The organism is Kiloniella litopenaei, assembly GCF_000982415.1.
Taxonomy (GTDB): domain Bacteria; phylum Pseudomonadota; class Alphaproteobacteria; order Kiloniellales; family Kiloniellaceae; genus Kiloniella; species Kiloniella litopenaei.
In genome coordinates, this window is the sequence record NZ_LANI01000017.1 from 115,344 (window position 1) to 173,014 (window position 57,671).

Consider the following 57,671-nt stretch of genomic DNA (forward strand, 5'->3'; position numbering starts at 1 on the left):
TCTTTGATCGACTTGAGGGTAAATTTTTCAATATCTTTTGGTTCAGGAAAGGGATAGGTGTGGACAGTTCTTTTCTTCACTTGTCCTAAAAAATCAACAAGAATGAGTTCAGAGCTGCGCCGCCCGATCTTTAACCCCAGAAAGAGCGCGCCATCGGGATTGAGGGAGAGAGGCACGGACGGCTGGCCGACTTTTCCGCGCACGGGTTCACTCTTTACCAGCAATCCATCTGCTTCCAACGATCGCATAATAACGGATACTGTTTGTGCCGATAGCCCGGTCATTTGCGCAATTATCATCTTAGGCAATGGTCCATTCCGTCGAACCAGTGAAAGCACCAGGCGTTCATTGTAAGCTCTCATATTACTTTGATTAGATCCCTTTAGTTGTTGATCTAATTTAGAAATATTTTTGCTGCTTTGTTTTTTGTGCAACTTTTTATGCCTCTTTTCTCGGGCTTCTTTTTTCTGGGCAATAACCAAATCCCTGGATAAGCCAATCACACGCTTTCTGATAGTAATATTCGGGATTATTTCTACATGGTCAATAAATAAATAAGAATGATTTATTTATTGAGGAGTATTGCAAAAACGACTAATATCGTGAGAATGTATTTACAAAGAGGCAGATAATTGCTGCGTGATAATCAGTCGATAAAAGAGCTAGCAACTTACATCTTGTCGGTAAAAGGACATGATAATCGCTTTATCATTTCTATCGCTGGGCCACCCGGATCAGGTAAATCAACCCTGAGTGCGGATCTTTGTGATCTGCTTAATAATCAGTTCGGTCGTGAAGAAGCCGTTGTGATGCCAATGGATGGATACCATCTTGAAAATACGATCCTTGAACAAAAGGGGTTGTTATCAAGAAAAGGGTCGCCAGATACCTTTGATGTTGAAAGCTTTCTCTATGATCTGCACCAAATCTACAAGAAGGGTGCAGAGCTAACTATTCCGGTTTTTGACAGAGAGCAGGATTGTTCAATTCCACACGCTAAACATATTCTCAAAAAACATCATCTGATTTTGGTCGAGGGTAATTACCTCCTGCTAAAAGATGACCCTTGGCATAAAGTAAAAAGCTTTGTGGATTTGAGTGTTTTCTTGAAAGTACCTATGAAAACGCTTGAAGAGCGCTTGATCAAGAGGTGGCTGGATCATGGTTTCGCCAGAGAGTTGGCAACCAAACGTGCTCTATCCAATGATATTCCAAATGCCCATCTTGTTAATCAAAACTCCCTGCCAGCCGATATTGTTCTTGAGCTTTAAGTGTCGACTAGCTGTGAAATAATTTAAAATTCAGCAGTAATCTTGAAGGTCATCCAGCCTTCAATGGTTTCTAGTGGGCCAAGAACATCTATGCCGGTGTCTTCCAGTGACATACCTTTCGATGATGGGGTCAGGGCATCTGTTATGTGTGACGTTGGCTCGACGCAAAAGAAGTCTTCATTCTTTGGGGCGTATACGACCAGGCGATTCAGGTTTTTACTGGCGTTCAATTCAACTGAAACACTGTCACCTGGCCAAAGGATTTTTGCTTTGCCGTCCCATGGTTCAAACTGATTGTCACATTCCAGGGTTTCCACCAAGGGATTTTGTCTTAAATCCCAATGCTCGGGACAGGTCACTCGCTTCCGAGGCAGGCAGGTGTGATCTGTGACCCAAACATTTGGCGTGTTTGCCTTTAAATGTGTGTTCTTTCGTTTGGGAAAATACGGATGCATCCCAAGGCCGACAGGCATGTGGCTATTACTGGTGTTGGTGACTGATATATGTTGCGTTAAATCTGTTTCGGTGAGACTAAATGTCTGAACAGCATAAAAATCAAAGGGCCAGTCTCCGGATTTCATATCCCTTGCTTTGTAATCATACTCCAACACGGTTTTATCTTCTTTGTGGTCTTTAACCCGCCAGGGGTTTTGCCAGGCATTTCCATGAATGGAGTGCGGGTGATCCAGAAAGTTCAAGGCAAGTTGATAGGACTGATTATTAAAAGAAAATTTCCCATTTTTAATACGGTTGGAATAGGGGATTAAAGGAAAGGAGGCTGCGTTTAGTGGTGAAAAAGGGGTTTTACTATTCTGCTGATAGGGGCGCAATATATCGTAAATACGGTTTCTTTTTAATGCATATGCGGTAATGCAACCACCATCAAGAGAAAAGGATGCAATCGCTGTTTCTGTTTCAATGATCAGATTTGAGGACAAGAGCGGAGAACCTTTAATCGGGAAGAAATGGCTTTAGGCTTATAGGGGACGGCCTGTGGTGTGATTGTTATTAATCGGACATTTTTATAATATCATAAAGTTTAATCCGTTTTTCAAATCTAGATTTTCAAATATAAATACATACAAAATAAAAGTAACTGAGTAGGGTGCCCCAACATTTCGCCATAACAGTCTTATGGCGTAAACTTTATCAACGTCCCGTTTCAGTTATATTTTGGAATTTTATGAACGATCTTTGGCAGGCATTTTTCAAAGCGATATCTCTTGTCGTCACTCTTGATGCCAAGCTGCTCGAAATCGTCTTTTTATCCCTGCGGTTAAGTTTGTCTGCTGTGGGCATTGCTTTGCTTGTCGCATTGCCTTTGGGCGCTGTTCTTGCGCTGACAAAATTTCCGGGGCGTCGTGTTGTAGTTATTCTCATCAACGTTTTTATGGGCCTGCCACCTGTCGTAGTTGGACTATTTGTTTATTTGCTTTTGTCGCGTAGCGGGCCTTTTGGTGTTTTTGGATTGCTGTTTACACCTACAGCAATGATTATTGCCCAGGTCATTCTGGTTGTTCCTATCGTAACGGCAATTACGCGACAGGTCCTCGAAGAACTCCACCTTGAATATGACGAGCTTCTAAGATCTTTGGATGTTCCTTGGTATCGCAAGGTTACTGCCTTGGTTTGGGATGCAAGGTTTTCGCTGACAACAGCTGCACTTGCCGGATTTGGACGTGCGATTTCAGAGGTCGGAGCAGTCATGATTGTCGGCGGTAATATCGATCACCTCACACGTGTTATGACAACGGCGATTGCTCTTGAGGCAAGAAAGGGAGATCTGGTGATGGCTCTTGCTCTTGGGTTGGTGCTGTTGACGGTTGCCCTTGCAATCAACCTCTTTGCATACAGCATTACTGAAACGGTCAAGAGGCGGCATCAGTGATGACAAATCATCCTTCGATTTTACCGTTAAAAGTTCGAAACCTTGATTATGAGGCGGGTGGCAAAAACCTCGTCAAAAATATCAACTGCGAATTTAATCACGGAAAAAGATATCTTCTCTTGGGACCCAACGGAGCGGGAAAGACGCTTTTGCTTCGGCTTTGCCATGGTTTGTTGAAACCAAAATCCGGTAATGTTGTTTGGTCATCAGGTAAAGATATTAACCCCAAACACCATCAGGCAATGGTGACCCAGCGACCCGTTATGTTGCGGCGTTCTGCCTATGCAAATATTGATTACGCCCTTTCTGTTCGCGGCGTCGATAAGGCTCTGCGCCCGGATATGATCAACGCTGTTATGCAACGCACGGGATTAACACGGGTTGCGAACAAACTTGCAACGGTTCTTTCTTTGGGGGAGCAACAGCGTTTGGCAATTGCGCGGGCATGGGTGTTGAAACCACAGGTTCTGTTTATGGATGAGCCAACAGCCAGCCTGGACCCGCCAGCCACCCATTCCATAGAAGAGCTTATTCACGAAATTTCAGCAGAGGGCACCACGGTCATTATGACCTGTCACGATCTTGGACAGGCAAAGCGTCTGGCGACGGACGTACTTTTTATGTTCAGAGGCCGTATCAAGGAAATGTCTTCTGCTGATGATTTTTTTGCTGGTCCGCAAAATGATTTGGCACAGGCCTTTCTAGACGGCCAGCTTATCTGGTGGAAACGCCGCCCCGAAAAAGATGATGTTCAAATTTAGGAGTAATTTTGTTAAATGATTAACAAATCTATTATGCGTGCACTTGGTTTTGCAACCGCATTGGTAATGGTTGGGTATGGTCCAGCTTCTTACGCAGATGAAGCTACGAATATTACTTTGGCTTCCACGACTTCGACACAAAATTCTGGATTGTTTGATTACCTGTTGCCTCTCTTCAAAAAGCAGACTGGTGTTGATGTACACGTAGTAGCTGTTGGGACTGGTGCTGCTCTCAAGCTTGCTCGTAATGGGGATGCTGATGTTCTAATGGTGCATCATAAAACATCGGAAGATAAATTTGTTGCTGATGGCTATGGTGTGAAACGTTTTGATGTGATGTACAACGACTTTGTCCTTGTTGGGCCGGATAGCGATCCAGCTGAAGTGAAAGGTTCTGAAACTATCATTGATGCATTGAACAATATTAAAACGAAGCAATCAATTTTCCTCTCTCGCGGTGACGACAGTGGTACCAATAAAAGAGAGCTGGAGCTTTGGAAAGCGAATGGTGATAACCCAAAATCAGCCTCTGGTGACTGGTATCGTGAAACCGGCTCCGGCATGGGTGCAACCTTGAATACAGCTGTGGCAATGCAGGGGTATGCACTGACTGACAGAGCAACCTGGATTAGCTATAAAAATAAACAGAACATGGAAATTCTCTTTGAGGGTGATGAACGCCTTTTCAATCAATATGGTGTTATTGTGGTTAACCCAGAGAAGTTTCCTCATGTTAAAGTCAAGCCAGCAGAAACCTTTGTGAACTGGATTATATCACCAAAAGGTCAAGAGGCCATTGCCGGATATAAACTGTCCGGCGAACAACTTTTTATACCAAACGCAAAATAAAAGCTCTTGATGAAAAATAGGAGAGGGAGCCGAAAAGCTCCCTCTTTTTTTATACGCTGCTCTTATTCAACGGCATAAAGTGAGATTGCCTTATCTCCCTCGTTCAGATCGTAAGAATAAACCTGAAAGGGTTCTTCCTTTTCTATGCCCATTCCAGGGGATCCCATCGGCATTCCGGGTAGGAATATTCCTGTCACCTCTGGATTTTCAGATAAAAACTTATCAACGATATTGATAGGCACATGACCTTCAATAACATACCCGTCGATAAGGGTGGTGTGACAGGAAGCCATGTCGTCAGAAATGCCATATGATTTTTTGATCAGTGACATCTGTTCGGTTGGCACTTCCTTCACTTTATACCCACTTTGGCGAAGATGATCCGCGTAGGCACTGCAGCAACCACATTGTGGATTTTTGAATAGTGTTGCACCCCCTTCACCTGCATGCGCATGCATGGGGAACAGGTTGAAAAGAAAAGTGACCGCAAGAGTAACGGCAGAGATAAAAGATCTCATGAGTATTGTCCTATAATCTTTTGAATAAACGTTTGGGTTTTGGTCGTTTTAAAGATCTATAGGGGGAGAGATCTCTACCGTTGGCCTTAAACCACGGCTGAGCTCAGTATGAGGATGAACAGGTTCTGGCTGTAAATTCAATTTCAAGGTCGGCAAATCCACGAGGATAGCTGCGATCATTGTTAGACAGAGATCAAGACAGGTCATTTTACCGGAATGATCTATACAGTCCTCACAGGTATCACCTGTAGCCAACCGGCTTTCTAGCTCAATGTTATCAGAGATAAAGTGCATACCATTCATTTGGGATGAATGCTGGCTCGCCTGAGCAAATGTCGTAAATAACGCGCTCAGGCTGAAAAGCATGCATATTATGGCGATCAACTTTTTCATAGAGCTAAATTAACCAATTCAATAGGGCACTGTCGAGGCCATAATTGTCGCATTAAAAAAGGCAGAAAGATCATAGCAAATCTTTCTGCCTCTCAATGTATAAGGTGCCATGAATAAACGTGGCACCTTTTGAATTTTCCAAGCTAACGGTTAGATTAACCGTAAGGACCTTTCAGGCCGAGCTTTTCAACAAGAGTGATGTACTTGTTGGACTGTAGAGTCAATTGAGCACCATAGCGATCAATCAGCTCTTGGCGACGATCTGCGTCTTTGGTGACGGACAGCGCGCCCCAGATAGCAGCCATATCTTCTGTTAGCTTGCGTAGTTCAGCGGCAGTCTCATCTTCAGCAGCAACAGAAGACAGCGCGTTTGGTGTCACTTTACCAACGCCGTTAACTGTTGTTGCGCCTGCATCAGTATAACCCGCTGGCAGATCACCTTTCAGGTTCATGATGGACTTGAACTGGATTGCATCGAAAATCTGATCAACCGCTTGCTTAGCACCCTGAACACGGGATACGTGCTCCGTATCTGCAGCAGCGTGCGGAAGCAGCTCAAGCTTGTCAGCGTGACGATCAACCAGGCTCAGGTATGGAACCATTGGGCCGCTTAGCTCACCACTTTCTGCGTTCTTGAAAAGGTCCGCATCGATAGCTGCGTAGGCTACTTTACCGCTTGTTAGCGCTGCATCCAGTGCATCGATGTTGATGACTTCACCGCGGTCGTAGTTCACAACTATGGCACCATCGTTGAGTGCGTTGAGAACGGTTTCGTTTACGAGGCTGTCGTTGGCAAACTTGCCTGTGTCAGAATTGAAAGCACCAAGACCAGTGTGTGGGCTGATCACATCCGCACCTTTTGCTGCTTCTTCTGGTGTCTCTGCATAGGTGAAACCTTCGGACTCAATCCAGGCTTTATGGCGCGAACGGGCAAAGATAGATACTTCCATACCAAATGCTTTACCTAGGTTTGCCACTTCACGACCGATGTTTCCGTAACCGATCACAGCAAGGCGTTTGCCTTCCAGTTTCTCGGTCGGGAACTTGCAGAGGTCTTTACCAGTGTCAAAGTTACCTTCGCAAACCAGCTTGTGCATTTCATCAACAGGCAGGTCAGGAGTAACCTTTAGTAGGGCCTTCATAGCCATCTGTGCCGTCGCACGGCTGTTGAAGCTTGGTGTGTTCATGAGGGCAGCTTCACCGCCATCACCGTTACCACCACCCCAGGAGTCTGAGCCCATGTTGCCAGTACCAGCACCAATGCGAACACCGCCAGATTTAAAGACAGAGCCTTTCGGCAGGAAGGTTGCTGCTGCAATAGTCGCGTCAAACTGACCGTCTTTTGTAATTGGCAACAGTTCTTCTTCGGTGCTGAGGTTTGGCTGATAAGAGAAGTGGATTTTACCAGCTTCCAAATTAGCCTTGTCAGCAAAAGGACCTTCGTGGAAAACGCCGCCTTTGGCTTCGACGTAATCGCGTACTTCAGAGTGATCAGGATTTCCATTAGCGTCAAACTTCAGGCCGACAAGGTCTGCAACGAGAACCTTGTAAGCTTTGTTTGGATCGTCCTGACGAACTTTGCTGTTGCCGTTTGAAGAAGAGACCTCGAAGGTAACGCCTTCTTTCGCAAGCAATTCTTCAAGAACAACGATCTTGGCGCGGTGATAGGCGTACTCAAGGTTTTCGAGAAGAGCAACCACGTCTTCAACAGGACGCAGGCCACCGATCCACGCACGGTAGTCTCCAGGTGTACCAGGGAAAGCGTTGACATAACGGGCAACGTCCAGACCTTTTTCGTGCTCACCGTTCGGGTGTGTCAGGCCTTCGTAACCAAGAAGTTGTTTGGACTTGGCGATGATTTCAGCGTGGATCGCTGGATCAGTGTTAGCGCCTTCAGTTACTTTCAGGAGGGTAACAGCCGCACCGCGGTTATCAGCATCAGTAACACCAAGTTCCAGAGTTGGGTTCTTCGCAATCCACTCATTCGCGGTTTCACGGTTCTTGATAGAACGCTTGTTCAGATCGCGAACGGAACCGAGCGACTTCTCAGCACGAAGCAGACCAAAGGTTGTTTCAGCAAAAGCCAGTGTTGAGAAGGTGTTGATGATACCGCCAAGCATTTTGTGTTCAGCAGGATCGTAAACAGGGCCTAGTTCCCATGTCTTTTCAGAGCTCATTGGCTCTTTAGGATCAGTTGGAACCGCAATTTTCAGCTGACGAGGGATCGCCCAGGCTGGATCTTTCTGGTTCTCGTTCATGAGAGCCAGCGCTTCTGGTGTGTAAGAAGCGATGAAGTAACCAGAGATACCCCCGATAGCCTTCTGGAAAGGCATGAACATGCAGCACTTGTCAAGAACTTCCAGCACAACTTCTTCAGCCCATGGCATTGCACCCAGCATGGATGTGCTGTCGATGATTGCGTGGTGCTCAGATGGGTTGCTATCGATCCACTTGAGAAGTTCTTTGATTTCGCTTTCTTTGTAGGTTGTCGCACCAGTTGTTTCGTGACCTACACCGACAAAAAGCTTGATGCCCTTTTCAGATAGTTCGGCGGCAGTCGGGATTGCGCCTTCACCTTCTGAATAGTGGATACGTTCGATATCACCCTTGGCAGCAAACTGCTGCATTTCCATAATCTGGGAGCCCCAGGACTGACGGAAGAAACCACCAGCTTTGCCTTCGGCTGATTCTGGTTTTGGTGTATCAACATAGATCTTCTGATCAGCGTTGTTGGCATTCATCAGGTGTAGGATGGATACGGTAAAACCACTGTGTCCACCACCAAGGCCGATGGCCATTTTATTCTTTTTAGGGAATTCGAAATAACGGTGAATTTCACGCGCCATATCCAGCAAGACTTTATCCGCCGGATAACCACGGTGCATGCTGCGACCGATTTCAGCAGTCGTAAAGCTGCCGATGCGATTACCACGATCATCGACTTTGGCATAATTTTCTTCAAGCCATGCATCAAACTCAAAGCGCAGGCGACGCCCGTCAACTTCATCAGATGTCATATCTGTAATAGGGCCTACGCCAAAGAACTGGTTAGACGTTCTTGTTGGAGCACCGTTTGCGGTAGCAGCCAAGGACGCATCGCGTTGTGCCTTTAGGTCATCAATCGATACCATGATATTAAATTCCCTGTGTTACTCAATAGTGATGGCCTGCTGGGCGTGGTGAATGCACACGATCTGTCGATTGTTGTCAATCGTAAGAAAATAGGCTTAATCGGAATAATCCAGAGCCTAAAAAGTAATTTGGTGTTCAATTACCAGCCAATTGCAGCACAAAATTTCAAAATTTTGTATTCCATGTGCTGTATATCCTCCCTGTAAATCAGGGGTATGCCGATCAGCGCAGCAAAATGTGGTAAATACGACCACTTGCTGTTTAGCTTATGAGTATAGCAGGGTTTGATAGGCAAATCCTACTATATGATTTGAGAAAACAGATAGGATTATTGATTGAGAGGCCCAACGGACCCATCAGGAAAAGGCTTGGGCAAGTGTTTTTTCGGAAATATCATATATAAACAGCTCTGAATTTTACAACAGAGCTGTTTATAGGGAAGCTTGTAAAGGCGGTATAAGGCAATCGCTCAAGCATGAGGTCGTGTTTATTGTGGGGTAGAATATTCCACAACTTTTTGATCAATTCTCCCGAAGATTGATTGACCTTCTTTATCCAGCATTTCTATGGAAATCGTATCGCCAAACTTCATAAAGGGTGTTTGAGGTGATCCGGAATTAATGGTTTCAATCATGCGAACTTCTGCAATGCAGGCATAACCAACTCCACCGTCGTTCACATGTTTACCTGGACCACCATCCAGTTTGTTGGAAACGGTTCCGGAACCGACAATTGTACCGGCGCCTAATGGGCGTGTTTTTGCCGCGTGGGCGACAATTGTCGGAAAGTCAAAGGTCATATCTTCGCCAGCTTCTGGTTTTCCAAAGAGTTCACCGTTTAACGTTGATAGCAAGGGTAAGTGAACCCTGCCGTCTTTCCATGCATGGCCCAGTTCATCTGGTGTTACGGCGACAGGGGAAAAGGCACTGGATGGCTTGGATTGGAAAAAACCAAATCCTTTTGCCAGTTCTGCCGGAATTAAACCCCGAAGTGAGACATCGTTGACCAACATTAGAAGCTTGATGTGATCCGCCGCTTTATCAGGGGATGTGCCCATGGGCATATCATCTGTGATCACCGCAATCTCTGCTTCAAAATCAATGCCCCAGTCCTCTGAAGCCAGTGGGATATCGTCTCTGGGGCCTATAAAACTGTCTGATCCACCCTGATACATCAAAGGATCTGTCCAGAAGCTATCCGGTAATTCGGCACCTCTTGCTTTTCTGACAAGCTCAACATGGTTTACATAGGCAGAACCATCCGCCCACTGGTAAGAACGGGGAAGCGGGGATGCACATGCAGGTTCTTCAAAGTTAATAGTATCCGGCAGATCACCACTATTAAGGGATTTATAAAGTGTTTCCAGTTGAGGTGAGATCTTATTCCAGTCGTCCAGTGCTGATTGTAAGGTCGGGGCAATTGTTGTTGCTTTAACACACTTTTTAAGGTCGCGGCTGACAACAACAAGCTCACCATCTCTGGTGCCATTTTTATAGGTAGCGAGTTTCATTTTATTAACCGTATTATGGGGCTATTCAGCGTAATTTATGAGGAAAGCTCTTTTTGGTGCATCCAGTCAGCATGCGTTGGGGCTTTTTTGGTTTTGGACCACTCTTCAAGCATTTGCCATTTCACGTCGTCGAGCTTTTTACTCATGTCCGGTGTTGCTGTGTTGACGGCCAGCTCAATACGATGACCACTTGGGTCAAAAAAGTATATGGATTGGAAAAGGGTGTGATCCGTTGGTCCTAATACATCAATACCATCCGCTTCCAGCTTGCTTTTAACGCCTAGCATTTCGTCCATTGTCCCTACGGAAAGTGCTAAATGCTGTACCCATTCCGGTGTGTTCGGATCTTTGCCCATTGGTGGGGAATTTGGAATTTCGAAAAAGGCCAAAATGGATCCTTTCCCGGCATCAAGAAAGATATGCATATAGGGATCAGGGGCCTTGGTTGAGGGCACTTCATTTTCAGCTATTGCGAGAATAAAATCCATGTTGAGGTATTTTCCATACCATTCGATAGTTTCTTTTGCATCTTTACATCTGTAGGCGACGTGATGGATTTGTTCTATTTTCATTTTAAGCCTCGCATTGTTATAGGCAGTTCTGAAAACTGATCCTGTAATTTGTTTTGAGAAGGGGGATAGGCCACCATTTTCTCTTCATTGCATCTTGATATATGATATTAGTTGCAAATGAAACTAATGCAAGTTTAAACGAAATAAGAAAATTTTTAAGAAGCAAAAAACAAATATAATCAATAGGGTTTAATTGAAAATTTGCATTTAATATTAATGAGATTGGTGGATTATCTTATCTAAATAATTAAGATACAATGCGTCGGCTTGTTTTGGGGGCCTGACCAAAACGATTACGATAGCTTCGGGCAAAAGATGTCGCAGAGTTAAAACCACATCGAATGGCAATGTCGAGGATGGATAGATCGGTTTGCTTCAATAACCGCTGTGCTATATCCAATCGATGGTTCCTGTAATAATTCGCTGGTGATGTTTTTAGATGTTTCTTGAAAAGCCGTTCCAGTTCTCTGACGGTAGAGCCAATTTCATGAGCCAGTTCTGTTATTAACAGTGGGGTTTCGACGGTTGCTTCCATCGTCTCAATTGCTTTTGTCAGGACTTTGTTATTCCTGATTTGTGGATTGTTTGAAATCAATCTTTGTGGGTTGTTGCCCTCTCTAAATCTTTGGTAAATAAAAATATCGGCGACATCAGTAGATAGCTTCAAGCCGTGTTGAACTCTGATAAGTTGCAGCATCATGTCCAGACTGGTTGTGCCGCCGCCTGATGTAAATCGGTTACGATCAACAATATAAAGATCCAGTTCTGCCTGCACATTAGGATAAGTCTCGGTAAAGCTCTCAAAGTTTTCCCAGTGAACGGTTGCTTTATAGCCATCGAGAAGGCCGGCCCTGGCAAGAATTTCGCTACCCGCATCCATGCCACCAAATTCAGTGCCTTTAGAACGAAGTCGTCGTAGAATTGCAGCGAGCTGTTTTGTATTACTCTCTTCTACATTATAGCTGGCACAAACGATTAAAACGGGAATATTGTCGTCCAGCGCAATTTCAGCATCAACATTAATGTCCATCCCGTTACTGGCGCGTACAGTTGAGCCCTGAATGGAATATAACTTCCATTCATATATTTTTCCGCCAACTTTGAAATTGGCTGCGCGCAAGGGCTCCAGTGCTGATGAGAAGCAAAGCATGGAAAAACCTGGCACAAGTAAAAAGGCAATTTTTTGAGGTTTGGATACTGCTTCTTTTCCAAATAGATACATCTGACCGTTCTCATTTTTCAGATATGATGTTTAGCAAAATGTTTCATAATTAGTGCAAAATGTAAATTGAGAAAAAGAAACCGACTTAAACTGAAAAAAAATAAAGAGGCGATCACTGGGATAGACAGGGTGGTCAAAAGAGGGAATTGTTATGAATAACGAAGTTATTATTACCTGTCCTGTAACAGGGTCTGGTATAAAAAAAGAACGACACACGAATGTTCCTGTGACGCCGGAAGAAATTTCGGATGCTGCTATTGAAGCTGCATTGGCAGGTGCTGCGGTTGCTCACTTACACGTTAGAAACCCTGATACCGGCCAAGCCAGTAACGACCTGGAACTCTATCAGGAAACAGTTGGTCTTTTGCGCGATAAAATGAAGTCAAAAGGCGTAGATATTGTCATCAATATTACTGCCGGTATGGGCGGAGAGTTTGTACCAGATGCCACGAACCCCAATGTTGGTGGACCGGGAACTGATATGCTCAGTCCTGTTGATCGGCTCAAACATATCGATGCAATTCGTCCGGAAATCTGTACCTTTGATTGCGGGTCCTTGAATTTTAGCGACTATGCTTATGTTTCGACGCCGGATATGTTGCGTGAAATGGCGGCGATCATTCAAAAGATGGGGGTGAAGCCGGAAATTGAAGCTTTTGAATTCGGCCATATCTGGATGGCAAAGCAATTAATGTCAGAAGGTCTGATTGATGCGCCGCCTTTGTTTCAGCTTTGTCTGGGTATTCCCTTTGCAGCTGAAGCAAATGGTGAAACCATGCTTGCGATGCGTAACATGCTTCCAGAAGGGGCAAACTGGGGTGCTTTCGGGGTTGGTCCGGCACAAATGCCCATGGCTGCACAGTCTGTGATCTTTGGTGGTCATGTTCGCGTAGGTCTGGAAGATAACCTTTATCTGGAGCGAGGCGTTCTTGCCACGAATGGACAGTTAGTGAGCAGAGCCAAGGAAATCATAGAACGGATGGGGGCAAAAACACTTACGGCCGAAGAAGCGCGTAAGAAGTTTAATGCCGTCAAACAGGCTTAGATAATAATTTCGAAATAGATAAATGAGAACAGGGTGTTACAAAATGGCACGTGAAATCAAAACTGTTGCTGTCGTTGGGGCTGGCGTTATCGGAGCTGGATGGGCTGCTCGATGTCTTCATCGAGGCATTGATGTCGTCGTGACCGATGTCTCAGCCGATGCTGAACGTGGCATGAGAGAAGTGGTCTCAAATGCTGAACCAGCTTTGAACCAGCTTAGCCTTGCCCCCCGTAAAGAAAAGGGCACTCTGACTTTTACGACAAATCTTGTTGAGGCTGTCTCTAAAGCTGACTTTGTTCAAGAAAACGCCCCAGAGCGGGAGGACCTTAAAAGAAATCTTCTGGCTGAAATCAGTAAGCATGCCGCACCGGATGTTATTATTGCATCCAGTTCGTCCGGGTTGCTACCGTCCATTATTCAGGCAGACTGTATCCATCCAGAACGGGTTCTCATCGGTCATCCCTTCAACCCTGTTTACCTCTTGCCGTTGGTCGAGGTTCTCGGCGGTGAAAAAACAGGGGCACAATTTATCGAAGACGCAATGGCGTTCTATAGCTCAATCGGTATGAAGCCTCTGAAGGTTCGCAAGGAAATTGAAGGTTATATTTCTGACCGCCTACAAGAAGCTTTATGGCGAGAAGCGTTGCATATGGTTGCGGATGGTGTTGCAACAACGGATGAAATTGATCAGGCGGTTATATACGGACCGGGTTTGCGTTGGGCTTTTATGGGAACCTGTCTCACATTCCATCTTGCAGGTGGGGAACAGGGGATGCGTCATATGCTGGAACAGTTCGGACCAGCACTTGAGCTGCCATGGACCAAACTTAAAGCACCGGAACTGACCGATCAGCTTATTGATCGCATGGTTGAAGGCACGCAGCAACAGGCCGAAGGTTATTCGATCCGCGATCTCGAACAGCTGCGTGACAATTGTCTTGTTTCCATAATGCAGTCCCTGCGTAGCTTTAACTATGCTTCGGGGAAAGTCCTCAAAGAGGATGACGAAAAGCAGTATGAAGAAACCACTGGCTCAATTGAGTGGGCACCTGGTGATGATCTGAGCCAGCCCCTGAGCTTGCATAGTGACAAGGTGCATCCAGAGTGGGTTGATTACAATAATCACATGACGGAATCCCGCTATCTTCAGGTCTTTGGTGATGCTTCTGATGCGCTTTTCCGTTACGTCGGTGTCAACGCTGATTACCACGCTAACGGGAACTCCTATTACACCGTTGAAACGCATATTAATAACATTCTGGAAGTGGCTGTTCATGAGCCGCTGAAGGTAACTACTCAGTTAATGGGTGTCGATGACAAGCGTTTGCACTTCTACCACCGTATGTTTAACGCCAGAGACAACAGTCTTTTGGCGACGGCTGAACAGATGGTTCTCCACGTGGATATGAATGCAGGGAAAGCCTGCCCGGCAAAGCCACATATCCTGAAGACCCTTAATGTCATTATGGAAGCCCACAACAAGTTACCTGAACCTGAGAAGTTAAGCAGGCAGATGATGGTGCCTCCGGCCAAGAAGTAAAACTTACGAGGACCTGTCATAAGCAGGTCTTCTAATAAACAACAATAATACAGATTGCCCGCGTGGCATCTCAGCTGTGCGGTCACTCTTCACGGTAAGGGACAGTCTTACCCAAACACGGACCCTGTTGAGAAGAATTGGGAGTAAGATTATGGATTTTGGTCTGTCACAAGAACAGCAAATGGTGGTCGACACAGTACGGGATTTTGTCGAAAAAGAACTGTATCCACATGAGAACACTGTAGAAGAGCTTGGTTATGTTCCCGAAGAACTCACGAAGGAAATCCGGCAGAAAGTTTTGGATTTAGGGTTTTATGCCGCAAACATTCCAGAAGAGTTCGGAGGCGGTGGACTGGACTATGTCACTATGTCCTTGCTCGAGAGAGAACTGGGACGTGCTTCTCAGGCGCTGAGTGTTATTTTCGGTCGTCCTTCGAATATTCTTTGCGGCTGTAAAGGTGAGCAGGTTGAAAAGTACCTTATGCCTGCGATCCGTGGTGAAAAGATTGACTGTATTGCCATGACCGAACCTGATGCTGGATCAGATGTCAGATCCATGAAAGCATCGGCCGTCAAGGATGGTGATGACTGGGTTCTCAACGGAACCAAACACTTTATCACCCATGCTGATGAAGCTGATTTTGCCATTGTTTTTATTGCAACGGGGGAAGAAGAAACCCCGAGAGGCAAGAAAAAACAAATTACCTGTTTCCTTGTTGATCGTGGAACACCGGGATTTGAAATTCGAGAAGGCTATAAATGTGTATCGCACAGGGGGTACAATAATTCCATTCTCAATTTTGATAATTGTCGTATTCCCGCTTCGCAAATACTCGGAGAGGAAGGTAAGGGATTTGACGAAGCCAATACATGGTTAGGGGCTACAAGGTTGACCGTAGCTGCCATGTCTGTCGGGCGGGCGCAACGTTGTTTTGATCTGGCAGTTAATTGGGCTGCAGAGCGAAAACAGTTTGGTCAACCAATTGGTAAATTCCAAGGCGTCTCTTTCAAGCTGGCTGATATGGCAACAGATATTCAGGCAGCCGAATATTTGACTATGGGGGCAGCATGGAAACTGGATAAGGATCTTCCTGCTGATCAGGACATAGCCATGGCAAAAGTTCATGCGACAGAAATGCTGGCCAGAGTGACGGATGAAAGTCTCCAGATCTTTGGCGGGATGGGATTGATGAACGAGCTGCCGATTGAGCGCTTCTGGCGAGATGCACGGGTAGAACGTATCTGGGACGGAACCAGTGAAATTCAACGTCATATCATTTCGCGTGGTCTCTTGCGGCCTCTTGGTGCGTGATTTAAGTGAAGGTCCTGAGTGATGGTCAGTCATGATAATATTAAACGCCTCCTGAACCCGAAGACACTTGCTGTGATAGGGGGGCGAGAGGCTTCTGAGGTTATTCGACAATCCCGAAAGATGGGCTTTAAAGGCACAATTTGGGCAGTTAATCCCAAACGAGAAGAACTTGAAGGGATAAAGTGTTTCAGGTCGATTGCAGATTTACCGGAAGCGCCGGATGCAGCCTTTGTCGCGGTACCAAGAGCACCTGCTGTTGAGGTGATCGGGGATCTCAACCGAATGGGTGCAGGTGGTGCCGTTTGTTACACATCGGGCTTTTCAGAAACAAGTGATGGTCAGGCGTATCATCATACTCTCTTGGATAAAGCGGGTGATCTTCCTGTTGTTGGGCCGAACTGTTATGGGCTATTAAACTATCTTGATGGGGCCGCACTTTGGCCTGATCATCATGGCGGTGTCCATGTTGATAAAGGCGTTGCGATCATTGCGCAGAGCGGGAATATCGGCATTAGCCTTACGATGCAGGAAAGATCATTGCCTCTGGCCTATATGATCTCTGTAGGTAACCAAGCCCTATTGAGCATATCTGACTATATTGACGCCCTTTGTGAAGATGATCGCATAACAGCCATCGGTTTGCATTTGGAAGGTGTTGAGAATATCTCTGAATTTTGTCGTGCGGTAAACAAGGCCAGAAGTAAGGGTATACCGATCGTTGCCTTGAAATCCGGTGGATCAGATATTGGTGCTGAGATTGCCCTGAGCCACACTTCCACTCTGGCTGGATCCGATGAATTGTATTCCGCATTGTTTCAGCGTATAGGCATCGCCCGCGTTCGTACGCTGAGCGAGATGACCGAAACCCTGAAGTTGCTTCATGTTGCAGGACCGCTTTCAGGCAACAACATATCGTCACTTAGTTGTTCGGGGGGGGATGCCGCTTTGATCGCTGATTTTGGCAGTCAGCTTGGGCTTGGGTTCAACCCTATCCCGGATGTTCAGGCATCGCAGTTGAGAAAGCAGCTTGGCGATAAGGTTTCTATATCAAACCCCTTTGATTACCACACCTATATCTGGGGAGATATCGAAGAGAAAACCGACTGTTTTACGCGGGTTATGCAGGGGGGATACGATATCAGCCTTTTGGTTCTCGATTATCCCAAAAGCGATCTGAGTGAAGCACATGAGTGGGATATTGCCTTGGATGCGATGATTGCGGCACAGAGAAACTCTGGGTATCAAGCGGCTGTTCTTGCCACCCTTCCGGAAAATCTCCCGGAAAAAGCACGATCCACTCTAATTAGAAACAACGTGGTACCTCTACAAGGCGTTGAGGATGGTTTAAAAGCCATTTCATCCGCCGCATGGATAAATGCCAAGTGGAAGGAGCTTGCTAATCATAAGGTATCTTCTACTGTCGAAAAATTTTCAAAGATCGAAAATGAAATCGTTTTGCTGGATGAAGCACGGGCAAAATCAATTTTGGGAAAACAGGGAATTCCAATACCTAGAAGTAAAACGGTCTCTATTTCAGAAGCAGGTTTAACAGCGGAACAAATCGGGTTCCCCGTTGTCGTTAAAGCTGTAAGCGCCGAACTTGCGCACAAGACAGAGGCCGGCGGTGTGGCTTTGAACCTACAAGATGCTGAAGAGGTGATATCTGCGGCAGAAAGAATGGCGCATTTGTCTGACAAAGTTCTTGTCGAAAGTATGATCACAGATGTTGTTGCCGAAGTCATCATTGGAGTGACAAGAGATCCTCAGTTCGGACTTTCACTTGTGGTCGGTTCTGGTGGTATTTGGGTCGAATTGTTGCAGGATTCAATACCGCTACTATTACCCATTTCCCGTGATGATGTTCTCAGTGCTTTGAAAAAACTTAAGCTTTACAGGGTACTGGAAGGTTACCGTGGCCAACCTGCTGGCGATATTGATGCGCTGATTGATGTGATTTTATCAGTTGCTGATTTTGCCCTTCATAATCAAAAAACATTGGCCGAAATGGACTTAAATCCTGTTATGGTTCTGCCAAAGGGAAAAGGCGTTGTTATAGCAGATGCCATGATCCGCATGGCTAAAGAAGAAAGAGTGAATTGATGTCAGATGTTGTGAAAGTTGAGAGACGCGGGGCTGTTCTGGAGGTCACACTGGATCGCCCAAAAGCAAATGCTATTGATGCCGAAACAAGTAAGGTAATGGGAAAAGTCTTTTGTGATTTTCGGGATGATCCCGACCTTCGGGTTGCGATTTTAACGGGTGGCGGTGAAAAGTTTTTTTCCGCCGGGTGGGATTTGGTTGCCAGTAGCGAGGGAGAGGCCCCTGACACTGACTATGGTCCCGGAGGATTTGCGGGAATAACTGAGCTTCATGATTGTTATAAGCCAATTATTGCCGCCGTAAATGGAATGGCTGTCGGTGGTGGCTTTGAGCTTGCTCTTGCTGCTGATTTTATTATTGCCGCAGATCATGCACAATTTTTCCTTCCAGAAGCCAAAGTAGGGTTGATTGCTGATGCCGCATCTTTCCGTCTTCCCAAAAGGTTACCCCGGGCAATTGCCATGGAATTGCTTTTGACCGGACGACGTATGGGTGCAAACGAGGCCGCACAATGGGGGCTGGTCAATAAGGTCGTGGCAAGCGAAGATCTTTTAACAGCTGCACGAGCTTTCGCGGATCAAATTTTAGAAGCGGCGCCTTTGTCTGTTATGGCTGTGAAAGAAGTCCTGCAAAAAACATCCGATCTTGATGATGAAGCCTGTTATCGGGATATGCGTTCCGGAAAGTGGCACTATTATGAAAAGATGCTTCATAGCGAAGACTCTAAAGAGGGATCCCTGGCTTTTGTCGAAAAAAGATCTCCTGTCTGGAAAGGAAGGTAATTCAATAATATCAAATAGATAGGGTGTTTTTAACAAATCACCTCACCTCTAGTGACAAATAAAACGATGTCTTGTTTTTGTAAGGCAAAATATTGTTTGAAGTGCTTGTGATTTTGCTCATAAATGGAAAAGAAATTCATTTGGGTGGTAATTTTTCAGGTTTTGAGCCATGGGCAAAGAAAAGCAGTCTTTTGATTATATTATTGTTGGTGCTGGGTCTGCGGGCTGTGTCCTGGCAAGTCGGCTGAGTGAAAGCGGTAAATATTCTGTTTTACTTCTCGAGGCCGGAGGAAGCGATAAACGCTTTTGGGTTCAGGTTCCAATTGGCTATGGCAAGACGTACTACCAAAAAGCTGTGAACTGGATGTATCTGACCGAAGCAGATGAAGGTACAGCAAACAGACAGAGCTATTGGCCCCGCGGAAAGGTTCTTGGGGGGTCCAGCTCTATTAATGCCATGGTTTATATTCGTGGACATAAAAAGGATTACGATGATTGGGCTGCGCTTGGAAACCCGGGATGGAGCTATCAGGATGTTCTGCCCTATTTCAAGAAGTCAGAAGTTAACCAACTGGGGGATGATGGCTATCGGGGAACGGATGGACCGATGCATGTTTCTGATGTTTCAGAAGATTTACATCCTCTATGTCAAAACTTTATTCGAGCAGGGCAAGAACTTGGTCTTGCTTATAATGAAAATTTTAATGGTGCAGAACAGGAGGGCATCGGGCTTTACCAGACGACAACCCGTAATGGTTTTCGAGAGTCCGCGGCCAAGGCCTTTTTGCATCCAGCCTTAAAGCGCAAAAACCTTAAGCTCACAACTCATGCCCACGTTTCAAAAGTGCTTTTCGATGGTAAAAAAGCTATCGGTGTTCAGTATGTTCGCAAAGGGAAAACCTCGACTGTTACGGCTAAAAAAGAAGTTATCCTCAGCGGCGGCTCCATCAATAGCCCTCAATTGTTACAGCTATCGGGCGTAGGGTCTAAAGCCTTGCTTGATGAACACAATATACCCGTTGTTATAAATAGCCCGGCAGTTGGACAAAATCTGCAAGATCATATTGGAATGGACTATCTTTATTCCTGCACAGTTCCGAGCCTGAATGATGAATTGCATTCCTGGTGGGGAAAGCTAGTTGCCGGGCTGAAATATGTTTTGTTCCGCCGCGGTCCTCTTAGTCTGAGTATCAATCAGGGCGGGGGCTTTATTAAAACCCGACCGGATCTGGAACAGCCGAATATACAACTGTATTTCTCGCCTGTTAGTTACACACGCGCCCCTGCGGGAACACGTCCTATGCTTAATCCAGACCCGTTCTCTGCCTTTCAGTTGGGTTTAACAAATTGTCGTCCAACGTCACGCGGGGAAATTAAAATCAAATCGAACGACCCGTTTGAGCCACCGATGATAAAGCCTAATTACCTCTCTACAGACGAAGATGTCGCCGAGATGCTAGAAGGGGTAAAATACTTGAGAAAAATGGCTAAAACCAAAGCCTTTAAAGATATCATTATAGAAGAGTTTCGCCCCGGGAAAGAATGTCAGACAGATGAAGAGTTAATTGCTGATATTCGCGGTTATGCCTGGACCTGTTTTCATCCTTCGGGCACCTGTCGAATGGGGCCTGACCCAGAAAAATTTGTCGTTGATCATAAACTGAGAGTTCACGGTATCGACGCTCTTCGTGTGATTGATGCGTCAATCTTTCCGAATGTGCCCTCTGGCAACACCAATGCAGCCGCGATCATGGTCGGTGAAAAAGGGGCTGACCTTGTCCTGAGTGATGCATGAGTATTAATCGACACGTGGTTCTATGGTTACTGTTCTATCTGAGCTTGGCCCAGTAACCAGTTGCGAAACAACAATGTTTCCGGTTTTGAGCTGCCGTCTTTAATTGGTGTTAACAGATAATGAGAGTCATCGTAGTCGAAATCTTGTTCGACAACTCTGGTTAACTTCCCGCTGTCCAGATCTGGTTGAGCATGGGCCTTGAGAACAAGGGATACACAGGCACCCGAAGACGCCAGTTGTACAGAATTCAGTGAGGTATCTACTGTAATATTTACCTCTAGATCTGCGCCCTTAAGATGGGTGTCGAATATTTTTTGCCAACGACCTTCACAACCCATAATTCGGACACAGCTCAGATGACTGATAAGTGATTTATCACCTGTCTCAATTGATTGTTTAATAAGCCTGACATTTTCCGGTGTGGCCACCAGAACAGAAGGCTCGGTGTGTATTTTTTGGCTGTGAAAACCGGGCCAGTTTCCGTGTCCGCTGCGAATATCAATATCAATGTTGTCGTGGTCGAGAGATTCTGTCCAGATTGCCGTATGCAATCTGATATTAATATCAGGATATTTGATGAGGAAATCCTTGAGCCGCGGTGTCAACCAGGACACAGAAAAGGCAACGGTACAAAGAATATTGATGGTTTGTTTGCCCTTGGTGCCGAAAAGTCCGGTCGTTGATACGGATATATCTTCAAAGGCACGTCGTACTGCCGGTAGATATGCTCTTCCCTTGTCTGTTAGCTTCAAGCTACGGGCAAGGCGTTCGAACAACAGGAAATCCAACTCTTTTTCCAATGATCTTACCTGGTGGCTAACCGCTGCCGGGGTGAGATTGAGTTCTTTTGCCGCTGTCGTGAAATTATTATAGCGGGCGGCGGCTTCGAATGCGCGCAACCAGTTTAGAGGCGGGAGTTGATAGGCCATGTGAATACAATTATCAGCTTCAAATAAAATGATGTCTTAGGCAAATAATACTTCGTTTGATTTTATCTTCAAGCTCGGACAATAGTACGCCATAATTTTTTTAAGTGAGATCCACGTTGAAAATAGCGAGCATTGAAACCTTTACCAATGAATATGTCGGCTTTGTTCGGGTGCGAACCGTCGAAGGTGATGAAGGCTGGGGGCAGGTTTCAACCTACAATGCAGATATTACGTCTCAAATTGTACACAGGCATATTGCGCCTCACACTCTTGGTCAGGACGCTTCTGACCTCAGGGCGTTAACACAAACAGTGTTGGAGCGGGAACACAAGTTTCCGGGAAGTTATCTTTACCGTGCCCTTTGTGGCGTGGATACGGCTCTGTGGGATATTCACGGCAAGAGAGCCGGGAAAAGCGTTGCAAGTTTGTTGGGAAGCACGCGCACAACATTTCCTGTTTATGCATCAAGCATGCGGCGCGATATTACACCGGAAGAAGAGGCCGAGAGGTTTGTCGCACTCAAAGAAGAATTTGGCTATAAATCATTTAAATTCAGGGTAGGACGTGAATGTGGTCACGACGTTGATCAGTGGCCGGGTCGAACTGAAGACATTGTTAAAAGGGTGCGAGAAACACTTGGTGATGATGTCACGCTCTTGGTTGATGCAAATAGTTCCTATACACCGCAAAAGGCTATTGAGGTCGGGAATCTGTTGCAGGATCACGGCATTAGCCATTTTGAAGAACCCTGTCCTTATTGGGAACTGGACTGGACCAAACAGGTAACAGATGCTCTAGATATTGATGTGTCTGGTGGGGAACAGGACAACAACATGGTTGTCTGGAAGCAGATAATTCAAAACAGGGTTGTTGATATTGTGCAGCCGGATATTTGTTATATGGGTGGAATTACCCGAAGTCTCGACGTTGCGAAACTGGCTGAAGAAGCAAATATTCCCTGCACGTTGCATTGCGCCAACCTGTCTCTCGTGACCTTGTTTTCTGCGCACTTTATGGCTGCAATTAACAATCCGGGTAAGTATCTGGAATTCTCTATTGAAGGCCTAGATTACTATCCGTGGCAGGCGGGGTTGTTTAAGCCCGGATATGAAATTGTGGATGGTGATCTTATACTTTCAGATAAACCGGGATGGGGCATAGAAATTGATTCTCAGTGGCTTGCCAATGCAGATTATCAGGTTAGCTATAACGCTTCCCGCTTTTGATGAAACGCTCTACATAAAAACATGGAACAAAAAGATAAGGCCTTTAGGTGTGATTATGGCAAAAACAATTGACGCATTGATCAGTGAATATTTCCAGACCGGCACATTACAAGATCTGCCAAACAAACTGTTTATAAATGGCGAGTGGGTATCCGCCTCGACGACGAAAACAATTGAAAGTAAAGATCCGGGGAACGGTAAGGTCTTTGCATCTGTCAGTGCCGGGCAAGCCGAGGATATAGATAAGGCGGTCAAAGCGGCCAGAGATGCTTTTATCAATGTTTGGCGTGATATGAAGCCAAGTAAACGCGGTCACATACTTTCCAAGGCTGCTGAAATACTGGAACAAAAAGCGGATTACTTTGCTGTTGTTGAAGCCCTTGATTCAGGTAAGCCTTTGGATGAAGCGAAGGGGGATGTCGCGAGTTCTGTTGGGGCACTGCGTTATTATGCGGGCTGTGCCGATAAAATACAGGGAGATACCTTTCCTTTGGGGGATGGTGTCTTCTCTTTTTCATCTGTCGATCCCGTGGGCGTGACAGCACATATTATTCCTTGGAACTATCCCCTTGCGACAACACTAAGAGGTGTGGCTCCTGCTTTGGCTGCCGGCTGTACCGCAGTTGTGAAGCCTGCAGAGCAAACGTCTTTAACGGCTTTGATGCTGGCTGATGTTTTTGTGGAAGCCGGGCTTCCCGATGGGGTTTACAACGTTATAACCGGAACAGGGGCAGAGGCGGGGAGCCCGCTGGTCAATCATCCAGAGGTACAGCATATCACCTTTACGGGATCCGTTGGTACCGGAACATTGGTAATGGATGCCGCTGCCAAGAACATAAACAGTGTGACACTGGAACTTGGTGGCAAATCGCCAATTGTTGCCCTTGCTGATTGTGATTTGGAAAAAACAGCCGAGGGTGTTCTCTGGGCGATTTTTTACAATGCGGGACAAATCTGTTCTGCTGGTTCCAGGTTGGTCGTAGAAAGAACAATTCATCGCGAATTGGTTGATAGAATTGTTGAGAAAACCTCACAGTTAAAAGCAGGGCACGCGCTGACCAATCCAAACTATGGTGCTATTAATTCTATAGAGCAACTAGAAAAAATAGATGGCTTTGTAGAACGTGCCAAAGCACGAGGAATAACAGTTGCTTGCGGTGGAGAACGCATAAAAACAAAAGAAACTGAAAATGGTTGGTTTTATGCGCCAACAATTATGGACGATGTGCCAATGGATGACGAGTTGGTTCAACAAGAGATCTTTGGTCCTGTGTTGACGGTTCAGGTTGTTGATAGTCTGGAGGAAGCTATAAAAGCTGCAAACTGTACTGATTTTGCGCTTGCTGCAGGCGTTTATACTCAAAATATTTCTCACGCCCTTAAACTGTCCAAGTCAATCGATTCCGGGCAGGTAACGGTTAACGATTATTGGGCCGGCGGCATAGAGGTTCCTTTTGGTGGTAATAGATCATCAGGCATCGGTCGTGAAAAAGGGCTTGAGGCGCTTCGTAATTACGTAACGACTAAAGCAATTACGATGACGTTTTAGATCTGTTTTATTACGTAAAAATTATTCGGGTACTTAGTTGTGAAAATGTTTTGAAATTCACTGCAAAATTGTTTTCTATTGGTTAGTAAAATTAACTTGATAAGATTTTTACCAAAACCGACACCAATATGTGGTTTTTTGATCAAAAGTTGACGTTTTTTGCATGGAAAGTCGCTGTCAGTGGTGTTGTTGTCTTTGATGCGACAAAATTTCGATGGGTAATACTATCGAACTAAGGTTCTGACAAACAGAGCCAAAACTGGAGGTGTATATAAGTTATTTTATGTCTCGGGCATCAGCACAAGACTTGGTCATAGCGTATCTGTGATTGTCGATCCGGCTATTGTTGGGCATTAAAATTAATTAAAACTTATAATCAGTTGAATCATATGATAAAATAAAGGCGATTAAACGCTTATGTGGTTCTCACCTAAAAGGTTTATACAAACAGGGAGTAGAATAGAAATGACACAACATATTAATTATCTGGCAAAGCTTGCTGCTCAGGGCAAATTAGGTCGCCGTGAGTTCATGGGCAAAGCTGCTGCTGTCGGTGTCTCTACCGCTGCTGCGGGTAGCCTGTTATCCAGCGCTGCTATGGCCGAAGGTCCGAAAAAAGGTGGAACACTCAAAGCTGGTCTTGCTGGTGGTGAAAGCACAAACAGCCTGGATCCGGCAACCTTCCTGACACAGGTTTCCCACGATTTTGGTAAATGTTGGGGGGAAACACTTGTTGAGGTTTCCCGTATCGGTGAAATTAACTATCGTTTGGCTGAAAGCATCGAACCTTCTGCTGATGCAAAGACATGGCACTTTACAATTCGTAAAGGTGTAGAATTCCACAACGGAAAAACTGTAACAGCCCAAGACGTACTGAAAACAATGCAACGTCATTCCGGTGAAGACACCAAGTCTGGTGCATTGGGTGTTATGCGTAACATTGAATCAATGAAGGCCGATGGTGATGTTTTCTCTGTTACCTTGAAAACAGCGAATGCTGATTTACCATACTTGATGTCTGATTATCACCTGATTATCCAACCTGATGGTGGTATGGATGCCCCGGATGCCGGTATTGGATCTGGTCCGTATAAAGTTACTGTTAATGAACCAGGCGTTCGTCATGTTGGTGAGCGTAATCCTAATTATTGGGATCCATCACGTGGACATGCTGATCAGGTTGAAATCGTTGTTCTAAACGATGCGACGGCTAGAACTGCTGCTCTACAGGGTGGTCAGGTTCATATGATTAACCGTGTCGAGCCAAAGGTTGCTGATCTGCTTGAGCGGGTTCCGGGACTGCAGGTCAAAAGTGTTTCTGGTCGTGGTCACTATGTTTTCTTGATGCACTGTAATACTGCGCCGTTTGATAACAATGATCTCCGTCTTGCGCTTAAATATGCTATTGATCGTGAAGAGATGGTTGATAAAATTCTGCGTGGTTACGGATCAGTTGGTAATGACATGCCAATTAATGGTGGCTATCCACTATTTTCAGAAGATATCGAACAGCGCTCATTTGATCCGGACAAGGCGAAGTTCCATTTCAAGAAATCTGGTCATGACGGCCCTATTACTCTGCGGACAGCCGGTACCGCATTTGCCGGTGCAGTTGATGCGGCTCAGCTATTCCAACAGTCTGCAGCAAAGTGCGGTATTACACTGGATGTCAAGCGTGAGCCTGATGATGGTTACTGGACAGAAGTCTGGAACAAACAGCCTTTCTGTGCTTCTTACTGGGGTGGTTCACGTCCTGTTCAGGATCAAATGTATTCTACAGCGTACCTATCAACTGCTGACTGGAATGACACACGTTTCTTCCGTGACGATTTTGACAAGCTCTTGATCGAAGCACGTGGTGAGCTTGATCAGGCAAAACGTATTGCGCTTTACCGTGAGATGGGCGTAATGGTCCGTGATGAAGGTGGTGTGATCGTACCGATGTTCAACGACTTTATTGCTGCTGTTAGTGACAAGGTTGCTGGATTTGAAGATGATCCAAGTGGTGAAATGATGAATGGTTTCGCCCTTGCAAAAACCTGGTTAGCGTAATCAGCGATCCATGGGCCATCCCATTCTGAATCTGGTGGCTCAACGCATAGCGTTGGGCCTCCTTCTCCTCTTTCTGGCATCTGGGTTAATCTTTATCGGAACCCAGATTTTGCCAGGAGATGTCGCACAATCTATTTTAGGTCAATCAGCAACACCGGAAGCTGTTGCCAATCTACGTAAAGAACTTGGCCTGAATGACCCGGCTTATGTCCGCTATTTCAAGTGGCTTGCGGGTGTTTTACAGGGGGATTTAGGTACTGCGCTTTCAAATGGCAAATCTATTGCCGAAGGTATATCCACGCGTCTTCAAAATACATTATTCTTGGCAAGCTGGGCTGCTGCCTTTTCTGTTCCCTTAGCCGTCATTCTGGGACTTCTTGCGGTACAGTATCGTAATCGCTGGCCTGATAAGCTGATATCCGGTGTATCCCTCGCGTCTATTTCCTTACCGGAATTCTTTATTGGATATTTGCTTATCTATTTTGTCTCCGTGCAATTAGGCTGGTTTCCATCTGTTGCGATTTTGAACGAAACTATGACCCTTGGTGAGAAACTCAACGCAATTACCCTGCCTGTTATTGTGCTGACAATGGTTGTTCTGGCGCATATGATGCGTATGACACGCGCGGCAATCTTAAATGTGATGCAGTCAGCCTATATTGAAACAGCTGAGCTAAAAGGTCTTAATCCTTTTACTGTCATTAGAAAGCATGCTTTCCCTAATGCTATTGCTCCTATTGTCAATGTCGTAATGATCAACCTCGCATATCTCGTTGTCGGGGTTGTGATTGTCGAAGTTATCTTTGTCTATCCTGGCATGGGGCAATATCTGGTTGACCATGTTTCCAAACGTGATGTTCCCGTTGTTCAGGCATGTGCCTTGATTTTTGCTAGTGTTTATATCTCTCTGAACATCATTGCTGACATCGTATCAATCGTGGCTAATCCACGTTTGAGACATCCGAAATAGGGGATAGTATAAATGAACTTTAAACGTATTCCCCTAAGTGCACTTGTTGGCATCATCGCAACAAGTGGCTTTCTCTTTGTCGCTATCTTTGCCCCTACATTGGCGCCTTATGGTATGGCTGAAATTGTGGGCGACGTTTGGGAACCAGCTTCAGATAAATTTCTGCTTGGTACAGATAACGTTGGTCGTGATTTGCTTACGCGTATGATGTACGGTGCGCGCATAACTATATTTATCGCAGGTGCTGCAACGATCTTTTCCTTTGTAATGGGATCGGTTCTTGGTTTCACAGCCGCGGTAAGCGGTGGCTGGTTTGACATGGTGTTGTCACGTTTTGTCGATCTGTTAATGTCAATTCCAACCTTGATCTTTGCCTTGGTTGTTCTATCCGTTTTACCCGGTAATCTTGTTACCTTGATTGTTGTTATGGGTGTTTTGGACAGTACGCGTGTTTATCGACTGTCCCGCGCTGTTGCGGTTGATATTAACGTTATGGATTACGTGGAAGCGGCCAGGTTACGTGGTGAAGGGACGCGTTGGATTATCTTCAGGGAGATTTTGCCAAATGCCCTGTCACCTCTTGTGGCTGAGTTTGGCCTCAGATTTATCTTTGCCGTTCTTTTCCTGTCTTCCCTGTCATTTCTTGGGCTAGGCATCCAACCCCCGGAAGCTGATTGGGGTGGTATGGTGAAAGAAAACAAAGAGGGTATTATCTTTGGTATTCCTGCTGCACTTATTCCTGCCTTTGCAATTGCCGTGTTGGCAATTTCAGTCAACCTTGTTGCGGACTGGATCCTCAATAGAACGAGCGATCTGAAAGGAGGGCGCGGATAATGTCTGATAATCTTCTTGAGATTAAAAACCTGAAAATCGGCGCGACCGTCTATCCCCCGGGTGAAAAACCACACGATATTACTATTGTCCATGATGTCTCCCTTACCTTGAAGAAGGGTCAGGTTATGGGATTGATTGGCGAAAGTGGTGCTGGTAAATCCACCATTGGCCTTTCTTCTATGAGCTATGGTCGCGGTGGCGTTGAAATTACCGGTGGCGAGGTTTTCGTCAATGGCCGGGATATCCTGAAAATTCAGGCAAATGGTTTAAGGGAATTGCGGGGCAGGGAAGTAACCTATGTTTCCCAGTCTGCGGCGGCTTCTTTTAACCCGGCCATGCGTTTGATGGATCAGGTCATTGAAACCACGCTGTTGCATGGACTTTCAACCAAGGCACAAGCAGAAGAACGCGCTGTTGAGCTTTTCAGATCTTTGGGTCTTCCCGATCCGGAAAACATCGGTAATCGCTATCCGCATCAGGTATCCGGAGGACAGCTGCAACGTGTTATGACGGCGATGGCATTGTGCCCGAAGCCAGATCTGATTGTTTTTGATGAACCGACAACAGCGCTTGATGTAACAACCCAGATTGATGTCTTGGCGGCGATTAAAAAAGCCATCAAGGACACAGGCGTTGCCGCGTTGTACATTACCCATGACCTAGCTGTCGTGGCACAGGTTTCTGATGAAATTCTTGTTTTGCGTCACGGCAATATGGTTGAGCACGGAACTGTTCAAGAAATTATTGAGGCGCCAAAAGAAGAATACACCCAGGAACTGGTGAAAGCTCATTCAATTACCCATGAAGAAAAAAAACCAACAGACAACCCAATACTGCGTGTAGAAAATATTTCGGCGTCATATTCGGGGGAAATTCAAGTTCTGAAAGATGTATCGGTCGATATCCATGCCGGGCAAACCCTAGCCGTCGTTGGAGAATCTGGTTCCGGTAAATCAACTCTTGCTCGGGTTATTACCGGGCTTTTGCCACCGAGTGAGGGACGCATTACATTTGATGGTAAAGAGCTTTCTCGCGCTTTACCTGATCGAAGTATTGATGATCTTCGAGAGCTTCAGATGATCTATCAGATGGCCGATGTCGCTATGAATCCCCGTCAGACTGTTGGGCAAATCATTGGTCGTCCGCTTGAGCTTTATTTCGGTATGAAAGGCGCTGAAAAACGCAAACGCGTTGTTGAGTTGCTGGACGAAATCGAGATGGGTGAAAAGTTCATTGACCGTTATCCCGCTGAACTTTCCGGTGGTCAAAAGCAGCGCGTTTGTATTGCGCGTTCATTGGCGGCAAAACCCAAACTGATTATTTGTGACGAGGTTACATCTGCGCTCGATCCATTGGTTGCGGATGGCATTTTGAAGCTTTTGCTTGATTTGCAAAAGATTGAAAACGTCGCTTACCTTTTCATTACCCACGATCTTGCAACGGTTAAATCAATTTCTGATTCCATTGCGGTTATGTATCTTGGGGAACTGGTGAGATATGGCACTAAATCCGAAGTTCTGTCACCACCGTTTGATGACTACACAGATCTTTTGCTTTCTTCTGTCCCGGAAATGAAACTGGGATGGCTGGAAGAGGTCTTGGCGCATCGCAAAATGGAAAGTGCCGGCAATTAGTCGGCACTTATACCTCTGCCAATAGATAAATATTGGCTAAATATCAGTGCTGTTTGGGGAGGTTGTCTCTTGGCTCTTAAAAATAAAGTGTTGTTGATCATCCTTGATGGTCAACCATGGAGAGATGCGCGTCGTTATATGGGAAACCTGGAAGGCTGGGTTCAATCCGGCGAAGCACGTGTCTGGAAAATGCGTGCCGTGTTACCGTCAACATCTGCATCCTGTTATGCCTCTATTCATACGGGGGTGACACCCCAGGAACATCATGTGGTTTCAAACCAGTCCATCTTTCGGGTGAAGCAGGCCGATATCTTTAGCCAGGTCAGAGAAGCGGGTGGGAAGACGGGTGCCGTGACCCACAGTTTCTGGTCGGAATTCTTTAATCGTGCTCCCTTTGATATGGTGCGGGATATTGAATATGACGAGCCTGAGAGCCCTATTAACCATGGTCGGTTCCACACCATGACCGGATATGGTCATAAAAACCAGATGACGCCGTCAGACGCAGATCTCTTTGCGACCCTGACAATGCTGACGGAACGTCACAATATCGATTACGGTATCCTGCACACCTGTACTCTTGATTCCATGGGGCACCGTTTTGGGCATGATTGTCATGAAATGGATGATGCCTGTTTCGCAATTGACGCCATGTTGGCTCATTTTCTTCCCCGCTGGCGAAAGAATGGTTACGAAGTGATTGTGACCGCTGACCATGGTCAATCTGATCGTGGACACCACGGTGGTCGCGGTGAAGATCAACAGGATGTTGCTCTTTATTGGTTTGGCGGCGGCGAAGGACCTAAAGAAGACCTTCTGCTTGATCAATTGCAGCTTGCACCGACAATCCTTTCCCGAATGGGCGCACCAATTGCAGATACAATGAAGGCAGAGCCTTTCTTGAAATAGACCGGTTTTATACTGTCTGATTTTTTGTAACTGGGTGCGAAAGCTTTCGATAAGATCCTCGTATCCAGTTTTTCTTATGGCTGTTTATTCTCTTAATATGGTTTTTGAGGTGTAATATGGCGACAAGCTTCCAACCCCAATCAAATGTCATTCAACACAACGGTTTCTGCGTCTGGGAAAACATCTGGATACCCCTAAAGGATGGTCGCCAACTGTCTGCGCGTATCTGGATGCCTGATTTGGTTGAACTCGAAGAGGGGGGAATTAAGCCCGTTCCTGCGATCTTTGAGTATCTTCCTTATCGCAAGCGTGATGGTACGGCACAAAGGGACGAAAGCACCTATCCGGTCTTTGCCAAAGCAGGATATGCGGGGGTTCGTGTTGATATCTCTGGAACAGGTGAATCTGACGGGGTTTTTGATGATGAATATTCCCCTCGTGAACTTTCTGATGGCGTAGAAGCCATTAACTGGATAGCTCAGCAGTCCTGGTGTAGTGGTAAAGTCGGGATGATGGGCATATCCTGGGGGGGATTCAATGCCTTGCAAGTCGCGGCTTTGCGGCCTGAACCTCTAAAAGCTGTAATTTCAATTGGTTCTACCGTTGATCGCTATAATGCTGATATTCACTATAAAAGCGGTTGCCACCTGAATTCAAACCTGTCCTGGTCTGGTGTGATGCAATGTTTTGCGAACCGCCCACCGGATCCGGCTTTGGTTGGTGATAGGTGGCGGGATATGTGGCTTGAACGGTTAGAGGGTGCAAATCTTATTCTGGATGAGTGGTTGTCGCATCAGCGCTATGACGACTTTTGGAAGCACGGCTCTATTGAACAGAATTATGAGGCTCTGGAAATTCCAAGCCTGGTCATTTCCGGGTGGGCTGATGCCTATAAAAATGCACCGCCCAAAGCCGCCGAAAACATGCCAGGTCTCGCCAAAGCCATTAATGGCCCCTGGGTGCATAAGTATCCGCACTTTGCCTATCCGCGTCCCAGATCAGACTTTCATCAGGAAGCACTGCGTTGGTGGGATCGCTGGTTGTGTGATGAACAGAATGATGCAGAGAGCTTACCTGCCTATCGGGCCTATATCTCTGAAAATGTAAGACCTTCTCTCTGGCGGGAACATGAAGAGGGACGGTGGGTTGCTGAAGAAAACTGGCCATCAAATACAATTACGACGAAAAAACTGTACTTGACTACAGACCACAATCTTTTTGAAACCAGCAGTGCTGGTGGTCAATTATCCATTTGCTCACCCGAAGATACAGGTATTGCCTGCGGTGAGGTCTTTGCCCTTAAGCCAGACGCAGAAACACCGGGTGATCAACGTATTGATGACGGTGGTTCCTTGGTGTTCGAGACAGATATTCTGAATGATGCCATCGAGATATTGGGGCAACCAACCTTGTCTTTAAATGTGGCGATTGATGCGCCACTTGGAAATCTGGCTGTTCGATTGATCGATGTTCATCCCGACGGCGTATGCCACCGCGTATGTTTTGGTGTCTTAAATCTTGCACACCGCCATGGTAATGAAACACCGGAAAAAATGGAGCCGGGACAAGCGGAAGATATCACGGTAACATTGGATCATATTGGCTATCGGTTTTTACCGGGGCACCGGATCAGGGTCTCAATATCTACAGCATATTGGCCCTTAATCATGCCGTCGCCCTATCATGTCACAGCTTCAATTTCGATGGATAAAAACGCTTTTCTGTCTCTGCCTGTCAGAGCAATCGGCAATCAAATGACTGTTGCTGATGAAATTCATATGCCAGAGCCAGAAGACACCAATCCTTTGCCGGAATACAAACAAATTACGTCATCTAAAACAGAGCGTAGGGTGGAAAAGGATCTCGCTGAGAACCAAACACATTATTTTGCCGAGGATGATACAGGTACAACCGAAATCCCGGGTCACGCTTTACGAGTTAGGCACACAAGTTTTACAAAGTGGTCTGTTAATCCTGATACCCCTTTGGGTGCGGAAGCGACATCGCAATGGTGTTGTTATATGTCTCGAGATAACTGGTCAATAAAGCTCGAAACTAACGTTTCGATGGTTTTGAATGCAGATAACTTTGATATTTCTGGAAAAATGATTGCTTACGAAGGTGATAAAGAAATCTTAGCCCGTGATTATCGAAACACTATTCCCAGAGATCATATGTGAGATCATATGTAATGATCTCATAATATCATTGGGTTACAAGAATTGCTTGCAATATAGTTTCACATGAAACTACAATCTTTCCGCAAATAAATAATTTTCATCTCTGTATTAAGCAGAGATAAAATAAGAGCGGGAAGGCTATAGGATGAAACGTACACTCATTGCGCTGACAACAGTTGCAAGTACTGCATTGTTGTCAATTTTTTCTAATGCTGTCGCGGCAGAAATTGAACTAAAACTTAGTCACTTTTTACCGTCATCTCATCCGACCCAAACACAATTCCTTGAACCATGGGCAAAAGAACTCGAAGAACGAAGTGGGGGGGAGGTCAAGGTAACGATTTTTCCTGCTGGGTCAGCCTTTGGTCACGTCGCAAAGCAATATGATCAGGTAAAGGCAGGCGTTGTTGATATTTCCCACGGTCTCACGGGTTTTCCTCGCGGGCGTTTGCCACGGACCTTGATCATGGACCTGCCATTCCTGACAAAATCATCTGATGCTGCATCGCGAACATTATGGGATTTGTACCCGACTTATCTTGCCGAAGAATACAAGGGGTTAAAGGTACTCGCCTTACATGCCCATAACCCCGGCCTTATTCATACGCGTGGAAAACAAGTTAAAAGCATGGATGATCTTGCCGGGTTGCGTGTACGTGCGCCGTCTGCGGCAACATCCATGATGCTGAAGCAACTGGGGGCAACCCCGGTTGGTCTTCCCCCCACACAGGTTTATGAAAATCTGCAAAAGGGTGTGATTGACGGAACCATATTCCCTTATGATGGTGTTCATGGTTTTAAGCTGGCCGAGGTTCTGGACTATCACCTTGATGCAAAGGCTTACACAACAAGCTTTTATTTTATCATGAACGAGAAAAAGTATAACGCGTTACCTGAGAAAATCAGAACGATCATAGATGATATGTCCGGTGAGACACTGGTCGCGAAGTTTGGTCCCTGGTGGAATAATTGGGATAAACCGGGATTGGAAGATATCAAGAAAAAAGGGAGTCCGGTTGTTGTTCTTGATGATGCTCAGAGAGAAGAGTGGCGCCGTGCGTTAGAACCAACGACAGCCGATTATCTTAAAAGCCTTGAAGAAGCTGGCGTTGATAATGCACAGGAAATTTATGATGCTGCGGTAAAATCTATCGCAAAATACGAGCAGTAATCACCCTGGAAAGATCGTCTCAACAATTGTTTAGGCGATCTTTCCAAATTCTCTACAGAACCGTTCGTGTGATGCATGATTTCGAATATATCTAAATATTTTAATCAACTAATTAAATATGTTACTTGGGTTGCGATCTTGTTTTTACTGGGCGCTATGCTCATTACAACGGTGGATGTTGTGTTGAGAAAGATTAATAACGCAGGGATTTATGGCACCATTGATTTGGTACAGCTGATGATTATGTCGGCTGCATATCTCTCGATACCCTATGCTTTTATGAAAAAAAGCCATGTTGCGGTATCCATTCTATCTGAACGTATGCCAGAAAAGGCGGCAGCGTTATGCCAAGCCTTGGGCATGGTTCTTTGCGTTATCTTTATGAGTGCCATTGCCTGGTTTGGTTTTGAGCAGGCTGAGCAGCAGCATCAATACGGCGATATCTCTATCACTCTCGGGTTGCCGATGATTTACTATTGGATACCTGTTTTAACAGGTTCAGTATTATCCGCGATCGTTTCTGTCAGATTGCTAATCACCAGTTTTTTTAGTTTGTGTGGCGTAACACAAAGCTCATCAGAAGAAGGTGTAAATATTTAATGGCTTCTTCAACAATTGGTCTTATCGCCTTTGCTGTTCTTTTCGGATTGATCGCCATCAGGGTTCCCATTGCGATTGCGATGGGGATGGTGGGCTTGGTAGGTGGTCTTATCATCAACGGATTTGATTCAGTTGCCTTCATTATGGGATCTGTTCCGTTTGAATCAATCTTTCCCTATTCGCTATCTGTCATTCCGTTATTTATTTTGATGGGGGTATTTTCTTCAAAAGCAGGCCTATCCAGAGCACTTTATGATGCAGCACATGCCTTTATCGGACATTATAAGGGCGGGCTGGCAATGGCGACTGTTGGTGCCTGTGCAGCGTTTGGTGCCATATGTGGTTCTTCTTTGGCAACGGCAGCAACCATGTGTCGTGTTGCAATGCCTGAAATGCGTCGCCGGAACTATGATGATGGTCTGGCAAGTGCCACAATTGCGGCTGGCGGAACCCTGGGGGTTTTAATTCCCCCCAGCGTCATCATGGTGATCTATGCTATTTTGACACAACAATCCATTGGCCGTCTCTTTGCTGCTGCTCTCATACCCGGTTTACTTGCGACGATACTTTACATGCTGGCTGTAAGAATAAAAATGGCCAGAAATCCCGGTTTGGCCCCCGCAGATATACCTGTTGACTGGTCTGGACGGATTGTTGCTATGCTCAATGTCTGGCCGGTTATCCTGTTGTTTGCTGTTGTGATTGGCGGGATTTACGCGGGGTGGTTTTCCCCAACAGAAGCCGCCGCGATAGGGGCTATGGGGGCTTTTATTCTTGCATTTCTCAAGAAGAAGATGGATCGGGATACCTTCATCGAATGTCTGGAAGAGACGGCGAGTTCGACAGGGATGATCTTTATGATCCTTATCGGAACCGCGGTGTTTAATTATTTTGTCGAGACAACAGGTCTTCCACAAGCTTTGGTGGCCTATGTCGGTGAACTGGGGTGGAATGAATATACCATCCTGATACTGCTTATAGTCTTCTATATTATCCTGGGGTGTTTTATGGATGCATTATCAATGATTTTGCTGACGTTACCCTTTATATATCCTTTGATTACCAACATGGGATTTGATCCAATCTGGTTCGGTGTGATTATGGTTTCCGTTGTTGAGGTGGGATTGATTACACCACCTGTGGGTATGAATTTGTTTATCATCATGGCCGGAACACCGGGATTGAAATTACAGACCATTAGCCGAGGTGTTGTCGCGTTTCTAATGGCAGATGTTGTAAGGTTGGCTCTTTTGATCCTTTTTCCTGCGCTATCCTTATGGCTTCCGTCTTTGTTGATGGATTAGCAGTGAGAGTCTATTGGTTAAGCGGTCAAAATGTTAATCAACCTATCTATAGAAACGTGGCGTATCAGACGAAATGACGGAACAAAATTCAATGAAATCAAATAACGAAGTTTTAGATTTAAAAGACTTCTTTCCCTATAAGGTCCGCGTTTTTTATCGCTCGGTCAGTCAGTCTATTGCCGAGGTTTATACAAAGTCCAAAGGACTGACTGTTTATCAATGGCGTGTAATGGTTGTGTTGGGAAACAGCCAACCACTTTCAGCGAGCGAAGTCGTCGACTATTCCAGTCTGGACAAGGTGCAGGTCAGTCGAGCGATCAAGGGTCTTTTAGAGAGAGATTTTATTGAACGCCACGTGGATGACATCGATAAGCGTAAAGTAAACCTGCTTTTGACCGTAAAGGGTAATGATACTCTTCAGGAGCTCATCCCCCTTGTATTGAAGCGTGAGCAGGAAATTCTCGACGGATTGAGTGAAACCGAAAAAGAAACGCTGGAAAACCTGATGAGTCGCGTCTTGAAAAATGCAGATAAGTGCTTTGGGGCGGATAAACTGGTCGAGGATATTTAACTATGAAGCTCTATAGCTATTGGCGATCCACAGCGGCCTATCGTGTTCGAATTGCTTTGAATCTTAAGAAGGTTCAATACGACATAATACCAGTTCATTTGGTTAAAAATGGCGGGGAGCAGCTTGGTGATAAATACAAAGAGATCAATCCGCAAAAAATTGTGCCAGCACTGGAAACAAAAGAAAGCGGAATACTCACCCAGTCAATGGCAATAATTGAATATCTGGACGAGGTTTTGCCCGGACATAGCCTTTTACCGGATAATGCAGTTGATAGAGCATTTATCAGAAGTTTATCCCAATTGGTCTGCTGCGACATTCATCCGATAAATAATCTGCGAGTTCTTAAATATTTAACGGGTGAAATGTTGCTTTCGCAGGATCAAAAATCCACTTGGTATGCACATTGGGTGTTGGAAGGATTATCAGCCTTTGAGCAACGGTTAAAAAAACGTAACGTGGAAGGGCAATATTGTTTGGGTTCAGAGCCGGGAATGGCTGACTGTTGTCTGGTTTCCCAACTCTATAACGCCCACCGTTTTGATATCTCTATTGCAAATTTTTCTGAAATAAGAAGAATTGAAGAAAACTGCCTGAAGCTAGAGGCTTTTGATCGGGCCCGACCGGAAAATCAGGTCGATGCTGAACCCGTTTAAATCATGACAAACAAAAAAGGGCGCTGATCATCAAATCAAGCGCCCTTTTTATCTTTAGCTAAAAGAGATTAGTCTGTTTTCAGCACGCCGCGGTTAACCTGATCACGTTCAATTGATTCGAACAGGGCTTTGAAGTTGCCCTCGCCAAATCCGTCATCGCCTTTACGTTGAATGATTTCAATAAAGGCAGGGCCGATAACACACTTGGTAAAGATTTGTAGGAGAAGGCGTGGGGCGCCAGCTTCTGTTGCGCCGTCCAAGAGAATGCCGAGTTTTTTAAGTTTTTCAGGGTCTTCTCCATGACCGGGAAGGCGTTCATCCAGCATTTCATAATAGGTTGCAGGCGGGGCATCCATGAACTCAACGCCATTGGCGCGCATGTCTGATATTGTCTTATAGATATCTGGTGTTGTTAATGCGATATGCTGAATGCCTTCACCATTAAACTTCATCAGATATTCTTCGATCTGGCCTTTTCCTACATCAGATTCTTCGTTAAGTGGAATACGGATCTTGCCATCAGGTGCCGTCATGGCCTTTGATGTCAGTCCGGTGTATTCACCTTTGATGTCGAAGAAACGAATTTCTTTAAAATTAAAGAATTTCTCATAGAATTCAGCCCAGTACTGCATACGACCACGATAGACGTTGTGTGTTAGATGGTCGATAATATCCATACCGTAACCTGTTGGATTACGATCTACACCGGGAAGGTATTCAAAATCGATGTCATAGATGCTGGAACCGTCTTCATAACGATCAATCAGATAGATCGGTGCGCCACCAATACCTTTGATAGCTGGAAGTTTTAGTTCCATGGGGCCGCATGGGATATCTAGAGGCTGAGCGCCCAGTTCCAGGGCACGGTTATAGGCATAATGTGCATTCTCTACTCTAAACGCCATACCACATGGGGAGGGGCCATGCTCTTCAGCAAAGTAATAGGCTGGACTCTTCTTTTCTTTGTTGATGATAAAGTTTGTATTGCCTTGGCGATAAAGTTCAACATCTTTTGAACGATGTTTTGCAACAAGGGTGAAACCAATCGTAGTAAAGAGATCTTCCAAGACAGAGGCATCAGGTGCAGCAAATTCAACAAATTCAAAGCCATTCAGGCCCATTGGGTTATCAAACAAATCTGAACGTTCAGCCATTTTGTTCATTGTGGTCATCTTTTTTATCCATAGAAAGTAATCAAAATTAGGGGTGTAATTTTGTTACTGAGGGGATCCTCTGGATAAGCCTCTGTTTTCATTGGATAGAGTTTGCCCTATTGTCATGATTATATAGGGTGCAAGTATCTTTGTGCGTGTCACCAGACGAAAAGCACGAACACCAAAACTAGGGGGTGTTTTAATACGGTGATGTCTTGTCATCGTGTGTTCCCCTTGGTTAAGGTGTTTACCATAATAGTTTCATTTGAAATTATATTGGTTGGCGATTTGATAGTCAAGAATAAGAGAGCTATTCAGGACAGTATTTTTCAAAAATATTTGTCAATTATTCTGGCGTGATGAGATGAAAAAATTTACCAACCAGAAAATTATTGTCTGGCTTTTATGGACCTGTGTATGATCAGCTAACTTTTAGACCTATCTGCCAGAAAGAATTTCGTGAAGCACAATACAATTATTAATATTGGTTCTATAAATGTCGATCACGTCTATCGTGTTCCTTATTTCGTAAAGCCGGGTGAAACCTTACCCAGTAAATCTTATCAACGGGTTTTAGGTGGGAAGGGGGCCAACCAGTCTGTTGCCCTTGCCAGAGCTGGTGAAACCGTGAAACACATTGGCGTTATTGGCGATGATCACACTTGGATTATCGACGAACTGAAATCGTCAAAAGTTGATGCATCATCTATCGAGATTGGGACTGTGGCAACCGGCCATGCTTTAATTCAGGTTGATGACAATGCCGAAAACTGCATTTTGCTTTTTGCGGGTGCCAATCATGAACTCAATCTCGACACCTTAACTGATAAGCTTGCGGGTTTTGAAAAGGGTGGATGGGTCTTGTTTCAAAATGAAATGCCAAATCTCAATCAAATGATTTCTTTGGTAAAGAAAATGGGCGCCCGGGTTGCGGTGAATCCCGCACCTTTTGATGATGAGGCAAAAGCGATTGATTACGATCTTGTTGATTTACTGATTGTAAACGATCTGGAGGCAGAAGAACTAGCCAGAACGAAGTGTCAGGGGGATTTGTCTAAACTCGCTGAACTTTGTCCTGTTGTGATTGTGACCAGAGGGACACAAGGTGCTATTTGTTATTTCGGGGATGATACAATCGAGGTTCCGGCGTTTAAGGTTAAAGCCGTAGATACTACAGGTGCTGGAGATACCTTTGTTGGCTATATTTTATCGTCAATAGCACAAAATTTACCGTTAAAAGAAGCTATGCAAAGGGCCAGTGCTGCCTCGGCACTGGCTGTTACAAAAGCGGGTGCTTCTGTTGCTATTCCAACCTCTGTTGAGGTGACGCAATTTTTAGAGACTAAGAGTGATTTATAAAATGAAAAATCCTGTAATTTTTGATACGGACCCGGGAATTGATGATGCCTTTGCTATACATCATGCCCTTTACCATCTTGAAATTAATTTGATAGGGCTAACGACTGTTTTTGGCAATGTTCCTGTAGAAACTGCTGCCAAGAATGCAAAAATTCTTGTTGAAATGGCCGGTCAGGATATTCCTGTTTTTCAAGGGGCTTCTGGGCCACTTGTTGCCCCGCACAAAGGTTTTCCAGATTTTATTCATGGGGCCGATGGCTTTGGCGATATTAATTTACCCGATCCTAAAGGCAGCATTGAAAAGACATATGCCCCGCAGTTTATTATTGATTCCGTGCGTAAACAGCCGGGCGAAGTTACAATTATAGCTGTTGGACCTCTAACAAATCTGGCAATGGCGCTTCGTATGGCGCCTGACATTGCACCTCTGGTGAAAGAGGTCATTATTATGGGTGGTGCAGCGAAGGAATATGGAAATATTTCTGCTGTTGCCGAAGCAAATATATTCAACGATCCTCATGCTGCTGATATCGTTTTTCGTGCTGACTGGCCAATGGTCATGGCTGGGCTAGATGTTACGCATCAGGTTATTCTGCATAGAAAAGAAGCAGAAGAATTGGCACAAAAAGTACCTAGAATAGGTGGCTTTCTACTGGATGCGGCAGATCTGTATTTCAAGTTCTACAATGGCGCATTTGGTATAGATGGATGCTATTTCCACGATCCCTGTGCAACAGCATATTATGTAAATCCAGATCTATTTGGATCCATTGATGCCGCTGTAAGGGTTAGTTGTGAAGGTCCGGCTTTTGGACAAACCTTGATTAAGCCAAAAGGGCACCCGGGACCCTCAACAGAGTGGGATGGTTGTCGTAATCACAAGATCTTAATGCAAGTCAAGGATGCTGAGACAAAAGACGAAGTTCTGGGAACGATAGCTCAATTTGCTGATTAGCTGAATTTACAAGTAAGTCAAATCAATTGGGTTGAATGTACCTATTCGTTTTCTTCCAATACTATTTGTAAGTAACCAAAGGCGCTTATCACTACTGATAGCGCCTTTGTTGTTTCTCTTAATGAGGGAAAAATAATTGTAAAATTTTACCAAGAATAAAGGATTGGAATGCTTCACTGGGAGTTCGAAGGTGAGAGGTAAATTAATTACCCATAATCTTTTCTCAGGGGGAGTTCATGAAAAATACCGCGTTTTCTATGACGCGTCGGAGTTTCATTAAAACCGTAGCAGGGGTGTCGTTTACCGTAAATATGATACCCGTAACAGAACTGCTCGCGGATGAAACGGACGAAATAACATCCTTAAATAGTGGTGACTGGTCAAAAGCCCCGGGGAAAGCCCGGTACCGAATTGATGGATTGGTAAAAGTTACAGGGCAAAAGGTTTTTGCACGGGATTATCACGCTTGGAACCTCCCCGGGTGGCCTAAAGAAGAGCGCCCTGTAATGATTGTTCGAGCCACCGATGTTAACAATCCATTTGAATCTCTTGATTTGTCTTTAATTCCCCAAAATGCTCAGCCGATCGAAGTTCTTTATGGGGAAAAGATCATTAATGAAGTACTGCGCCCAAATAAGTTGCAAGATCGGGATACGCAAGAAAACCAACCGCTCATTCAGGATGTTAAAGTAAAAAGACCTAGTGCACTGACGTGGCCTTTTATTGTCTCAAAAGGCAAACGTGCAAGTTTTTATGGTCAGCCCGTTGCGTTTCTGATTTTTAAAGACGGCAAGGATTATAGGGCTGCAAAAAAGGCCATACAGTTTAACTCTGATTTTGTAATCTATGACAAAAAACCGAGTAACAAGCCTGTCTTTCCTTTTAATCCTCTGACAAATTATGTCCGTGTTGCATCCGACACAAAGGGAAAAGATGTCTTTTCTTATGCACAGAATGGTGATGATAAAAACTATTCAGAGAAAGCTTTTGTGCATCGGACGCACATTCAAGAAGAAATGGCCTCGGGAGAGTGGAAAACCTATAGCACCAATTGCTCGATGCAGGCGATGGACCCAATGTTTATGGAGCCGGAAAACGGTCTGGGTTGGTATGATGCCGCGAACAAAACACTGAATTTATTGGTTGGTACGCAATCTCCCGATGGTGACATGAATGACGTACTTGAAATGTTTACCGGTAATAACCCTGTTGTTGAGGTTAAAACTGTTAACATCATTTCGTGTTATCCCGGTGGTGGTTTTGGCGGACGAGACAGTTCTGTCTTTACCCTGAACCTTGCCATTGCTGCGGCCTATGCAGGTGGCAAGCCGATACGTCTGGCCTACGATCGCTTTGAACAGTTTCAGGCAGGGTTAAAACGCCATGCCTGCGAATTGACAGAAAGTCTCTCAGTTGATGATGATGGAAAGATTCAGGCTCTGGATGTCATGATGTCCTTTGATGGTGGCGGGCGGGAAAATCTAAGCCCGTGGGTTGCTCAACTTGCCGGGTTATGTGCCGGGGGATCTTATAGCATTCCCCGTGCTGCCATTAATTCTAATGCTATGTATTCAAAAAATATTTCTGGTGGATCTCAGCGCGGATTTGGTGGGCCACAGGCATTTTTTGCGATTGAAACGCTCCTTGACGAGATCGCAAAAGATAATGGGTGGGATCCCATCGAACTCAGGCGTAAAAATACTCTTTCCGAAGGTGAAAATACTGTTGTCGGTGGCCCTATAACTGAAAAATTACGTTTGCATGAAATTCTCGACAAATCAGAAGATCATGATATCTGGCGACATCAGAAAAGAGAAAAAGAAAGATGGCGCAAAGAGGGGCTTTTGTATGGCGTTGGTTTTGCAATGTCCATGCAAGCATTCGGAACCTCAGGCGACGGACTTATCGGTTATGTTGAGCTTGATCCCAAAGGTCAACTGGTCGTCAAAACAAACGCCGTTGATATGGGCAACGGGTCGGCAACAACGCTTGCCGTTTCAACCGCTCATCATCTAGGTCGTAATGCATCTTCTATTGATATGGGTAACCCGGATCTCTATCCCGTTCTCAAAATGAATTCAGATAGCAAAGGGTCTTGGAAAGAGGCTGATTGGACAGCAAACGGTGTTGGATCTTCCAGTGCCTGTCTGACTGCATTTCATCAGGTGCATGCGATTAATCAAGCCTCTAAAGTTTTGTTTGATACTGCAATCGTTCCTGTTGCTCGGGAAATATTTGGATTACCGGATATTCCCGCCCATGATCTGATCTGGAAGAATGAGCGGCTTTACGCAAAAGACAGGGACCTTCCGCCAATTCCGATGGATATTATCGCTGATGTTATTCATCGAACGGGTCGTATCAAGGGCGCGCTTGTGCATGCCTATTTTCAGGAAATCTGGGTGAAAGCCGATTTTGCTGTTCAGGGTATTACTCATAACTGGGAAATTGACGGTTTAGCGGTGTATTCAGCGGGACAAAAGAAACCTGAAATCATTCGAAGAGCAGTAAACAGCGGTCGTTACCCTTCAGCTGCTTCATCGCGTTATTCTCGGACAACATTTGCACCTTGCGGAAATATCATAGGTTTAACAGTTGATCCGGTTTCCGGTGAAGCGGTTGTCCGAAAATCTTTATCCGTTCTGAATGCCGGTCAGATCATAACGGAAGAGTTGGTATCTGGGCAAAGTCAGGGCGGTGTTGCTATGGCGATCGGTTATAGCCTTCTCGAAGATATGCCACCGGGCCTGGGTGGGCCTGCGGATGGTGACTGGAACCTAAATCAATATTTCGTTCCCCGTGCAGGCGATGTTGCGTTGAAGGGGCAGGAACTTATTACTCTGGATCCTCTCAAGGATGATAAAACAGGTAAGGGTATTGCTGAAGCTGTCATGTGTTCCGTGGCGCCGGCAATCTCTAACGCCCTTTATGATGCAACCGGCGTACGGTTCCGTGATCTTCCCATAACAGCAGAAAAAATTCGTAAGGGGATGGATAAAAATGGCTGATATTTCTTTTTCCGTAAATGGTAAAGCTGTCCATGCCTCTCAAGACGAGGCTGATTTACCGCTCATTGACTTCTTGCAGGAAGATTTAAATCTGACAGGAACAAAGTTTTGTTGTGGTATTGGTGTGTGTCGTGCCTGCACCGTATCTGTAAGGCGGCAACCCGGGGCACCATCAGAACCAATGATTGCTTGCTCTACGCCCCTGTCATCCTTGTCCGGTGTAGAAGTTTATACGGTAGAAAGCGTTGCCGAGAATGGCAAGTTACATCCGTTACAACAAGAGTTTTTGGATCATTTTTCTTTTCAGTGCGGATACTGTACGCCAGGTTTTCTAATGGCTGCCATGACGTTATGGGATCGACTAACGGATAACCCCATTCCAAAAGATGCACTGGATAAGGTTATTGATGATGCCTTGAAAGATCATATTTGCAGATGTACAGGCTATATTCGCTATTATGAGGCAGTTAAGGCTGCCATTCTCAAACAGCCGGGGATGGTGGCATGATGAAAAAAATCTTTAAAAGTGTTTCCGGGGCATCTCTGCTTTTCCTACTAAGCTGTAGCCCCAGCGATCAACCAAAACAGCCACAAGAAGGGCAGGATCTGGCATCTTATGGAAATATGTGTGCCGAAGCGATAAGAGATCTCCCTGCCTTTAACTGTCAGGCCGGAACTATCATACCGATCACCATTAATGGTGGGGAAACTCCGGACAAGTATTATCCGAATATGGACTGTGATCGCCCTTCGTTGTTACCTCTTGGCAAGGATGCTGACGGTCAGTGCGTTCCCTATTCGCGCGTGCTTGATTTGTCTGAAGGGGATAATCAGGTTGCTGTTCTCTGCAGACAAAAGAAAATCAGAACAGCCAGCAGTGTTTATTATGACGAGATAGACATTGTTGCTCATTCTGCAAAAGACGGTAGTACCTGTTGGTTTCAGGCTACAGGGTCAAAAGGGTTGCCAATTGATGGATCTTTGGTGCCATCGCCAATGAAGAAGGCACCCTTTGAAGACTATGAAGAAGCCAGACAGATTTGGAATACTCCGAAAGAGGTATCAGAGGATGGTTGTGGGAATTGCCATGATAACGATCCCTTTATGTTCAGTCCCTTTATTGGTCAGGTGTGGGACAAGGTCCCGACAGACCCGGAAGGATGGTATAAACATCTAGGGCGTGATTTCCAGAAGTGGAAGCCGATTTCCTTGAGCACCCGCGACAACCCTTGTGTTGGCTGTCACCGTCTTGGTGTTGACTTCACAAGCGGTCAGGCAACAGAAGAGGCTGTGGGAATGGTGGATATTCCAAACGCCAATACCTGGGCACAAACCTATCCTGCATCACATTTTATGCCTGTGGGGAACTTCCATTCCAAAGCACAGTGGAATGTGATCTATGCCAAATCAGTATCTGAAATTCTCAGCTGTCATGAAGCCTATCAAAATGATGATAAAACGGAACTGGCAAGGCTGGGCTGTATACTCAATCCCATAGGTGGTAAACCATAATGATAAAAAAGCCCTGCTGAAACGGGGCTTTTTTTATGCCTGATACTTTCATCATCTCTGTTATAAAAATTTCATTGTTGTGGCTTGGTCAATAAGTGCAAAGTGGATCTATACTTGTTTTTGGAACAGGTTTTTAAATAAGAACAACATTATCAGTCGCCAATCTGCCAAGCTTCGGTGAAAAAGATGACAGACAAACAAATTAGAAACATCCTGCTTATTTCTGTTGATCAATGGCGTGGTGAATGCCTCTCGTCAGCGGGCCATATGGTACAAACACCAAATCTTGATAAATTAGCCGCGGACGGCATAGCCTTTAGAAAACACTATACCCAGTGCGTTCCCTGTGGCCCTTCGAGGACGTCGCTCTTAACATCAATGTATGCAATGAACCATCGGCATGTGTCTAATGGCACGCCATTGGATGCTACCTTTACCAATATTGCGCTGGAAGCTCGTAAAAAAGGGTATGAGCCAACACTCTATGGCTATACAGATACCCCCGTCGATCCCAGAGGGCGTGATAAAAATGATCCTGATCTCAAAACCTATTGCGGTGTGATGCCGGGGTTTAAAGTTGGGTCTTTGGTTAGTGAAGAAATGGCCGTTGACTGGTTCGGTGAATTAGAGGCCAAAGGTTATAAGTTACCCGAAAATCAGTTTGATATTACAATCGGCAAAGATAACTACCCAGGTGTGGAGGAGAGGGGGCTGAGTTTTGCGCCTCCTGCCTATGACAAGGATAGCAGTGATACAGCCTTTATTGCGGATAAGCTTATCAACTATATAAAAATCCACAAAGATCCCTGGTTTCTTCATGGCGTTTTCTTAAGGCCGCATCCTCCTTTGTTTGCGCCAGAGCCTTACAACACAATGTATAATCCTGACGACATAGAAATGCCGCATCGTGCTGCAAATGTTGATCTGGAGAAGATACAGCATCCATACCTGGAATTTGCCTTGGATAATATGGCAAAAGTCGGTGCCTATATGGGGCATGAAGAAAATGTCCGTGACCTTCCCGATCATGAAATCAAGCAAATGAGAGCTGCCTATTATGGTTTGATTTCGGAGGTTGACGATCAAATAGGGCGTGTCATTCAGGCGCTTAAAGATGCGAACCAGTATGACAAGACTCTTGTTGTTTTTACCTCTGACCATGCGGAGCAACTTGGTGATCACTGGCTTTGGGGGAAGCTCGGTTACTTTGACGAAAGCTGTCATATTCCTTTGATCATCAGGGACCCCAGAGAAGATGCGAATGCATCACGCGGGCAAGCCATTGATAGTCATTTTACCGAAGCGGTCGATATTATGCCGACCGTTCTTGATTTAATGGAAATGAAACCACCGATGCAATGTGACGGGCATTCTCTTCGCCCATTTATTGAGGGTAACAAGCCAGATAAATGGCGGGATGAGGTTCATTGGGAAGTTGATTTTAGAGACTTGAAAAAATTCAGTGCTGAAGAGAGATTTGACCTGACAAGTGATCAGTGTGTGATGACAATCATCCGGGATGATGATTTCAAGTATGTACACTTTACCACGCTGCCACCGTTACTCTTTGATCTGAAAAATGATCCTCAAGAAGCTGTAAATCTTGCAGACAACCCCGATTATATGTCTGTTGTGTTATCTTATACCCAGAAGATGCTTAGTTGGCGTCAAAACTATGTTGCCCGCCGAATGAGTCATATTCAGTTGACATCTGACGGTGTTTTAGTGCGAGAATACAGCAGGATTTAATCTGACAAAATAACAAGGCGATGATCTGATTAACCATCGCCTTGTTTTGAGGGAATAAGATCTGTAATTCCGACTAGCCAGCCTGATCCAGATGTCTTTGATATTCTGCAAGGCGTTCGCTTAACTTCTCAGCTTCCTCTGCAAGTTCTTTTGATGTCCCCAGAAGGCTCTGGGCAGAGCTACCTGTATTAATTGATTGTTGGTGGACATCATTAACCAGGTCCACAATCTGTCTTGACCCCTGGGCCATACTTTCAATGTTCTGGGCGATTTCACCCGCTGCACGGTCTTGCTCGTTAATGGAATCAGATATCTTGTTTTGTGTTTCGCCAACTTGCTGCATAACGGTATCGATTGATTCCATTTTATCGGTTGTCGCTTGTGCGTGAACTTGTAGCTCTTTGATCATAGCGGCAACTTGATCTGTCGCAGAGGCTGTTTGTTCGGCGAGTGCTTTTACTTCTGACGCCACGACACCAAACCCGCGACCGGCTTCACCAGCTCTGGCAGCCTCGATTGTTGCGTTCATGGCCAGAATTTTTGTCTGATTGGTAATGGTGGTAATCAGCTCGTTAATTTGATTGATTTTATCGCTAGAACTCCGTAGTTGATTTACCGTTTCAGAAGCCTGTGTAAGATGATTGAGAGCTTCTGATGATGTATTCCTTGCATGATCGGATTCAGTATTAATTGTTCTGATGTCGTGGGACATTGTTTCTGTTGTTTGGGTAACCCCTTGTGCTGAATCATAACCGCTCTGTGCAAGCTGTTGTGTATTCTCGGCCTGTTGAGTAACCGTTTGCGATTGTGAGTTCAAAGATGTCGAGGTTTCTTCAACGTTTTTAGACAAAGCACTAACACGATCGGCAACGCGTTGAACACTACTGATTAATTCACTTGCTGCCAGCTTATTGCTTTCGCGATCAGTTACATCAAGCCAGGTTAACATACATGCTTTAAAATCTCCGGCATTATCCATCACAGCGGATGCAGAAACTTCTAACTGACGCCCCTGAAAAGTAATCAAACGTGTCATGGGCAGATTTTCTGGTGAGGTTAGGTTGTTAAACTCGGCTTCATCGAGTTCAAAAAAATTACCTGTCGTTCCCGTTAAGTCGTTATCTGTATTCTCAGAGCTGATAAAACTTCTGGCTTTGAGGTTCGCAAAAGAAAGTGTCCCCTCAAGATCAATCATAACCGTGGACATTGGGCTGGTTTCAACCATGTTTTGCAGCTGGAAAACCTGTGCAACACTATTGCTGAGTTGATCTAATGCGGTTGCCATAGTTCTGAATTCATCGGGACCCACAGTTGGTGGAGTAATGTCAACTTCACCTTCGCTAATGGATGTCATTGCTTTCGCAAAAGATTTGAGTTTTCCAAAAACGGCAAAGCGCAGCATTAGAAATGCAATAAGCCATGTTGTCAGAAAAACACCAGCTAGAACTTTGATGGCATCTTGGGTTAATTGTTGAGACCCTTCCGCAAAATCACTTACATCTCGTACCAGGGTCGCCTTTGCCCAAACGGTATCATGTGTTCCCATAATTGTGGCTGTTATATAGGCTGTTGCCCCATCAAGTCTTAAGCCATCCTGTAATGTTTGACTGTCAATCTGTATTTCCTCTGATGGTGCTTCTTCTGTTTGTTCTTGGTTTTCAGTCGGTTGTGTTTCAGTTTCAGTTACCTGTTCAGCACTTTCACTCGTTTCGGATGGTTCTGCTTGTTCAGGACGATGTTCTTCAAATGCAAAACCTGTTTCACTGGATGGGTCGTAGATTGTGACATCTGCCCCCAAGGTTTCACTAATACCAGTCAGATATTGCATTGGGTCAGTGACAAGCTCTACAAAACCGGCAACCTTAAATCCCCCAATAGGAAAGATGGTTGAATGAACAGGTTTGCCGTTTGGATCGGACCATATATAAGAGACTGGTTTCCTTTTTGCTTTTTTATCCCGGGTCTTGAGTTCTTCGAGTATCGTTTCATTGTCGGTAATACGTCCATCCTGGGATGACGTAATCAGTACCATGTCGGGATTGTAAAAGTGCGTTGAGATAAGGGAGATTTCACCAGTTTGAATTTCTTTATTGTCGCGATACCATTTGTCAAAAGTTGCAATTTCTTCTGGTTTATTGGCTTTCATTGCTTTGACGAGGTGAGTATATCGCGCCCAATCAGAACCAAGAGTGTAAAGTTTCGGTTCGTATGTTTGTGTTATGCGTTCCAGCACCATAAGTTGGAATTGTGAAGTGCTTTCTTTTTGTAATGTATCCAGTGAAAAATTTTTATATTTTTCAAAAGACCAAAACTGGGCTGCGACGATTGCAGCTGAGGCCAAAAGACCAATCAAAAAAAGAATTTTACGTAAAGTCCAAATTGTGGACTTTTGATGGTCCCCCGACCCAAACATGATTTTTATCCCTATTTATGATTACGCAAGACACTTATTATTTTATTCTTCCTAACCAAATTTGTTCATACAAGTGTTGCGATATCGTAAATAAAATTACTTTTCTCAATTCTGAAGAATATTTTCCACGAACTTATATATTTAATTTGGATTGTATTTTGGGTCTGACAAGGCGTAGCAGGTAATGGATTTAGTGTTATTTTTCTATTAATCTTTTAACTTCATAATGTTTTTTCGTATTATTTATTGGGGTTTAGCTTTCTCCTTACCCATTCGGAGCATCAAAATGCTTCCTGTTGTACAGACAAATAGAATTTGTTCGCGGTTTCTCTTTGAAAGAAGTGAAATCATGATGTATAAATTCGTCCAGAATTATTTGCCATCCTATATACAAAACTTCCGGTACAGGATATTTTGTAAAGACACAGATGTAAAAGTACGAGGGGGGAAGAATGGACGTGCATGAGTTCGCGCGAAAAGCAAAGCTTAAAGTTGATCAGGTTTTTGCTCTGCGTGAAATCCATATCCGTTCTCATGATCAGGTTAGATTTATCCGACTAACACCTCGCTTGCAGAAAACCATTGCAACAAGCGTACTAGCCCTAACCGGATGGGTTGCTTTCTCTTCAGGTTCAATGTTCTATACGGAACAAAGACTGGCTCACAAAGATACGATCATAGAGGAACAAAAGCTCAACTATTTTGACTTGTTACAACAAGTTGGTGAGTACCACACTCAGTTCTCAAAGATTACGAAAGATCTTCAGGAAAATCAGGATCAGCTTATCAGTCTGTTAGATGGCGATGAAGTTGATACCAATAAAAGTACCAAGGTTGTTAATTTAAAGAATTCTGAAAATGAGCGCGCGCGCGTTGCATTGGCGCGACAGGTTCTGGAAGATAAGCTTGATCAGTTTGAAGATGATCTGGAAACGATAGCTGGGCAAAGTGAAGCCCTTGAAACTCAAGCTAAACAGTTGCGTCAGGTGTTGGCAACTTCTGAAGAAGAGAGATTTAAATCTGCTGAAGCTGGTAAAATGCTTGGCGGTAAGCTTTTAAAACTTCAAGAAGAGCTTGCTGCTGTTACTTCGGCTAAGGAAGAATTGGAAAACAATAAAGTTTCCATTTTGGCTAATGTTGAAAACCTTGAAGCAGAAATCGTTAGTCTTAAGGGACAGATTGCAGAAAAAGACGAGCTTTTTGAAGAACAGCAAGCTCAAATGGCTTCTCTTATGGAAGCACGACGCGTTGCAGATAAATCATCGCAGGAAGCCAGACAGAAGTTTATTGAGCAAGCGTCTATACTTGAGATGTATCGTAATGATAACGAAGGTCTGGAAAAAGAAGTTGGGCAGCTTCAAAATTCACTTATCGAAGTTTCTAATATTCAACGTGAACTTGTTGACCGCCTAACAGAGCGATCTAAATACAGCTTGGGTGTTATTGAGAAAACTGTCGAAATGACTGGTCTCAACTTGGATTCACTCCTGGGGTCTGAAAATCTGGATACAGGACAGGGGGGACCCTATATCCCTGTGGATGAAATTCAGGAAAGTGCTGATTTCGAGGCTTCGGTGAATATGCTGGATATGCAATTGACACGCTGGGAAACCTTGCAGGATGTTGTTGCCAAGCTGCCACTAACAACACCAATTGATCAGTATCGCATCACAAGCTCATTCGGAAAACGTCGCGATCCCGTTACTGGGAAAACTGCTGTGCATAATGGCCTGGATATGGCTGCGCCGATGAAATCATCAATTTATGCACCAGCACCTGGTAAGGTTGTGTATGCTGGTTGGCGCGGACGTTACGGTCGCCTGATTGAAATTGACCATGGTAACGGTATCCGTACAAGATACGGCCACCTCAGAAAATTGCTCGTAAAACAGGGACAAGAAGTTTCCCACCGAGAAAAAATAGCGCTTCTTGGAAATTCTGGACGGAGTACAGGGCCTCACGTTCATTACGAAGTGCGTTATAATAATAAGCCCGTAGATCCCCGTAAATTTATTTTGGCAGGTCGACATGTTTTCAAAGTCCAGTAAAACAAACACAAAAGTTGCCACTACAACAGATACTCCTAAAAAACTTGCTCCTTCGGGGATACCTTCTATTTTGAGTCCTGATTTAAATCTTGTTGGTGATTTAACCTCTACTGGTGACCTACAGATAGATGGTAATGTACAGGGTGATGTTATTTGCCGTGCAGTAACTATTGGCGAAAAAGCTGTGGTTACCGGTTCTGTAAAAGCAGATGAAGTACGTGTTTGCGGAATGGTCAGTGGTCAGTTAAATGCCGATACCATTACACTTGCAAGTACTGCTAAAGTTGTGGGTGATATACTCCATAAATCGATAGCCATTGAAGCCGGAGCACAGGTTGAGGGGCAATTCCGACGTATTTCGGATAAACCGGAACCGTCATCTAGTTCAACTGTCAGCACGATTTCAGATGCCGAAACACCAAAGATAGCATCGTCTGCTGTTGCAAGCAGTAGCCCCGTGAGTGCAGTTGAAAGTGGATCTGTAGGCGGTGCCAACTCTGTCTTGCCGACAACGTCAGGTTCTGGTGCCATGTCATCGACATCACCCTTAAGCGAAGTCAAGACAGAAGCAAGTGAAGCTAAGGCCGAAGAGAAAAAGGATGAAAAGAAATCCAGTATCTATGGAGCTTCTTCATCATGGAATAGTTCAAACTAACTTTCTAGGCACATTTTAAAAATTGAAGGGTCAACATTCCCCCCGGACAGGGTAAGGGCGATGGCCTTTTTCTTTGTTTCTATCTTTTTATGTAGAATAGCGGCTAGCGCAACGGCGCCACCGGGTTCAACCACTACCTTCAGGGTGTTAAAGGCAAATTTAACCGCTGCTTTTACTTCGTCATCTGTAACAACCAGCCCTTGTTCCAGAAGATCATTGCAGATCGAAAAAGTTACTTGTCCCGGCGTTGGCGTCAAAACGGCGTCACAGATAGATCTCGCAGATACCTCGTTACTCAGACGTTTTCCTGATACTAAGGATCGCGCCATATCATCGAAACCTTGAGGTTCGGCAGAATAGATTTTGGTGCTTGCGGATTTCTGCTCAAAGGCAAGTGCGATCCCTGATGTTAAACCACCACCACCAAAACAAGAAACAACTGCATCCAAATGAACTCCTTGTGGGGATAATTGTTCAAGGATTTCCAATCCGCAAGTACCTTGCCCTGCAATTATAAGAGGGTGATCATAAGGGGGGATCAATAAGGCGCCAGAAGAGTGCATAATGTTTGCACCTATTGTTTCCCTGTCTTCATTATATCGGTCATAGAGGATTACTTCGGCACCGTAAGCGCGTGTATTGTCGATTTTAATTTGCGGGGCATCACTGGGCATTATGATCGTTGCCTTCGCCCCCAATAATTTAGAGGCATAAGCAACACCCTGGGCATGGTTCCCTGATGAATAGGTTAACAGGCCACGTTTTTTTTGCTTTTCTGTTAGTGTACTTATGAAATTATATGCGCCTCTGAGCTTAAAGGAACCAGTATGCTGGAGCACTTCTGCCTTCAAAAATACGCGACCGCCCGTTAGATGATTTAACGTCGCGTTTTCAAGAAGTGGCGTATAAATTGACTTACCATTCAACTGTTGTTGAGCATCAAGTAAATCCTGATAAGTCGGTAGAGTTAATGAGGACATCGTAAAATTTCCGAAAAACGTTATTTTTTAGATTGATAGAGCTGTTCAAGTTCAGAAAGGCTTTCAATAATAAATTCTGGCTTACCGGGGAGTATTTCTGGCGGACGTTTGAAGCGGTTTATCCAGGCTACTCTGTAGCCAAAGTGATTTGCGCCAGCCACATCCCAAGCATTTGCTGATACAAATAAAATTTCTTCCGGTTTGCATTGTACATAATCAGTACCCAGTTCATAGACTTTCGGACTTGGCTTATAAACACCAACCTCATCAATAGAAATTGCCTTGTCTAGCAAAGGATGTAGTCCTGCATTTTCTATAGATTTATTAAGCATACCTTGGGATCCATTACTTAAAACAATCGTAGAGTATTTGTGATTTTTGATTTCTTTTAAAGTGGTTACAGCGTCTTTGTAAGATGTCAAGTTAAGATACATATTCATGAGCTTATCATGTAATTTTCGATTTTCTATGCCGTGATATTTCATCGCATAGGTCAAGGCATCAGAAGTGACTTGCCAAAAATCACTATGGGCCTGCATCATGCTTCGTAACCATGAATATTCCAATTGTTTGGTGCGCCAGATTTCTGAAATATTCTGCGCATCTGGCCCTATTTCGTCGGACATGTTGCGAACTGCTGAATGTACGTCAAGCAAAGTACCATAGGCATCAAATACAAATGCCTTAATGTTTGGGGCAGTCATGTCAGTTCACCATAGAAAATGAATAGAATAAGGTTATTTGGGATACGGCAGCAGTTCTAGATTAGTAAGTTTGGGATCTTTTGAGTGATAAGCCTTGGGGAAGGCCACGAATACATAACGGTTTTATCCGCCAGAATTTGTGTGACCCCATAAAGAAAAGGGAAGATTACCTGTAATTGTCGTCGTATCTTGGTTAAGTTTACTTCTATATATGACGTGGCTTTCCAGAATTCGCTGGACGTAGTTTCTGGTTTCGTTAAAGGGAATTTGTTCCATCCAATCAATAATATTCACATCAGGATGTCTTGGATCGCCATAATCCTTTACCCATTTTCGAACGCGATGTGGTCCTGCATTATATCCAGCCAGGGCCATAACATAAGACCCGTTAAATGATCCAATCAGATCAGATAAATAAGCAGTTCCAAGTTGTATGTTATAGGTCGGATCATCCGTCAGTTTTCGTTTTTTATAGGACAATTTCTCTTTTTTTGCCACGGATTTGGCCGTCGCAGGCATTAATTGCATTAATCCCCTTGCTCCAGCATGACTTATCGCCTTGTGGTTAAATTCACTTTCTTGCCTGATGAGTGCAAGGACAAGAGCGGGGTCAGCATGTGAGTCTTTAATCGTGTCAATTTTCATCTCTGGATAAAGAAGATCAGGCAAGAGTATTCCTTTTTGTCGTGCGGACTTAGCGGTTCTAAGGGCAATATTCGGATGGGATACTTCTTGCGCTAATTCTGCGGTCAAGATGTGATCCTGATCTGTCTGGGCATCCAGGCGAAGACGGGTTAAAAATGTTATGACTAATTTATCTTGATCAAGTTGATCCAGAAGTTTAATGGCGCGGACAATTTTCTTGCTGTTAAATGTTGCGAGTTGTGTCGGATCAACCTCTTTATGTGCCGTGGCTATTATAGGCTCTTGGCCAATTTCATAGCTGGCCTGTTGCCCATAAAAAGTAGTTCTGTGTGTGGCTGCCAGGCTATACCAGCGTGTTGCCCAATCGTCATGACCGATGTCTTTTGCCGCTCGACCAGCCCAATATGAGGCTCTGGCCTTGCTAATTGGGGATTTAACTCCGTTATAAAGCTGATGAAAGTGTGTGTAGGCCCGCCGTGGCATCGACAACTTTCTGAGAGCAATCCATCCCGCCAGAAACTCACCTTCGGCAAATCCCACACCTTCTGTCAGGCCGTGGCCGGAAGCAATGCGATAGGCCTTTTCATACTTCTTTTGAACCAAAACTTTTCTTGCCGCCCAATGGCGTATTGGCCACCACTTTTCGGCTTGTGGTGCGGTGGGGATCGGAGGGTCAAGAAGTTCGATTGTTTCTTGGTTTTTATTGGCTTTCAACCGCCATCTGGCCCGCGCGTAAATCAGGGATGGATCATTTTTAAGCTCAGGGGAAACTCTGTTGATTAGGCCATCAACGTTCCCTTTTCCTTTAAGAAGTGCAATTCTAGCTTTGCCAAGATTCTTATAATCGTTAGGTACTCTGGATAGCTGTCGTTCCGCAGCCACAAAATGTTTGTTCCAGATTAAGATATCCAGTCGCTCTATATGATCTTGGGTCGTGATTATTGACTTGAAATTATTTATAAATTTTTTTTCGTCTGTCTTACCCAAATATTGGTTTATCCAAAAATCTTTAACCGTTGCTTCAGATTTATCAGCTTGCCCTGTTGCGTTAAGAGCAGAAATATATCGTGTAAGCCCGTTATAACTTCTGGGCGAGCTTTCTTGAAACCAGGAAAGAACCTGTTGATGAGAATATGTATCAGGAAGAACCTTTTCTGCATTTCGTAAAAGTCTTGATTGTCGCGGCCAATTATGAGGCTCATCCGTAAACTTGGTAAGTGCTTCAAAGTCACGTGTCGAACCGTCATTGGAGTATATCATCCAAAGGGCTATATCCTTTAGCAGAGGCTTTTGGATTTTTTTAGCTTGGGCGAGGGCGCGTGAGTATTGTTTTTGGGATACATGCTGTGCAACAGACTTAAATATTGCCTTGTCGGTCATTAAATCTTTTATTTCTGATGTCGTATTTGCGTTTGCATTCGTAACGAATGAAGACAACAGAAATGTATTGGACGTCCCCTGAAAAAGGCTAATACTTCCGAGAATCCCGAGAATTCCGATTAATTTTACTGATTTGGCTTTCCGAAGCCGGCGCGTAATTTCAAACATGGTTAAACCTTAACAGTCTCTCGCGATCCTGACCACATAAGGATGATCACAAATTAGACAGGGGCGATTCTAGTGGCAAATCTGTATATATTTACCAAGGATATCCCTTAACTATTAAAGAAATAACACCAAAGCCTTTATTTGGCCTTTTCGCAATGCAAAACTGTCGTTATTCTCCGCCTTTCATTAAGGCATTCGGCCCTTTTGACTACGCAACGATGATATTTTGAGGTATCGCTATGACCGGCCCGCTTTTTAGAGGCTCTTTTCCAGCTCTTGCAACACCCATGCTTGAAAATGGTGATGTTGACGAGAAACGGTTTCAGAACTTCGTACAGTGGCAGATCGATCAAGGGAGCCACGCGGTATGCCCCGTCGGAACTACGGGGGAATCGCCAACCCTAGGTCACGACGAACATAAACGTGTAACAGAACTCTGTCTGGAAGTAGCAAAGGGCAAGGTACCGGTTATTGCTGGTGCTGGGTCTAACTCTACACGTGAAGCCATTGATTTCACCCGCCATGCTCAAGAGGTTGGCGCAGATGCTGCCCTTGTTGTGACCCCTTATTACAACAAGCCTTCACAAGAAGGGCTTTTCCAGCACTTTAAAGCTATTCACGATAATACAGATATTCCTATTATCCTGTATGATGTACCGGGCCGTAGCATTGTAAATATAGATGTAGAGACGGTTAAACGACTTTCAGAGTTGCCCCGTATTCAAGGGATAAAAGATGCGACGGCAGATTTGGCATTACCCGTAAGAACACGCCTTGCCTGTGGTGACGACTTTACATTGTTGAGTGGCGAAGATGCGACAATCGTACCTTTCCTTTCTCTTGGTGGACACGGTTGTATTTCTGTGACGGCCAATATAGCGCCTAAACTTTGCTCAGACCTGCATGAAGCCTGGTGGGCAGGGGATTATGAGAAAGTCAGCCAAATTAATGACATCCTGACACCTCTGCACGAGGTTCTCTTTATAGAGTCAAGTCCAGGACCCGTTAAATATGGTATGAGCCTTTTGGGATGGGGTGCTAATCGTCTTCGTTTACCACTTTTACCCGTAAGTAAGGAAACCGAAGATCGCGTTCGTGCGGCTATGGCGCATGCAGGTCTAATCGACGGTTAAGTTTATGGCTAAGTCAAAAAAGAAAAGCGCTTCGTCTGGAAAAGGAAATACGGTCGCGGTTAATCGCCGCGCTCGTTACGATTATAATATCGAAGACACCCTAGAGGCTGGTTTGGTTCTGACTGGGACAGAGGTAAAATCTCTTCGTACAGGCAAGGCATCTATACAAGAAGCCTATGCCAGTGAAGAAGAGGGCGAGTTCTTTTTGATAAATGCCAACATACCTGTTTATGAGGCAGCAAACCGTTTTAATCACGAACCGAAGCGTCATCGGAAATTGCTTGTTCATCGTAAAGAGCTGGCAAAGATGATCGGGCTTTGTCGCAGGGATGGTTATACTATTGTGCCAATGTCTCTTTATTTTAACGACAGAGGTATTGCCAAAATTAATCTGGGCTTTGCACGTGGTAAGAAAGCTGTCGACAAACGTCACACAGAAAAAGAACGAGATTGGAAACGTCAGCAATCTCGTATTCTTAGGGATCGTGGATAAGAATTTCGGATCACCATAAATATTTAAAAAAGGGGCCATG

Annotated in this window: 48 protein-coding genes (1 of these 48 only partly in view); 33 read left to right on the forward strand and 15 right to left on the reverse strand. The window is 44.8% G+C overall.

Features of this window, described 5'->3' with window-relative positions; translation table 11 throughout:
- Positions 1–362: the 5' end (the start) of an ROK family transcriptional regulator gene (locus WH95_RS11480; RefSeq protein WP_082114126.1), read on the reverse strand. Its footprint begins 778 nt before the window's first position; 362 of the gene's 1,140 nt are visible here — the first part of the coding sequence; the start codon lies at positions 360–362; its stop codon lies beyond the left edge, outside the window.
- Positions 363–632: 270 nt separating this feature from the next.
- Here WH95_RS11480 and WH95_RS11485 point away from each other — a divergent pair, with 270 nt between their 5' ends.
- Positions 633–1,271: a nucleoside triphosphate hydrolase gene (locus WH95_RS11485; RefSeq protein ID WP_082114118.1), complete on the forward strand. Its 639-nt coding sequence runs from the start codon at positions 633–635 to the stop codon at positions 1,269–1,271.
- A 23-nt stretch (positions 1,272–1,294) separates the two neighbouring features.
- On the opposite strand, the gene WH95_RS11490 is transcribed toward WH95_RS11485, so the two are convergent.
- The gene (locus tag WH95_RS11490) at positions 1,295–2,209 is read right to left on the reverse strand and encodes an aldose 1-epimerase (protein WP_052741969.1); all 915 of its coding nucleotides are present in this window, start codon (positions 2,207–2,209) and stop codon (positions 1,295–1,297) included.
- Between the two features lie 245 nt (positions 2,210–2,454).
- Here WH95_RS11490 and WH95_RS11495 point away from each other — a divergent pair, with 245 nt between their 5' ends.
- The 3 genes from WH95_RS11495 to WH95_RS11505 are packed head-to-tail and all read left to right on the forward strand — an operon-like array spanning position 2,455 to position 4,769.
- The gene (locus WH95_RS11495) at positions 2,455–3,159 is read left to right on the forward strand and encodes an ABC transporter permease (RefSeq protein WP_046507158.1); all 705 of its coding nucleotides are present in this window, start codon (positions 2,455–2,457) and stop codon (positions 3,157–3,159) included.
- A complete protein-coding gene (locus WH95_RS11500; protein WP_046507161.1) occupies positions 3,159–3,920 on the forward strand; it encodes an ATP-binding cassette domain-containing protein in 762 nt (253 codons plus the stop codon). Before WH95_RS11495 ends, WH95_RS11500 begins: the two co-directional genes overlap by 1 nt.
- A 15-nt stretch (positions 3,921–3,935) precedes the next feature.
- Entirely contained in the window at positions 3,936–4,769 is an 834-nt protein-coding gene (locus WH95_RS11505) for a substrate-binding domain-containing protein (protein WP_046507164.1), read from the forward strand.
- A 62-nt stretch (positions 4,770–4,831) separates the two neighbouring features.
- On the opposite strand, the gene WH95_RS11510 is transcribed toward WH95_RS11505, so the two are convergent.
- From WH95_RS11510 to WH95_RS11535, 6 genes are all read right to left on the reverse strand, one after another.
- Positions 4,832–5,287, reverse strand: a complete 456-nt coding sequence (locus WH95_RS11510) for a DUF411 domain-containing protein (RefSeq protein WP_082114120.1) — start codon at positions 5,285–5,287, stop codon at positions 4,832–4,834.
- Positions 5,288–5,335: 48 nt separating this feature from the next.
- Entirely contained in the window at positions 5,336–5,680 is a 345-nt protein-coding gene (locus WH95_RS11515) for a hypothetical protein (RefSeq protein ID WP_157845947.1), read from the reverse strand.
- A gap of 155 nt (positions 5,681–5,835) precedes the next feature.
- Complete coding sequence (locus tag WH95_RS11520) at positions 5,836–8,811, reverse strand: NAD(P)-dependent oxidoreductase (protein WP_046507170.1); 2,976 nt, start codon at positions 8,809–8,811, stop codon at positions 5,836–5,838.
- Positions 8,812–9,299: 488 nt separating this feature from the next.
- Positions 9,300–10,322 carry a fumarylacetoacetate hydrolase family protein gene (locus tag WH95_RS11525; RefSeq protein ID WP_046507172.1) on the reverse strand — a complete coding sequence of 341 codons (1,023 nt, stop codon included), beginning with the start codon at positions 10,320–10,322 and terminating at the stop codon, positions 9,300–9,302.
- Between the two features lie 35 nt (positions 10,323–10,357).
- Complete coding sequence (locus WH95_RS11530; RefSeq protein ID WP_046507176.1) at positions 10,358–10,894, reverse strand: VOC family protein; 537 nt, start codon at positions 10,892–10,894, stop codon at positions 10,358–10,360.
- Between the two features lie 247 nt (positions 10,895–11,141).
- A complete protein-coding gene (locus WH95_RS11535) occupies positions 11,142–12,116 on the reverse strand; it encodes a GlxA family transcriptional regulator (RefSeq protein WP_046507178.1) in 975 nt (324 codons plus the stop codon).
- A 151-nt stretch (positions 12,117–12,267) separates the two neighbouring features.
- On the opposite strand from WH95_RS11535, the gene WH95_RS11540 reads away from it, so the two are divergent.
- From WH95_RS11540 to WH95_RS11565, 6 genes are all read left to right on the forward strand, one after another.
- Positions 12,268–13,161 carry a BKACE family enzyme gene (locus WH95_RS11540; protein WP_046507182.1) on the forward strand — a complete coding sequence of 298 codons (894 nt, stop codon included), beginning with the start codon at positions 12,268–12,270 and terminating at the stop codon, positions 13,159–13,161.
- A 43-nt stretch (positions 13,162–13,204) separates the two neighbouring features.
- Entirely contained in the window at positions 13,205–14,701 is a 1,497-nt protein-coding gene (locus WH95_RS11545; RefSeq protein ID WP_046507184.1) for a carnitine 3-dehydrogenase, read from the forward strand.
- Between the two features lie 151 nt (positions 14,702–14,852).
- A complete protein-coding gene (locus tag WH95_RS11550) occupies positions 14,853–16,013 on the forward strand; it encodes an acyl-CoA dehydrogenase family protein (RefSeq protein WP_046507187.1) in 1,161 nt (386 codons plus the stop codon).
- Positions 16,014–16,034: 21 nt separating this feature from the next.
- A complete protein-coding gene (locus WH95_RS11555; protein WP_046507190.1) occupies positions 16,035–18,113 on the forward strand; it encodes an acetate--CoA ligase family protein in 2,079 nt (692 codons plus the stop codon).
- Positions 18,113–18,895 (forward strand): carnitinyl-CoA dehydratase, encoded by a 783-nt coding sequence (locus tag WH95_RS11560; protein ID WP_046507193.1) that lies wholly within the window; start codon positions 18,113–18,115, stop codon positions 18,893–18,895. Before WH95_RS11555 ends, WH95_RS11560 begins: the two co-directional genes overlap by 1 nt.
- 169 nt (positions 18,896–19,064) lie before the next feature.
- Positions 19,065–20,690, forward strand: coding sequence for a GMC family oxidoreductase (locus tag WH95_RS11565; protein WP_046507194.1), 1,626 nt, complete (start codon positions 19,065–19,067; stop codon positions 20,688–20,690).
- Between the two features lie 26 nt (positions 20,691–20,716).
- Here WH95_RS11565 and WH95_RS11570 read toward each other — a convergent pair whose 3' ends face one another.
- Positions 20,717–21,619 carry a LysR substrate-binding domain-containing protein gene (locus tag WH95_RS11570; protein ID WP_046507197.1) on the reverse strand — a complete coding sequence of 301 codons (903 nt, stop codon included), beginning with the start codon at positions 21,617–21,619 and terminating at the stop codon, positions 20,717–20,719.
- Between the two features lie 116 nt (positions 21,620–21,735).
- On the opposite strand from WH95_RS11570, the gene WH95_RS11575 reads away from it, so the two are divergent.
- From WH95_RS11575 to maiA, 13 genes are all read left to right on the forward strand, one after another.
- Positions 21,736–22,845 (forward strand): mandelate racemase/muconate lactonizing enzyme family protein, encoded by a 1,110-nt coding sequence (locus WH95_RS11575; RefSeq protein WP_046507200.1) that lies wholly within the window; start codon positions 21,736–21,738, stop codon positions 22,843–22,845.
- A gap of 55 nt (positions 22,846–22,900) precedes the next feature.
- Entirely contained in the window at positions 22,901–24,394 is a 1,494-nt protein-coding gene (locus WH95_RS11580; RefSeq protein ID WP_046507202.1) for an aldehyde dehydrogenase family protein, read from the forward strand.
- A gap of 465 nt (positions 24,395–24,859) precedes the next feature.
- Positions 24,860–26,446, forward strand: coding sequence for an ABC transporter substrate-binding protein (locus WH95_RS11585; protein ID WP_046507204.1), 1,587 nt, complete (start codon positions 24,860–24,862; stop codon positions 26,444–26,446).
- A gap of 10 nt (positions 26,447–26,456) precedes the next feature.
- Positions 26,457–27,416 carry an ABC transporter permease gene (locus WH95_RS11590; protein WP_046507207.1) on the forward strand — a complete coding sequence of 320 codons (960 nt, stop codon included), beginning with the start codon at positions 26,457–26,459 and terminating at the stop codon, positions 27,414–27,416.
- 12 nt (positions 27,417–27,428) lie between these two features.
- On the forward strand, positions 27,429–28,250 hold the full coding sequence (locus WH95_RS11595; RefSeq protein WP_046507210.1) for an ABC transporter permease: 822 nt from the start codon (positions 27,429–27,431) through the stop codon (positions 28,248–28,250).
- The gene (locus WH95_RS11600) at positions 28,250–29,884 is read left to right on the forward strand and encodes an ABC transporter ATP-binding protein (RefSeq protein WP_046507212.1); all 1,635 of its coding nucleotides are present in this window, start codon (positions 28,250–28,252) and stop codon (positions 29,882–29,884) included. Before WH95_RS11595 ends, WH95_RS11600 begins: the two co-directional genes overlap by 1 nt.
- A 69-nt stretch (positions 29,885–29,953) precedes the next feature.
- Positions 29,954–30,793, forward strand: a complete 840-nt coding sequence (locus WH95_RS11605; protein ID WP_046507215.1) for an alkaline phosphatase family protein — start codon at positions 29,954–29,956, stop codon at positions 30,791–30,793.
- 116 nt (positions 30,794–30,909) lie between these two features.
- Positions 30,910–32,973 carry a CocE/NonD family hydrolase gene (locus WH95_RS11610; RefSeq protein ID WP_046507218.1) on the forward strand — a complete coding sequence of 688 codons (2,064 nt, stop codon included), beginning with the start codon at positions 30,910–30,912 and terminating at the stop codon, positions 32,971–32,973.
- A 145-nt stretch (positions 32,974–33,118) separates the two neighbouring features.
- Entirely contained in the window at positions 33,119–34,144 is a 1,026-nt protein-coding gene (locus WH95_RS11615; RefSeq protein ID WP_046507221.1) for a TRAP transporter substrate-binding protein, read from the forward strand.
- A gap of 75 nt (positions 34,145–34,219) precedes the next feature.
- Complete coding sequence (locus tag WH95_RS11620; RefSeq protein WP_046507223.1) at positions 34,220–34,744, forward strand: TRAP transporter small permease; 525 nt, start codon at positions 34,220–34,222, stop codon at positions 34,742–34,744.
- Positions 34,744–36,048 carry a TRAP transporter large permease gene (locus WH95_RS11625; protein ID WP_046507226.1) on the forward strand — a complete coding sequence of 435 codons (1,305 nt, stop codon included), beginning with the start codon at positions 34,744–34,746 and terminating at the stop codon, positions 36,046–36,048. The genes WH95_RS11620 and WH95_RS11625 overlap by 1 nt, the downstream gene beginning before the upstream one ends.
- A 91-nt stretch (positions 36,049–36,139) precedes the next feature.
- Positions 36,140–36,619: a MarR family winged helix-turn-helix transcriptional regulator gene (locus WH95_RS11630; RefSeq protein ID WP_046507230.1), complete on the forward strand. Its 480-nt coding sequence runs from the start codon at positions 36,140–36,142 to the stop codon at positions 36,617–36,619.
- A gap of 2 nt (positions 36,620–36,621) precedes the next feature.
- On the forward strand, positions 36,622–37,275 hold the full coding sequence (gene maiA / locus WH95_RS11635) for a maleylacetoacetate isomerase (protein WP_046507235.1): 654 nt from the start codon (positions 36,622–36,624) through the stop codon (positions 37,273–37,275).
- A 68-nt stretch (positions 37,276–37,343) separates the two neighbouring features.
- On the opposite strand, the gene hppD is transcribed toward maiA, so the two are convergent.
- Positions 37,344–38,447 carry a 4-hydroxyphenylpyruvate dioxygenase gene (gene hppD, locus WH95_RS11640; protein WP_218044490.1) on the reverse strand — a complete coding sequence of 368 codons (1,104 nt, stop codon included), beginning with the start codon at positions 38,445–38,447 and terminating at the stop codon, positions 37,344–37,346.
- Positions 38,448–38,492: 45 nt separating this feature from the next.
- Complete coding sequence (locus WH95_RS21280) at positions 38,493–38,651, reverse strand: hypothetical protein (protein ID WP_157845948.1); 159 nt, start codon at positions 38,649–38,651, stop codon at positions 38,493–38,495.
- Between the two features lie 237 nt (positions 38,652–38,888).
- On the opposite strand from WH95_RS21280, the gene WH95_RS11645 reads away from it, so the two are divergent.
- The 6 genes from WH95_RS11645 to WH95_RS11670 all read left to right on the forward strand — a co-directional run bounded on the left by WH95_RS11645 (position 38,889) and on the right by WH95_RS11670 (position 47,012).
- On the forward strand, positions 38,889–39,788 hold the full coding sequence (locus tag WH95_RS11645; protein ID WP_082114122.1) for a ribokinase: 900 nt from the start codon (positions 38,889–38,891) through the stop codon (positions 39,786–39,788).
- 1 nt (position 39,789) lies between these two features.
- Complete coding sequence (locus WH95_RS11650) at positions 39,790–40,743, forward strand: nucleoside hydrolase (protein WP_046507237.1); 954 nt, start codon at positions 39,790–39,792, stop codon at positions 40,741–40,743.
- A 236-nt stretch (positions 40,744–40,979) separates the two neighbouring features.
- The gene (locus WH95_RS11655; RefSeq protein WP_046507241.1) at positions 40,980–43,751 is read left to right on the forward strand and encodes a xanthine dehydrogenase family protein molybdopterin-binding subunit; all 2,772 of its coding nucleotides are present in this window, start codon (positions 40,980–40,982) and stop codon (positions 43,749–43,751) included.
- Positions 43,744–44,259: a (2Fe-2S)-binding protein gene (locus WH95_RS11660; RefSeq protein WP_046507243.1), complete on the forward strand. Its 516-nt coding sequence runs from the start codon at positions 43,744–43,746 to the stop codon at positions 44,257–44,259. Before WH95_RS11655 ends, WH95_RS11660 begins: the two co-directional genes overlap by 8 nt.
- A complete protein-coding gene (locus WH95_RS11665) occupies positions 44,256–45,263 on the forward strand; it encodes a hypothetical protein (protein ID WP_157845949.1) in 1,008 nt (335 codons plus the stop codon). Before WH95_RS11660 ends, WH95_RS11665 begins: the two co-directional genes overlap by 4 nt.
- A 186-nt stretch (positions 45,264–45,449) precedes the next feature.
- Positions 45,450–47,012, forward strand: a complete 1,563-nt coding sequence (locus tag WH95_RS11670) for an alkaline phosphatase family protein (RefSeq protein WP_046507363.1) — start codon at positions 45,450–45,452, stop codon at positions 47,010–47,012.
- Positions 47,013–47,085: 73 nt separating this feature from the next.
- Here WH95_RS11670 and WH95_RS11675 read toward each other — a convergent pair whose 3' ends face one another.
- Positions 47,086–49,425: a methyl-accepting chemotaxis protein gene (locus WH95_RS11675; RefSeq protein WP_046507246.1), complete on the reverse strand. Its 2,340-nt coding sequence runs from the start codon at positions 49,423–49,425 to the stop codon at positions 47,086–47,088.
- A 452-nt stretch (positions 49,426–49,877) separates the two neighbouring features.
- Here WH95_RS11675 and WH95_RS21700 point away from each other — a divergent pair, with 452 nt between their 5' ends.
- On the forward strand, positions 49,878–51,473 hold the full coding sequence (locus WH95_RS21700; RefSeq protein ID WP_052741972.1) for a M23 family metallopeptidase: 1,596 nt from the start codon (positions 49,878–49,880) through the stop codon (positions 51,471–51,473).
- Positions 51,454–52,128, forward strand: coding sequence for a bactofilin family protein (locus tag WH95_RS20620; RefSeq protein ID WP_052741973.1), 675 nt, complete (start codon positions 51,454–51,456; stop codon positions 52,126–52,128). The genes WH95_RS21700 and WH95_RS20620 overlap by 20 nt, the downstream gene beginning before the upstream one ends.
- On the opposite strand, the gene WH95_RS11690 is transcribed toward WH95_RS20620, so the two are convergent.
- From WH95_RS11690 to WH95_RS11700, 3 genes are all read right to left on the reverse strand, one after another.
- Positions 52,125–53,108 carry a threonine ammonia-lyase gene (locus WH95_RS11690; protein ID WP_046507251.1) on the reverse strand — a complete coding sequence of 328 codons (984 nt, stop codon included), beginning with the start codon at positions 53,106–53,108 and terminating at the stop codon, positions 52,125–52,127. The genes WH95_RS20620 and WH95_RS11690 overlap by 4 nt on opposite strands.
- Positions 53,109–53,128: 20 nt before the next feature.
- The gene (locus tag WH95_RS11695; protein WP_046507255.1) at positions 53,129–53,812 is read right to left on the reverse strand and encodes a haloacid dehalogenase type II; all 684 of its coding nucleotides are present in this window, start codon (positions 53,810–53,812) and stop codon (positions 53,129–53,131) included.
- Positions 53,813–53,935: 123 nt separating this feature from the next.
- Positions 53,936–56,005, reverse strand: coding sequence for a lytic transglycosylase domain-containing protein (locus tag WH95_RS11700; protein WP_052741974.1), 2,070 nt, complete (start codon positions 56,003–56,005; stop codon positions 53,936–53,938).
- Positions 56,006–56,244: 239 nt separating this feature from the next.
- Here WH95_RS11700 and dapA point away from each other — a divergent pair, with 239 nt between their 5' ends.
- Together dapA and smpB are read left to right on the forward strand one after the other, a co-directional pair.
- The gene (gene dapA, locus WH95_RS11705; protein WP_046507258.1) at positions 56,245–57,138 is read left to right on the forward strand and encodes a 4-hydroxy-tetrahydrodipicolinate synthase; all 894 of its coding nucleotides are present in this window, start codon (positions 56,245–56,247) and stop codon (positions 57,136–57,138) included.
- A 4-nt stretch (positions 57,139–57,142) separates the two neighbouring features.
- A complete protein-coding gene (gene smpB, locus WH95_RS11710; protein ID WP_046507261.1) occupies positions 57,143–57,631 on the forward strand; it encodes an SsrA-binding protein SmpB in 489 nt (162 codons plus the stop codon).
- The last annotated feature ends 40 nt before the right edge of the window (positions 57,632–57,671 follow it).

Coding starts and splice junctions, on each gene's coding strand:
- WH95_RS20620 (WP_052741973.1), top strand. CDS start 51,454: ATGTTTTCAAAGTCCAGTAAAACAAACACAAAAGTTGCCACTACAACA.
- WH95_RS11505 (WP_046507164.1), top strand. CDS start 3,936: ATGATTAACAAATCTATTATGCGTGCACTTGGTTTTGCAACCGCATTG.
- WH95_RS11665 (WP_157845949.1), top strand. CDS start 44,256: ATGATGAAAAAAATCTTTAAAAGTGTTTCCGGGGCATCTCTGCTTTTC.
- WH95_RS11535 (WP_046507178.1), bottom strand. CDS start 12,116: ATGTATCTATTTGGAAAAGAAGCAGTATCCAAACCTCAAAAAATTGCC.
- WH95_RS11625 (WP_046507226.1), top strand. CDS start 34,744: ATGGCTTCTTCAACAATTGGTCTTATCGCCTTTGCTGTTCTTTTCGGA.
- WH95_RS11655 (WP_046507241.1), top strand. CDS start 40,980: ATGAAAAATACCGCGTTTTCTATGACGCGTCGGAGTTTCATTAAAACC.
- WH95_RS11670 (WP_046507363.1), top strand. CDS start 45,450: ATGACAGACAAACAAATTAGAAACATCCTGCTTATTTCTGTTGATCAA.
- WH95_RS11570 (WP_046507197.1), bottom strand. CDS start 21,619: ATGGCCTATCAACTCCCGCCTCTAAACTGGTTGCGCGCATTCGAAGCC.
- dapA (WP_046507258.1), top strand. CDS start 56,245: ATGACCGGCCCGCTTTTTAGAGGCTCTTTTCCAGCTCTTGCAACACCC.
- hppD (WP_218044490.1), bottom strand. CDS start 38,447: ATGACCACAATGAACAAAATGGCTGAACGTTCAGATTTGTTTGATAAC.
- WH95_RS11585 (WP_046507204.1), top strand. CDS start 24,860: ATGACACAACATATTAATTATCTGGCAAAGCTTGCTGCTCAGGGCAAA.
- WH95_RS21280 (WP_157845948.1), bottom strand. CDS start 38,651: ATGACAAGACATCACCGTATTAAAACACCCCCTAGTTTTGGTGTTCGT.
- WH95_RS11620 (WP_046507223.1), top strand. CDS start 34,220: ATGATTTCGAATATATCTAAATATTTTAATCAACTAATTAAATATGTT.
- WH95_RS11600 (WP_046507212.1), top strand. CDS start 28,250: ATGTCTGATAATCTTCTTGAGATTAAAAACCTGAAAATCGGCGCGACC.
- WH95_RS11525 (WP_046507172.1), bottom strand. CDS start 10,322: ATGAAACTCGCTACCTATAAAAATGGCACCAGAGATGGTGAGCTTGTT.
- WH95_RS11700 (WP_052741974.1), bottom strand. CDS start 56,005: ATGTTTGAAATTACGCGCCGGCTTCGGAAAGCCAAATCAGTAAAATTA.
- WH95_RS11495 (WP_046507158.1), top strand. CDS start 2,455: ATGAACGATCTTTGGCAGGCATTTTTCAAAGCGATATCTCTTGTCGTC.
- WH95_RS11610 (WP_046507218.1), top strand. CDS start 30,910: ATGGCGACAAGCTTCCAACCCCAATCAAATGTCATTCAACACAACGGT.
- WH95_RS11675 (WP_046507246.1), bottom strand. CDS start 49,425: ATGTTTGGGTCGGGGGACCATCAAAAGTCCACAATTTGGACTTTACGT.
- maiA (WP_046507235.1), top strand. CDS start 36,622: ATGAAGCTCTATAGCTATTGGCGATCCACAGCGGCCTATCGTGTTCGA.
- WH95_RS11630 (WP_046507230.1), top strand. CDS start 36,140: ATGAAATCAAATAACGAAGTTTTAGATTTAAAAGACTTCTTTCCCTAT.
- WH95_RS11545 (WP_046507184.1), top strand. CDS start 13,205: ATGGCACGTGAAATCAAAACTGTTGCTGTCGTTGGGGCTGGCGTTATC.
- WH95_RS11615 (WP_046507221.1), top strand. CDS start 33,119: ATGAAACGTACACTCATTGCGCTGACAACAGTTGCAAGTACTGCATTG.
- WH95_RS11540 (WP_046507182.1), top strand. CDS start 12,268: ATGAATAACGAAGTTATTATTACCTGTCCTGTAACAGGGTCTGGTATA.
- WH95_RS11660 (WP_046507243.1), top strand. CDS start 43,744: ATGGCTGATATTTCTTTTTCCGTAAATGGTAAAGCTGTCCATGCCTCT.
- WH95_RS11695 (WP_046507255.1), bottom strand. CDS start 53,812: ATGACTGCCCCAAACATTAAGGCATTTGTATTTGATGCCTATGGTACT.
- WH95_RS11550 (WP_046507187.1), top strand. CDS start 14,853: ATGGATTTTGGTCTGTCACAAGAACAGCAAATGGTGGTCGACACAGTA.
- WH95_RS11555 (WP_046507190.1), top strand. CDS start 16,035: ATGGTCAGTCATGATAATATTAAACGCCTCCTGAACCCGAAGACACTT.
- WH95_RS11590 (WP_046507207.1), top strand. CDS start 26,457: ATGGGCCATCCCATTCTGAATCTGGTGGCTCAACGCATAGCGTTGGGC.
- WH95_RS11690 (WP_046507251.1), bottom strand. CDS start 53,108: ATGTCCTCATTAACTCTACCGACTTATCAGGATTTACTTGATGCTCAA.
- WH95_RS11565 (WP_046507194.1), top strand. CDS start 19,065: ATGGGCAAAGAAAAGCAGTCTTTTGATTATATTATTGTTGGTGCTGGG.
- WH95_RS11595 (WP_046507210.1), top strand. CDS start 27,429: ATGAACTTTAAACGTATTCCCCTAAGTGCACTTGTTGGCATCATCGCA.
- WH95_RS11580 (WP_046507202.1), top strand. CDS start 22,901: ATGGCAAAAACAATTGACGCATTGATCAGTGAATATTTCCAGACCGGC.
- WH95_RS11515 (WP_157845947.1), bottom strand. CDS start 5,680: ATGAAAAAGTTGATCGCCATAATATGCATGCTTTTCAGCCTGAGCGCG.
- WH95_RS11510 (WP_082114120.1), bottom strand. CDS start 5,287: ATGAGATCTTTTATCTCTGCCGTTACTCTTGCGGTCACTTTTCTTTTC.
- WH95_RS21700 (WP_052741972.1), top strand. CDS start 49,878: ATGGACGTGCATGAGTTCGCGCGAAAAGCAAAGCTTAAAGTTGATCAG.
- WH95_RS11520 (WP_046507170.1), bottom strand. CDS start 8,811: ATGGTATCGATTGATGACCTAAAGGCACAACGCGATGCGTCCTTGGCT.
- smpB (WP_046507261.1), top strand. CDS start 57,143: ATGGCTAAGTCAAAAAAGAAAAGCGCTTCGTCTGGAAAAGGAAATACG.
- WH95_RS11530 (WP_046507176.1), bottom strand. CDS start 10,894: ATGAAAATAGAACAAATCCATCACGTCGCCTACAGATGTAAAGATGCA.
- WH95_RS11560 (WP_046507193.1), top strand. CDS start 18,113: ATGTCAGATGTTGTGAAAGTTGAGAGACGCGGGGCTGTTCTGGAGGTC.
- WH95_RS11500 (WP_046507161.1), top strand. CDS start 3,159: ATGACAAATCATCCTTCGATTTTACCGTTAAAAGTTCGAAACCTTGAT.
- WH95_RS11650 (WP_046507237.1), top strand. CDS start 39,790: ATGAAAAATCCTGTAATTTTTGATACGGACCCGGGAATTGATGATGCC.